Origin of the sequence: Xenophilus azovorans DSM 13620 (genome assembly GCF_000745855.1) — a bacterium.
GTDB classification, from domain to species: domain Bacteria; phylum Pseudomonadota; class Gammaproteobacteria; order Burkholderiales; family Burkholderiaceae_C; genus Xenophilus; species Xenophilus azovorans.
Genome location: NZ_JQKD01000015.1, coordinates 1 through 54357, shown reverse-complemented (window position 1 = coordinate 54357; position 54357 = coordinate 1). Strand labels below are relative to the sequence as shown.

Below are 54357 nucleotides of genomic sequence, written 5' to 3'. Positions count from 1 at the left end.
GGCGGTGCGCTGGCGGCCGAAACGGCCGCGAACGCGCTGCAACAGACTGCGTGGGGTCGCAATCCAGCGCCGCGCGGCCCGGTCGCCACAGAGCGTCAACTCGACGGCTTCTCCACGTTCCCCGTGGGCCAGCAGGTCCGCGATGGGACCGGCATCCAATGCCTGCCAGGCTTTCGACCACGCTTCGCCGTCGTCCTGCAGCGCGGCGTCGCGCAGCGCGAGATCGACGGTCGGTTGCGGCCCTTGTGCAGGCAGCGGCTGGGGCAGGCGGCCGGTGCCGCTGAGCCAGAACGAGTTGATGGGAAGCTGGCCTCTGGCGATCCGGTCGTCATTCACGTGCGTGGTGTAGAGCAGCATCTGCATCTCGTTCTGCAACCGGCGCAGCGGACGCGCAGCATCGGACATCGGCAGCCAGGATGCGAGCGGCTGGCCGATGGCGCGGTCGAGCGACGCGGTGTCCAATCCGTCGAACAGCGCGCTGCGGGCGAGCCACAGGCCCGGCTGGCCGGTCGTGAAGAGGGCGATGCCGTCTTCCTCGAAGAAGGGGAGGGCACAGGCCAGCAGCGCGTCGGATTCGGCGGCGGAGATGCCCAGGCTTGCGGGGTCGCCCAGCACCACCTCGCTCATGCCGACTTGCCAGTGGCATAGCGTGACCAGCGCCCAGGGCTGCCCGTGAGCGCCGGCAAGGCCCGCGCGCTGCGCCTCCAGGGCGGCCCAGGGCAGGCAGCCATCGGCCGTCTGAATCCCGAGCGCCCTGGCGAGGGCGCGTTCGTGCGGCGGGGAGAGCGTGTCGTCGTCCTGCGCATCCTCATCCTGGAGCGTCAGACGCGCGAGCAGGTCGCCGAGCCGGGGCAGGGCCAGAGCGGGCAGGGCGGCCCGGCAGGCGGCCGTGAGGCGGCCAGCGAACGGGATCAGCAGTCGGGGAGTGTCGGCGGCGCGGGCCAGGGGAAGCATGGAGGCGATTGTCGGCCCCCCGGAAACACGGCGCGCGCTCAACAGCGGCCGGCGGCTTTCAGCAAGGCGTTGCAGTTCGGCGGCGCGGCGGGCCGCCCCGCCGGCCGGTTGGGCTCCCTGGCTGCGCCAGGTCGGGCGATTTCGTTGCACAGCGCATCGGATACCACACGGCCGGTCATGCTCACGACCCCCGTGACGTAGCAACTGTAGAGGCGACCGCCTCGCGTCGTGACGCGGTAGGTGGTCTTCACGCCCTCGTCCACCCGGTCGGAAATGGTGAATGCGCTCGCGTCCAGGCCCAGCGCGAACGCCGTGTTGCGCTGGAGCGCGTCGGTCGTGACGGCGGTGGAGGCGCAGCCGGCCAGCGCGGCTGCGCACGTCACGGCGCTCGCGAGAACACGGGGCAGGCGGGATGGGATGTTCATGGTCGTCAGGTGTTCTGGCCGATGGCCTTCTTGATCTTCTGGTCGGTCTTGTATTGGCTCAGGGCATACACGGCCCAGATGGTGGCGGGCAGCCAGCCGATCAGCGTGATCTGCAGCAGCAGGCAGATCACCCCGGCAATGGGCCGACCGATGGTGAAGAAGGTCAACCAAGGAAGAAGCAGAGATATGAGCAGGCGCATGGTTCGGTTGGTCAACAGGTGAAAAATCAGTCGTTCAGAAGCGTGGATTCCCAGCCCTCGCTGGTCAGCTTCACGCCGTGCGCGCTCTCCTTGCGGCCGGCGCCTTCCATGATCGCGGCCGTCTGTGGGAAGGCTTTCCGAATCCGCGGGTCTGCGACCCAGCCAGCCAGGTCCTCGATTCGGTAGTGATATGTCACCCGTGCCGCTTGGTAATCGCCGAACTTCATCGGCCCCTCCCACTTGACCACCTTGTCCAGGCGCATCCGGCCCCAGCAAAGGTCGGTGCGGGTCTCCTGGGTGCGGCCATCCCAGCCCGAGCGCTCGATGGTCCTGTGCTGCTCGAAGGGCTTGGCGGCATCGGTCAGCACGTAGCGCCTGACGCGTTCGGTGCGCGGGCTGCCGCCGAACTGGCTTTTCTGCTGCAGCTCGGTGTCCGTGCCTCGCACCAGTCCCAGGGACTCCAGCGCGGCCATTCGTTCAGCCTTGCCAGTGGGGCTGCTGTTCTGTGTGCGAAGGTCGAATTCCGTGACATCCGCGGGCCATGCATCCACGCCCAGGCACAGGCTGCCCTTGCGGTCGAGGTACTGGCTGATCGCCGCCCCGAAGTTCTTTTCGTTCGCGTCCGTCTTGCTGCCGCAGGCCGCGAGCCAGACGATGGCCGCGACCATGCAGATCGCCTTGTTCATGCGTGTACTCCCTTGCGGGCGATCCCGCGGTGACAGCGCGGATGTGGAAGATCGTCCGTGGCCCGATCATACCCAATGCCAGGACGATGCAGGCATGCCCAGCCCATCGCCCCGCCATGCGCACGATCCGGCGCTGCTGGCGTTGGGCATGGCGATCCGGACGCTGCGGATGGAACAGGGGGTTTCGCAGGAGGAACTGGCGTATCGCAGCACCATCGAGCGTTCGTACATGAGCAGCATCGAGCGCGGAGCACAGAACCCGGGCGTCATGGCGCTACTGCGCATTGCGCAGGGCCTGGGCGTGAGCCTGGAACGCCTGATGGGACGAGCGGGTTTGTAGGCCCGGCGAACATCGCCGCGATGCCACAATCCGGCGCTTGTTTCACCGCCAGACGGCGCGCTCCCGAAGCGGCGAGCACCGCGGCCTTCCATGTCCCTTCCCTACGAACTGCAGCTGGGCTGGCGCTACACGCGCGCCGGCCGCGCCACGCGGCGCAACGGCTTCATCTCCTTCATCTCCGGCGTGTCGATGGCCGGCATCGCGCTGGGCGTGGCGGCGCTGATCATCGTGCTCAGCGTGATGAACGGCTTCCAGAAGGAAGTGCGCGACCGCATGCTGGGCGTGGTCTCGCACATCGAGATCTTCTCGCGCGACGGCCAGGCGCTGGCCGACCTGGACGCCATCATGGCCGCTGCCCGCAAGCATCCCGAGGTGATCGGCGCCGCGCCCTACATCGCCTCGCAGGCGCTGGTGGCGCGCGGCGAGGACATGAAGGGCGTGCTGGTGCGCGGCATCGAGCCGAAGCTGGAACCGGAGGTGACGGACTTCGCCGGCACCGCGCAGAAGGGCGCGCTGGAGCGGCTGGTGCCGGGCGAGTTCGGCATCGTGCTCGGCGGCGAGCTGGCGCGCTCGCTGTTCGTGCGCGAGGGCGACCAGGTCACGCTGATCGCGCCGGGCGGGCAGGTCACGCCGGCCGGCGTGGTGCCGCGCCTGAAGCAGTTCACGGTGATGGGCACCTTCGAGTCGGGCCACTACGAGTACGACTCGGCGCTGGCCATGATCCACGAGCAGGACGCGGCCAAGGTGTTCCGCCTGGAAGGGCCGACCGGCATCCGCCTCAAGCTCAAGGACCTGAACATCGCCCGCGAGGTGGCCGACGAACTGGCCGCCACGCTGCCGGGCCAGTTCCTCATCCGCGACTGGACGCGGCAGAACAAGACCTGGTTCGCGGCGGTGCAGGTCGAGAAGCGGATGATGTTCATCATCCTCACCCTCATCGTGGCGGTGGCCGCCTTCAACCTGGTGAGCACGCTGGTGATGACGGTGACCGACAAGCGCGCCGACATCGCCATCCTGCGCACGCTGGGCGCCAGCCCGAAGAGCATCATGGGCATCTTCGTCGTGCAGGGCGCGATGGTGGGCGTGATCGGCACGCTGGCCGGCCTGGGGCTGGGCCTGCTGGTGGCCTACAACATCGACGTGATCGTGCCCTTCATCGAGCGGCTGCTGCACACCCGCTTCCTGCCGCAGGACATCTACCTCATCAGCCGCATGCCCAGCGACCCGCAGCGCGGCGACATCATGCCCATCACCGTGATCTCGCTGGTGCTGGCCTTCGTGGCCACGCTGTACCCGAGCTGGCGCGCCAGCCGTGTCAACCCCGCGGAGGCCCTGCGCTATGAATGACGTCGTGCTGAAGGTGCGCGGCCTGACCAAGCGCTTCCACGAAGGCCGCATCGACCTCACCGTGCTGCACGGCGTCGACCTGGACGTGCACGCCGGCGAGACGCTGGCCATCGTCGGCGCCTCGGGTTCGGGCAAGAGCACGCTGCTGCACCTGATGGGCGGGCTGGACGCGCCCACCGCCGGCAGCGTGGCGCTGGCCGGCGAGGACTTCTCTCGCCTGGGCGCCGCCGCGCAGGGCCAGTTGCGCAACCGGCACCTGGGCTTCGTCTACCAGTTCCACCACCTGCTGCCGGAGTTCAGCGCGCTGGACAACGTGGCGATGCCGCTGCGCATCCGCCGCCAGGGCGCCGCCGAGGCGCACGCGGCGGCGCGCGAGGTGCTGGCCGCCGTGGGCCTGGCGCAGCGGGTGCAGCACCGGCCGGCCGAACTCTCCGGCGGCGAGCGCCAGCGCGTGGCCATCGCGCGCGCCCTGGTCACGCAGCCGGCCTGCGTGCTGGCCGACGAGCCCACCGGCAACCTGGACCGCGCCACCGCCGACGGCGTGTTCGCGCTGATGCTGCGGCTGGCGCACGAGCGCGGCACGGCCTTCGTCGTCGTCACCCACGACGACGCGCTGGCTGCCCGCTGCGACCGCCAGCTGCGGCTGGTCGAAGGGCGCCTGGCGGGCTGAGGCGCACCACTCAGGGGCGTTTCTTCCGAGGGGTAATGCAATCGGTGCATAACGTGCACCGAGTTGTGCATGAAAATGCACGGTTTTGTGCATCCCGAAGAGTTCCGCTTTATGAAATACGTCACCGCCGACGACTTCCTTGCCCACGTCGCGCAGCGCAACCCCGGCCAGAACGAGTACCTGCAGGCCGTCACCGAAGTCCTGCACAGCCTCTGGCCCTTCATCCAGCAGCATCCCAAGTACCAGGCCTACAGCCTGCTGGACCGGCTGGTCGAGCCCGAGCGGGTGGTCATGTTCCGCGTGTCGTGGGTGGACGACCGGGGCGAGGTGCAGGTCAACCGCGGCTACCGCATCCAGCACAGCCTGGCCATCGGGCCCTACAAGGGCGGCCTGCGCTTCCATCCGTCGGTGAACCTGTCGATCCTGAAGTTCCTGGCCTTCGAGCAGACCTTCAAGAACGCGCTGACCACGCTGCCCATGGGCGGCGGCAAGGGCGGCAGCGACTTCGATCCCAAGGGCAAGAGCCAGGGCGAGGTGATGCGCTTCTGCCAGGCCTTCGCCACCGAGCTGTTCCGCCACGTGGGCGCCGACACCGACGTGCCGGCCGGCGACATCGGCGTGGGCGCGCGCGAGGTCGGCTTCCTGGCCGGCATGGTCAAGAAGCTCACCAACCGCGCCGACTGCGTGTTCACCGGCAAGGGCCTGGCCTTCGGCGGCTCGCTGATCCGCCCCGAGGCCACCGGCTACGGCAACGTCTACTTCGCGCAGGAGATGCTGGCGCGCCGGGGCATGAGCTTCGACGGGCTGCGCGTGTCCGTGTCGGGCGCGGGCAACGTGGCGCAGTACACCATCGAGAAGGCCATGGCGCTGGGCGCCAAGGTGCTGACCTGCTCCGACTCGGGCGGCACGGTGGTGGACGAGGAGGGCTTCACCCCCGAGAAGCTGGCGCTCTTGATGCACATCCGCGACGAGCGCCAGGGCCGCGTGAGCGAATACGCCAGCCAGATCGGCGCCCGCTACATCGCCGGCGCCCGGCCGTGGGACGTGCCGGTGGACGTGGCGCTGCCCAGCGCGACCCAGAACGAGCTGGACGAGAAGGACGCGCTCACGCTGGTCAAGCACGGCGTGAAGTGCGTGGCCGAGGGCGCCAACATGCCCAGCACGCTGGAGGCCGTCAAGGTGTTCGAGACGCACGACGTGCTCTATGCGCCGGGCAAGGCCAGCAACGCCGGCGGCGTGGCCACCTCGGGCCTGGAGATGAGCCAGAACGCGCTGCGCCTGTCGTGGACGCGCGAGGAGGTCGACGCCCGCCTGCACCAGATCATGAAGAGCATCCACGAGGCCTGCCTGCGCCACGGCACGGTGGAAGGCGGCCGCGTGAGCTACGTGCAGGGCGCGAACGTGGCCGGCTTCGTGAAGGTCGCCGATGCCATGCTCGCCCAGGGCGTGATCTGACCCGCCGGCAGGCCGCGCGGACTACGATCCGCCGATGCCTGCCGCCCCCGCCCTCGATCCGTTCGCCGATCCCCTGCTCGCATCGCCCCTGAAGGGCTGGCCGCACGGCCAGCCGCCGTTGCGGGCGAGCGAGGTGGGTGCGCAGGGCTGGAACCTGCTGGCAGGCGACCTGCCGCTGCCGGTGGCCGTGCTCCGGCGCGAGGCGCTGGCCCACAACATCGCCTGGCTGGCCGGCCGTGCGCGCGACTGGGACGTGGAACTCGCGCCGCACGGCAAGACGACGATGTCGCCCCAGCTCTTCGCGCGCCAGATCGAGGCGGGCGCCTGGGGCATCACCTTCGCCAGCGTGTTCCAGCTCGCCGTCGGCGCGGCGGCCGGCGTGCGGCGCGCGCTGATCGCCAACCAGGTGCTGGACGCGGCGGACCTGGCCGGCATCGAGGCGCTGCGCCGCCGGCACGACGGCCTGCGCGTGATCTTCCTCGCCGATTCGCAGGCGCAACTGGCGCTGATCGAGGCGTGGTTCGCCGCGCATCCCGGCGCGCAGCCCTTCGAGGTGCTGCTGGAGATCGGCTTCGCCGGCGGGCGCACCGGCTGCCGCACGGAGGAGGAAGCCATCGCGCTGGCGAGGCGCCTGCACGCCAGCGCGGCCGTGGCGCTGGTGGGCATCGAGTGCTACGAGGGCCTGTGGGCCAAGGGCGAGAGCGAAGCCGACCGCGCCTGGGTCGACGCGATGATGGACCGCGTCGACGCCGTCGCCGCGCAGTGCGTGCGAGAGGGTTTGTTCGCGGGTGAAGAGGTCATCGTCTCGGCCGGCGGCTCGGCCGTGTTCGACCTGGTGGCTGCGCGGCTGGTGCCCGCGCTCGGGCGCCCGGTGCGCGGGCTGCTGCGCTCCGGCTGCTATGTCACGCACGACCACGGCACCTACACGCGCATGCTGCAGGCCATGGCGCCGCGCCTGGGCTGCGAATGCGGCGAGATGCTGCGCCCGGCGCTCCAGGTGTGGGCGCTGGTGCAGTCGTGTCCCGAGCCGGGCCTGGCCATCGTCGGCGCGGGCAAGCGCGACCTGTCCTTCGACATGGGGATGCCGGTGCCGGTGGCGCGCGCGGCGCCGGGCGCGATGCAGGCCTGCCCCGTGCCCTCAGGCTGGCGCATCGACGCGCTGAACGACCAGCACGCCTACCTGCGCTGGGACGCCGCCGACGCAGGCCTGGCCGCGCAGGCGCCGGTGGTCGGCGAGCGCGTCGCCCTGGGCATCTCGCATCCCTGCACCACCTTCGACAAGTGGCGCTGGATGCCGGTGATCGAGGAAGACCACCGCGTCAGCGACGCCGTGACGATGGTGTTCTGAGCCATGGCCGACGGCGACGCCTTCCTGCCGCTGCGGCTGCCGCCCGGCGCCGACCTGCGCCGCGCCCTGGAGGCCGAGGCCGCCGCCTTCGCGCCCGAGGGCTGCTTCGTCGTCAGCGGCATCGGCAGCCTGCGCGACCCGCGCCTGCGGCTGGCCGGCCGCAACGAGGCCGATGCATGGCCCGGCGACTTCGAACTGCTGACCCTGGCCGGCACGCTGACCGCCGACGGCGCCCACCTGCACATGAGCATCGCGGGGCCGGACGGCGCGGTGCTGGGCGGGCACGTGGTGGAGGGCAACGCGGTGCGCACGACGGTGGAGGTGCTGCTGTGCCGTCCGGCCGGCTGGACGCTTTCGCGCACGGCGGACGCGGCAACGGGCTATGCCGAACTGCATGTGCGCTGCGGCAGTTGAGGCCTCTCAAGCGACTTCAACCCTATCGGTCCGTTCACGCTGAGCCTGTCGAAGCGCCGCGCGAGGCTTCGATCCTTCGACAGGCTCAGGACAGGCCAAGCTCGGCCCGAACGGTTCTTCTCGATCGAATGCGATCCGGTATCAACCGACGATGCGCCCCGCCTCGATGCGCACCACCGACTGCGCCAGGGCCTGCACGTCCTGCAGGTCGTGCGTGACCAGCAGCGTGGGCACCTGCACGCGCTCCAGCATCTCGGCCAGCTCGGCGCGCAGGCGGGCGCGCAGTTCCGTGTCCAGCGCCGACAGCGGCTCGTCCAGCAGCAGCAGGCGCGGCTGCGTGGCCAGGGCGCGCGCCAGGGCCACGCGCTGGCGCTGGCCGCCGGAGAGGTGGCGCGGGTAGGCGTTGCGCAGCGCCTCCAGCCCGAACTGCTCCATCAGCGTCCCGATGCGCTCGTGCGCCTCGGGCCGCAGCGCATGCCCGAGGCGGCGCACGCCGAAGCGCAGGTTCTCCTCCACCGTCATGTGCGGGAACAGGGCGTAGTCCTGGAACACCAAGCCCACGCCGCGCGCGCGCGCCGGTAGGTCGATGCCTTCGGCGCTGTCGAGCAGCGGCTGGCCGCCCACGCGCACGTGGCCCCGGGCACCGGGCAGCAGCCCGGCGATGGCCATCAGCACGGTGGACTTGCCGGAACCCGAAGGACCCAGCAGCGCGGTGCGCGCGGCGCCGCTGCGGAAGGCCGCGTCGAGCACGAACTCGCGGTCGGGCGAGCGCAGGGTGGTGCGGATGTGGACGTCCAGCATCGTCGTCAGTGCTTCGCCTGCAGCAGCCGGCTGGCCAGCACCAGCAGCACCACGCACACCACCGAGATCACCAGCGTGAGCGTCAGCGCCAGTTCGTCGTCGCCGGCCTGCACGGCGGCGTACACCGCCACCGACAGCGTCTGCGTACGCCCCGGCAGGTTGCCCGCGATCATCAGCGTGGCGCCGAACTCCCCCATCGCGCGGGCGAAGCTCAATGCCAGCCCGGCGCCGATGCCGCGCAGCGCCAGCGGCAGGCTGATGCGCCAGAACACCTCCCACTCGCCGGCGCCCAGCGTGCGCGCGGCCTGCGCGAAGCGGCCGTCGGTCTCCTCGAAGGCGGCGCGCGCGGCCTTGTAGATCAGCGGCAGCGACACCACCGCCGCCGCCAGCACCGCGCCCTGCCAGGTGAACAGCAGCGTGAAGCCGAACCACTGCTCCAGCCAGCGCCCGATGAGGCCGTTGCGCCCCACCAGCACGATCAGGTAGTAGCCCAGCACCGTGGGCGGCAGCACCATCGGCAGCAGCAGCAGGGCGTCGAGCGTCGAATGGCCGGGGAAGCGGCGCCGCGCCATCCACCAGCCCAGGCCGATGCCGGCCGCGCCGGCCAGCAGCGTGGCCAGCAGCGCGACCTTGAGGGTCAGCCAGAGGGGGGTGAGCACGGCTCAGCGGCGGCGCCTGCCTCCACCGGGGGTCAGGGTTGGGCGAAGCCGAAGCTCTGGAGGATCTTCCGTCCTTCCGCGCCCTTGACGAAGGCGATGAAGGACTGCGCCGCGGCCGGCTGCTTGCTGGCGGCGAGCTGGGCGATGGGGTAAGTCACCGGGGTGGTGGTCGGCACGGCGAAGGCGATCTGCGTCTCGTCCTTCTTGACCATCGCGTCGGTGCGGTAGACGAAGCCGGCGTCGACCTCGCCGCGCGCCACGTAGTCGAGCACCTGGCGCACGCTCTCGCCGTAGATCCACTTGGGCTTGAGCGGCGCGTCGAGCTTGGCCTGCTCGATCACGCCCATGGTGTAGCGGCCCACCGGCACCGAGGCGGGCGTGCCGGCGGCGATGCGCTGGTAGGCGCCGCCGGCCAGGTCGTCCAGCGACTTGGGCACCTTCGACGACTTGGCCGGCACGATCAGCACCAGCTCGTTCTTCACGAAGTCGCTGCGCGTGCCCTGCGCGATCAGGCCGGCGGCCTGCGCCTTGTCCATGGTGGGCTGGTCGGCCGAGGCGAACACGTCCACCGGCGCGCCCTGCTGCATCTGTGCGAGCAGCGCGCCCGAGGCGGCGAAGTTGAAGGTCGCCTTGTGCCCGGGGTTGGCCTGCGACCATGCCTTGCCGACGGCCTGGAAGGCGTTGGTCAGGCTGGCGGCGGCGGAGACCACGATCTCCTGCGCCCACAGCAGCGGGCTGGCGGCGGTGAGGGTCAGGGCGCACGCGGCGGCACGCAGCCAACGGTTCACTTGCATGGTCGTCCTTTCGTTATTCATCAGAGGAATAGCGGAATCATAGCGGTCAGGGCTGCGGCTTCGTGCCGTCCGGCGTATGGCGGTCATAACGATCGTCGGCGCGGCGCCCGGCCAGGTCGTCGAGGCGGCCCTCGAACCAGCCGATGCGCCCGGGCGCAGGCGCGTCGAAGCGCGCCACATAGGGCTTGATGGGAGGGCCTGCTGGCGCCCTGCAAGGGGCCCCTTTGCGAAGCAACCCGGAGGGAAGCTCATCCCAGCCCGCCCCTCGGCGTTGCGCTCCTTGTGCGTGCGGACGCACGCACGGCGTCGCGCGCCTTGATGGGCGGGCTGGGATGAGCTTCGCGGCCCCTTGCAGGGCGCCAGCAGGCCCTCGCACCGGCGTGCCGTCGACCAGGTCGTTGCCGGCGAAGTGCAGCAGCCGGCCTTCCACGTGCAGCAGCCGCACCACCGACAGGCCCAGCCGGTTGGGCCGCGCCGGCGCGCGGGTGGCGAACACGCCATGGGGCTGCGGGTCGAGGAAGGGCGTCACCTCCAGCAGCTCGCGCGGGCAGCGGTGGAAGTGCGTGATGAGCAGCAGGTGGTCGAAGCCCTCGATGTCGCGCAGGCCGGCGGCGTAGGCAGGCAGCACTTCCAGCGTCGCCGTCTCGTGCGGCACGCCGGCGGCCTGCACCGGCACGCCCTCCGGCACCGGGAAGCGGCTGCGGATGTGACCGATGGGGCGGCAGACGATGTCTGCCGCGGTGTCGTTCATGGAAGGCCCTCGCCGTCCAGCGCGCGCGCCGCGGGCAGCGCCGGGCCGCGCGGCACGGGCGCCGCAGCGGTGTCGGGCGTCCAGCAGCGCCACACCTCCTGCGGCAGCGCGCGTGCGGTGGGCGGCGCCGGCTCGCGGGCCGTGCCCAGGCTGACGAAGCCGGCCAGGTGCTCGCCCGGCTGCAGGCCGAGCTGGCGGGCCAGCGCGTCGTCGAAGCAGCGCTCGCCGCTGAGCACGATGCCGCCGTAGCCGAGCTGGTGCGCCGCGTTCAGCAGGTTGCCCAGCGCCGCGCCGGCGGCCAGCCACTGCTCGCGCAGCGGCACGCGCTTGCGCGCGCGCGGCGAGACGACGAAGCCCAGCAGGCAGGGCGCCTCGGTGGCGTGGGCGCGGGCGCGGCGCAGGTCGGCGGCGCTGGCGAGCGGGTCGCGCCGCCGCTTCTCGGCCTCGAACAGCGCGGCCAGCGCCTCGCGCTGCGGCGTCCGGAACTCGATCACGCGCCAGGGGTGCAGCCGGCCGTGGTCGGGCGCGCTGAGCGCGGCCTGCACCATCAGCTCGATGTCCTGCGCGCCCGGGCCGGGTGCGTCCAGCCGGCGCGGCGAGATGGAGCGGCGCTCCAGCAGCGCGCCCAGCGAGGCCGGGGCGGCGTCGGCCGGGCGCAGCATCTCCACGTCGCCGAAGGCCACGTGGCGCAGGGTGCGGTCGGCCTGCGGATGGACCAGCAGGGCCCAGTAGGCGCCTTCCAGCGGGAGTTCGCCCCGCAGGGCCGTGCGCCACAGCGCCTCCAGCGCGGCGGCGTCGGCCGCCGGCGCGAAGCGGGCCAGCGCGCCGGCGTGCAGTGCGTCGAGGCGTGCCTGGACGGCCGCGGCGCCTTCGCCGCCGGCGGCCGCGGTGCTCTCGGCCAGGCGGCGCAGCGCGGCGTCGCTCATCGATGCGTCGGCGCCGGGCAGCAGGGCAGGCAGGTCCTGGATGGGCAGGCTCACGCGCAGCACCGAGCGCAACAAGTGCCGGCCGAGGCCGGCGAGGGGAAGAGGGGCGGGCATGACGTCTCGGCGGGTGGAAGGATCGCTATTCATCGAAGGAATAGCGATTCGAGTTTAGGCGACGCCGCACAATCCCGCCATGCGCGCCAAGACCTCCTTCGCACCGCCCGCCGCCTTCATGGACGCGCTGGGCCACAGCGCGGCCGACAAGCGGCTGGACATCCTGCGCGGCATCGGCCGCAGCGGCAGCATCTCGCAGGCCGCGCGCGACGCGGGCGTGAGCTACAAGGCCGCCTGGCAGGCGGTGGCCACGCTGACCAACCTGGCCGGCATGCCGCTGGTGGACAGCGCCGTGGGCGGCGCCGGCGGCGGCGGCGCGCGGTTGACCGACGACGGACGGCGCCTGCTGGCGATGGCCGACGCCTTCGCCGAGGCGAGGCAGTCGCTGTATGCCCCGCTGGGCGGCCCGGCGGCGGCGCTGCCCGGCGCCCGGGCGGCGATGGCAGGCCTGGCGATCCGCACCAGCATGCGCAACCAGTTGCCCGCGCGGGTGGTCGAGGTGGCGGGGGCCGGCCGCATGGTCACTGCCACGCTGGCGCTCGGCGCCTCGCCGCAGGCGCTGCGCGCGCGCGTGACGCGCGAGAGCGCCGAGCTGCTGGGCCTGGCGCCGGGCCAGCCGGTGCTGGCGCTGTGCAAGGCGACGGCGGTGGAGGTGGCGCCGGCGGGCGGGCGGGCGGTGCGTGCCGGCGGCAACGTGCTGGAGGGCGCGGCGGCGGCGATCAGCCGCGACGAGGCGGGCGACGAGGTCGGCGTGCAGCTCGACGGCGAGGGGCTGCAACTGGTCGGCTTCGCCGCTGCAGGCACGCGCCTGCGGCGGCGCCAGCGCGTGCACGCGCGGCTGGACGAATCGGCGGTGGTGATCGCGCTGCCGGGGTGACGGGGCGCGGGCGGGCGGCTCAGGCGCCGAGCTTCGCCATCTGCGCGCGCACGTCCTCGGCCGAGCCGGGCCGCACCACGCGGCCGACCTCCTGCCCGCCCTGCAGGAAGATCAGCGTGGGCCACAGCCGCACGGCAAAACTGCGGCCCAGCGGGCGGCCGCTGCCGTCCTCCACCTTGATGTGCCGCAGCCCGGCGGGCGCGTCGGCCAGCGCCTCGGTGATGGCGGGCTGCGCGCCGCGGCAGATGCCGCACCAGTTGGCGCCGAACTCCAGCAGCGTCGGGCCGGGCAGCGCGTCCACTTCGGCGCGGGTCTTGTCTTCGGGTTGGTAGGGGGTGGTCATGCGTGGAATCGTGAAGCCGCGGCGCCGGTGTGCGCTGTCGGCGGTCAGCGCCTGTGCTGGCCGGCGGCGAGCCTGCGGTAGATGGTCGCACGGCTCACGCCCAGCGCGCGGGCGGCCTCGGCCACGTTGCCGCGCGCGTCCTGCACGGCCTGGCGGATCAGCGAGGCCTGCACGTCGCGCAGGCGGGGCGCCGCCTGCACGTCGCGGCGCTGGGCGCGCACGTGCAGCCGCAGGCCCGACCACAGCGGCACCTCGACCGGCGCCGGGTGGCGCGCGGCGGCGTCGAAGAGCAGGGAGGGCGGCACGGCGAACAGGTCGCCGGCCTGCACCGCCTCGGCGCGGCCGGGTGCCGGCAGGGGCAGCAGCTGGCGCGCCATCGCGTTGGCGCCGAGCACGCGGCCGTCGGCGTCCAGGCACAGCAGGCCGTCGCTGTCGGCGGCCGCGTCCAGCGGCGCCAGGCTGCCGGGCCAGTTGACCTGCAGCAGCAGCGCGCAGGGCAGGCTGCGCAGCCAGGCGTTCTGGATCGCCTGCGCCGCGTGCTGCGCCAGGTGCTGCAGCTCGGGGCGTTCGACCACGTTCACGCCGGTCAGGTCGAGCATGCCCACGCAGCGCCCGGCGGGGTCGAACACCGGCGCGCCGGCGCAGGTGTAGACGCCGGTGTCCTCGAAGAAGTGCTCGCCGCGGTGCAGCCACACCGGGCTGCGCTCGGCCAGCGCGGCGCCGATGGCGGTGGTGCCCACCGCGCGCTCGGACAGGTCGACGCCGACGCGGGCGATGTCGCGCATGGCGCGGTCGTCCTGGCCGTGCAGCGCGCCCACCTCGATCACCACGCCGTCGGCATCGGTCAGCAGCGCGAAGTAGTGCGTGCCGGCGATGGCGCGCGAGAGCCGCTCCAGCACCGGCCGCGCGGCGCCGAGGAAGCTGCCGCAGCGCTCCTGCGCGGCGGCGGCGGCCGTGCGCGGCACGGCCTCGAACATCACTCGCTCGCGCGGGCTGCGCCCGGCGGCCAGGCAGCGCTGCCAGGAGCGGGCGATCCAGGGGGGCAGGGCGGCGTCGGCGCGGGCCTGCACCTCGCCGTGCAGCCAGGCGCGGCGCGCATGCGCGATGGAGCCGCTGCGGTCGGGCAGCGCGAGGGCGTGGGCTGGAAGATTCATGCGTGGGGTGCGTGCGCGGGGCCGAAGATGCCCGAGCCTGCGCGCGCCGATCGTCTCATTTTGAGAATTTCAACCCGCCCCCGCAACCGCCTAGGGTTTTGCCTAGGGTGGGTGTCGGGGGCGGGGCAGAAGATGACCAGCGGCGCGGCGGTTCCGGCCCCGCGCCCAGCCATCACCGACACACGGAGACAGCCACATGCAGGTATCCCTCACCGTCAACGGGCGCGAGGTCACGATCGACGCGCCGCCCCATACGCTCCTTGTCCAGGCCATCCGCGAGCACCTGCGCCTGACCGGCACGCACGTGGGCTGCGACACGGCCCAGTGCGGCGCCTGCACCGTGCACCTGAACGGCCGCGCCATCAAGTCCTGCAACGTGCTGCTGGCCCAAGTGGCGGGCGGCAACGTCACCACCATCGAGGGCATCGCCCAGGCCGACGGCACGCTGCACCCGATGCAGGCGGCCTTCAAGGAGTGCCACGGGCTGCAGTGCGGCTTCTGCACGCCGGGCATGGTGATGAGCGCGATCGACCTGTGCACGCACCATCCGAAGTCCGGCGAGCAGGAGATCCGCGCGCTGCTGGACGGCAACCTGTGCCGCTGCACGGGCTACCAGAACATCGTCAAGGCCGTGCAGCAGGGCGGCGAGGCGATGGCCTCGCAGGCCGCTTCGGCCTGAAGAAGGAAGGAGCGCGACATGGGTGCTTCCGATTTCGCCAAGCTGCCGCACATCGGCGAGGCCGTCCGCCGCAAGGAGGACGTGCGCTTCCTCACCGGCGCGGGCAACTACACCGACGACGTGCTGCTGCCCAACCAGGCGCATGCCGTCTTCCTGCGCTCGCCGCACGCGCATGCGGCGATCAGGTCCATCGACACCGCGGCGGCCGCGGCCATGCCCGGCGTGGTGGGCATCCTCACCGGCGCCGACATCGACGGGAAGATGGGCGGCCTGCCCTGCGGCTGGCTCATCAACAACCCGGACGGCACGCCGATGAAGGAGCCGCCGCATCCCATCCTGGCCATTGGCAAGGTGCGCTACGTGGGCGACCACGTGGCGATGGTGGTGGCCGAGACGGCGGAGCAGGCGAAGAACGCGGCCGAGGCCATCGTGGTCGACTACGAGGTGCTGCCCGCGCTGGTGAGCGTGGACTACGCGGCGAAGAAGAGCAGCGGCGTCACCATCCACGACGCCGCGCCCGACAACCAGTGCTACCGCTGGACGCTGGGCGACAAGGCGGCGGTGGACGCGGCCTTCGCCGGCGCGGCGCACGTGACGAAGCTCGACCTCGTCAACAACCGCCTCATCCCCAACGCCATCGAGCCGCGCGTGGCGGTGGCCGGCTACAACCGGGCGGGCGACGAGTACACGCTGTATGTCGCCAACCAGAACCCGCACGTCGAGCGGCTGCTGATGACGGCCTTCGTGCTCGGCCTGCCCGAGCACAAGGTGCGCGTGATCGCGCCCGACGTTGGCGGCGGCTTCGGCTCCAAGATCTACCTCTACGCGGAAGACGTGGCCCTCACCTGGGCCAGCAAGCAGTTCAACCGCAACATCAAGTGGACGGCCGAGCGCTCCGAGTCCTTCCTGTCTGACGCGCACGGCCGCGACCACGTGAGCCACGCCGAGATGGCGATGGACAAGGACGGCAAGTTCCTCGCGCTGCGCGTGCACACCGACGCCAACCTGGGCGCCTACCTGTCCACCTTCGCCACGGCGGTGCCGACCATCCTCTACGCCACGCTGCTGGCGGGCCAGTACACCACGCCGCAGATCTACGTGGAAGTGGACGCCTGGTTCACCAACACCGCGCCGGTGGATGCCTACCGCGGGGCCGGCCGGCCCGAGGCCACCTACCTGCTGGAGCGCCTGGTCAGCCGCTGCGGCTGGGAGATGGGCCTGGGCCAGGACGAGATCCGGCGCCGCAACTTCGTGCGCGAATGGCCCTACCAGACGCCGGTGGCGCTGCAGTACGACGTGGGCGACTACCAGGCCTGCATGGACAAGGCGCAGGCGCTGGCCGAGGTCGCCGGCTTCGACGCGCGCCGGGCCGAGAGCGAGAAGAAGGGCAAGCTGCGCGGCATCGGCTATTCCAGCTACATCGAGGCCTGCGGCCTGGCGCCATCCAACATCGCCGGTGCGCTCGGCGCGCGCGCCGGCCTGTTCGAGGCTGGCGAGGTGCGCGTGCATCCCACCGGCAGCGTGACGGTCTTCACCGGCTCGCACAGCCACGGCCAGGGTCACGAGACGACCTTCGCGCAGGTGGTGGCGGCGCGCCTGGGCATCCCGGTCGAGAACGTCGACATCGTGCACGGCGACACCGGCCGCATCCCCTTCGGCATGGGCACCTACGGCTCGCGCTCCATCAGCGTGGGCGGCGCGGCCATCATGCGCGCGCTCGACAAGATCGAGGCCAAGGCCAAGAAGATCGCCGCGCACCTTATGGAAGCCAGCGACGCCGACATCGAGTTCGCCGGCGGCGAGTTCACCGTCAAGGGCACCGACAAGAAGATCCCCTTCGGCCAGGTGGCGCTGACGGCCTACGTGCCGCACAACTACCCGCTCGACAAGCTGGAGCCCGGCCTGAACGAGACGGCCTTCTACGACCCGACCAACTTCACCTACCCGGCCGGCACCTACATCTGCGAGGTGGAGATCGACAAGGCCACGGGCGAGGTGCGGATCGACCGCTTCACCGCGGTGGACGACTTCGGCACCATCATCAACCCGATGATCGTGGAAGGGCAGGTGCACGGCGGCATCGTGCAGGGCATCGGCCAGGCGCTGATGGAGAACTGCGTCTACGACCGCGAGACGGGGCAACTGCTCACCGGCAGCTTCATGGACTACGCCATGCCGCGCGCGGAAGACTTCCCGGTCTTCAAGCTCGACACCGTCTGCACCCCCTGCACCCACAACCCGCTGGGCACCAAGGGCTGCGGCGAGGCCGGCGCCATCGGCTCGCCGCCGGCCGTCATCAACGCCGTGCTCGATGCGCTGCACCCGCTTGGGGTGAAGGACTTCGACATGCCCGCCAGCCCGGCGCGCGTGTGGGAGGCGATGCGCAAGGCCCAGGCTGCCGCCTGAACGAGGAAGGAGCACACACCATGTACGCATTCACCTTCGAGCGTCCGGCCAGTCTCGACGAGGCGGCGAAGCTGGCAGCCGCCGGCGCGAAGCCGCTGGCGGGCGGCCAGACGCTGCTGGCCTCCATGAAGCTGCGCCTGTCGGCGCCTGAGCAGCTGGCCGACCTGTCCGGCTGCCCGGAGCTGACCGGCATCCGCCGGGAGGGCGACGCGCTCGTCATCGGCGCCATGTCGCGCCACGTCGAGGTCGCGAACAACGCCGACGTGAAGTCCGCCTACCCCGCGCTGGCCGACCTGGCCTCGCGCATCGGCGACCGGCAGGTGCGCGCGATGGGCACGATCGGCGGCTCGGTCGCCAACAACGACCCGGCCGCCTGCTACCCGAGCGCGGTGCTGGCTTCCGGCGCCACCGTCGTCACCACCAAGCGCGAGATCGCAGCCGACGACTTCTTCCAGGGTTTGTTCGCCACTGCGCTGGAGGAGGGCGAACTGATCAAGGCGATCCGCTTCCCCATCCCGAAGCAGGCCGCCTACGAGAAGCTGCGCCAGAAGGCCTCGCACTTCCCGCTGGTGGGCGTGTTCGTGGCGGTGTATGGCAGCGGCGTCCGCGTGGCCGTCACCGGCGCGGGCAACGGCGTGTTCCGACATGCCGGGCTGGAAGCAGCGCTGACGAAGAGCTTCACGCCCGAGTCGGCGGCCGCCGTCGCCATCGACGACAGCGAACTCAACAGCGACCTGCACGCCAGCGCCGCTTACCGTGCCAACCTGATCTCGGTGCTCGCGCAGCGCGCCGTGGCGAAGGCGCTCGGTTAAGCTGGGCCGATGACCGACCACGCCCGCCCTGACGCCGCCACGCCGTTCGCTTCGATCGACGCCGTGGTGCAGGGGCTGGCGGAGGTCGGCTACCTGGCCGACCGGCGCCTGGCCACTGCCGTCTTCCTCGCGCTGAAGCTGCAGCGGCCGCTGCTGCTGGAGGGCGAGCCCGGCGTCGGCAAGACCGAGCTGGCGAAGGCGCTGTCGGCCGCGCTGGGCCGCGAGCTGCTGCGCCTGCAGTGCTACGACGGCCTGGAGCAGCGCGAGGCGCTGTACGAATGGAACTACGCCGCGCAACTGCTGCACATGCGTGCGGCAGAGGCACGAGGGGCCGTGGACGACGTGGAATCCGAGGTCTACCAGCCGCACTACCTGATCCGCCGCCCGCTGCTGCAGGCCCTGCAGGCACCGCCGCCCGGCGCCGTGCTGCTGATCGACGAGGTGGATCGCGCCGACGAGCCCTTCGAGGCCTTCCTGCTCGAATACCTGGGCGAGTACCAGGTGAGCATCCCCGAGCTGGGCACCGTGCGCGCCGTGGTGCCGCCGGTCACCGTTCTCACCAGCAACCGCACGCGCGAGCTGAACGATGCGGTGAAGCGCCGCTGCCTGTACCACTGGCTGGACTATCCGGAGCGCGAGCGCGAACTCGCCATCGTGCGCGCCCGCGTGCCGGGCGCCGGCGAGGCGCTGTCGGCGCAGGTGGCCGACTTCGTGCACCGGCTGCGCAGCCAGCCTGTCGCCAATGCCTTCCAGCGCGCGCCCGGCATCGCCGAGAGCGTGGAATGGGCCAAGGCGCTGGTGGCGATGGACACGGTCGAACTCGACCCCGAGGTGGTGGCCGACACCGCCGGCATCCTCTTCAAGCAGCGCGACGACGTGGCGGCGCTCAACCACACGCTGGCCACCGAACTGCTCGCGCCCGCCGAGTGAGGCCGGGCGCATGGAACGCGTGCATCAACTCGGCGACGCCAGGCGAGGCAAGCTGGCCGGCAACCTGGCGGGTTTCGGCCGTGCGCTGCGGCGCGCCGGCGTGCGCGTCGACGCCTCGCGCATCGCACTGGCCGCCGAGGCGGCGCAGCTCGTCGGCGTGCACCGGCGCGACGACATGAGCGCGGCGATGGAGGCGGTGCTGGTCGCCCGCGAGCAGGACCGGCTGGTCTTCCGCGAGCTGTTCGACGCGTGGTTCCGCGACCCCGAACTCGCCAGCAAGATGCTCGCCCAGATGCTGCCCACCACCGAGGGCCGCGCCGAGCCGCCGAAGCGCCGCCCCCGGGTGCGCGAGGCGCTGGCCGCGCCGGCCGCGCCGAAGGCCGCGCCGGAGAACGAGCGCGAGGTGCAGTTCGACGCCGCCATGACGGCCGGCGACCGCCGCCGCCTGCAGCACGCCGACTTCAACGCCCTGGGCGCGGCCGAGTACCGGCTGGTCGAGCGGCTGGCGCGCGACATCGCGCTGCCCGTGCCCACCGTGCCCGGCCGGCGCCTGCGCGTGGCCGGGCAGGGCGGCGCGCACGCGCGCATGCACTGGCCGGGCGTGTGGCACGAGGCCGCGCGCACCGGCGGCGAGATGCTGCGCCTGCCGCGCCTGGTGCGGCGCGAGCAGCCGCTGCCCCTGCTGGTGCTGGTGGACGTGTCGGGCTCGATGGAGCGCTACGCCCGGCTGCTGCTGGCCTTCCTGCATGCCGCCACGCGCGGCCTGGCCGGGCGCGGCGGCCGGCGTGACGTGTTCGCCTTCGGCACCGGCCTCACGGACCTGACGCCCGCCTTCCGCGCCGCCGACACCGATGCGATGCTGGCCGCGGCGGGCCAGGCGATCGAGGACTTCGCCGGCGGCACGCGCCTGGGCGAGTCGCTGGCGCAACTGCGCCGGCAGCATGCGCGGCGGCTGGTCGGCCGGCGCACGCTGGCGCTGCTGGTCAGCGACGGCCTGGACACGGGCGAGCCCGAGGCGCTGTGCGGCGAGCTGCAATGGCTGCGCCGCCACAGCCGCAGGCTGCTGTGGCTCAACCCGCTGCTGCGCTTTCCGGGCTACGCGCCGCTGGCGCGCGGGGCGGCCGTGCTGCACCGCGAGGCCGACGCCATGCTCGCCGTCCACAACCTGCAGGCGCTGGAAGACCTGGCGCGCAGCATCGCCGCGCTGCTGCGGCGCGGATAGACGCGGACAGACACTTTTTCTTTCGAGGAACATCACATGGATATGCAAGGCAACCGCCAGCTCGGCGTCACCCAGCAGCAGGCGTGGGACGCGCTGAACGACCCCGAGACGCTCAAGCTCTGCCTGCCCGGCTGCGACAAGTTCGAGGCCACCGGCGAAGGGCAGTACGCCGTGACGATGGCGGTCAAGGTCGGCCCCGTCTCGGCCAAGTTCAACGGCAAGGTCACGCTCAGCGACATCCAGCCGCCGGCCAGCTACCGGCTGGCCTTCGAGGGGCAGGGCGGCGTGGCCGGTTTCGGCAAGGGCGCCTCCGCCGTCACGCTGGCGCCCAACGAGGCCGGCTGCGAGTTGGGCTACACCGTGCAGGCGCAGGTGGGCGGCAAGATCGCGCAGCTCGGCCAGCGGCTGATCGACGGTGCCGCCAAGTCGATGGCCGACGATTTCTTCAAGCGCTTCGACGCCGAGATGGTCCGGCGCCACGGCGCGCCGGCGGAGGCCGAGGCGCCGCCGGCCGAGGCCGCGGAGGATAAGAAGGAGAAGGGCAAGTTCGCCGGCCTGATGCAGAAGATGGGCTTCGGCAAGAAGGACGGCGAGGACGACAAGGCCGGCCCGACCCCCGAGAGCTGAGCATGGAGAACCTCGACGTCATGGTGCTGCGCCAGTTGCGCGACTGGCGCCTGGACGGGCGCCGGGCGATGCTGGCGACGGTGGTGCGCACCTGGGGCTCCTCGCCTCGGCCCGTCGGCTCGATCATGGCGCTGGCCGAGGACGGCGCGGTGGTCGGCTCCGTCTCCGGCGGCTGCATCGAGGACGACCTGATCGCGCGGCACAGCAGGCTCGGCCAAGCCGAGATGCCGAGCGGCGCGCCCGTGCTGGTGAAGTACGGCGTCACCGCCGACGAGGCGCACCGCTTCGGCCTGCCCTGCGGCGGCACGCTGGAGCTGCTGCTGGAGTTCGACCCCGACGCCGCACGGCTGGCCGAACTGGTCGCCGAGCTGGAGGCCGGCCGCCTGATGCAGCGCACCGTGCGCCTGGCCGACGGCGAAGTCACGCTCGCGCCGTCGGATGCGCCGGCGGAACTGGTCATCGACGGCACCGTGCTGGTCAACACCTTCGGCCCCGAGTACCGCATGCTGCTGATCGGCGCCGGCCAGCTCGCCGAGTACGTGGCGACGATGGCGCGCTTCTGCGGCTTCGCCGTCACGCTGTGCGATCCGCGCGAGGAGTACCGCGGGAGCTGGCAGGTGCCCGGCGTGCAGCTCTCCACCGAGATGCCCGACGACGCGGTGCGCGCCTTCCGCCCCGATGCGCGCACCTGCGTGGTGGCGCTCACGCACGACCCCAAGCTGGACGACCTGGCGCTGCTGGAGGCGCTGGACACGCCGGCCTTCTACGTCGGCGCCATCGGCTCGCGCCGCAACGCGCAGGCCCGGCGCGAGCGGATGATCGAGCACTTCGAGCAGACCGAGGCCTCGCTCGCCCGCCTGCGCGGCCCGATCGGCATCTACATCGGCAGCAAGACGCCCTCGGAGATCGCCGTGAGCCTGATGGCCGAGATCCTGGCCGTGAAGAACGGCGTGCGCTTGCCGCGCGAGATGGAGGTGGCGATGGCCAAGGCGCAGCAGGGCGTGGCCGCCAGCTGACCCGCCGGCCGCCGCCGGGGCTTACGCGGCCGCCTTGATCCCCCGCATCATGATCACGCCGCCGAGCGTGGTGGTGTCGCTGCGCATGCGGCTGGCCAGGGCGGCGGGCGTGCCGGCGCGCGGCTGCCAGCCGGCCTTGAGCAGGGCGGCGCTGATGTCGGGCGTGCGCAGCACCTGGTTGAGCGCCGTGTTGAGCCGGGCCACGGCCGCTTCGGGCATCGAGGCGGGGGCGGCCAGCGCGGTCCAGATCTCCAGGTCGGCGCCGCGCACGTCGGCCTCGCGCAGCGTGGGCATGTCGCCTGCCAGCGGGCTGCGCTCGGGCGAGGTCGCGCCGATCGCCTTGAGCTTGCCGCTCTTCACGTGAGGCAAGGCCAGCCCCGGCGGCAGCAGGGCCATCTGGATCTTGTTGGCCAGCATGGCCTCGATGACCTTCGGGTTGCCGTTGAAGGGCACGTGCTCGACGCGGATGCTGGTGCGCATCTTCAGCAGTTCCATGCCCAGGTGGCCGACGGTGCCGGCGCCCGGCGTGCCGTACTTGCCGTCGCTGCCCAGGTTGCGCGCCCACAGCAGCAGCTCGGTCGGCGTGCGGCCTTCGGCCTCGGCGCAGGTCGCCAGCACCAGCGGCGCGGTGCCGATCAGGCCGACCGGGGCGAAGTCTTTCTCCGGGTCGAACGGGGTGGCCGCGTTGAGCACGCGGGCGATGGTCAGGTTGCCGTTGATGAGCGCGCCGATGGTGTGGTCGTCCTGCGCCTTGGCCACCTCGTTGGCCGCCACGTTGCCGCTGGCGCCGGGCTTGTTCTCGACCACCACCGGCTGGCCCAGCAGCGCGGACAGCGGCCCGGCGACGGCGCGCGCCGCCAGGTCGGGCGAGGCGCCTGCCGGAAAGCCCACCAGGATGCGCACCGGCTTGCTCGGCCAGGTGCCTGCCGCGGCCTGGCCGTTTTTCTGTGCCCATCCGGGAAGGCAGAGGGTGGCCGCGGAGGCGGCGCAGGATTGGAGCAGCCGGCGCTTGCTGAGCATGGGACGTTCGCGAGTGGAAAGTTACAAACATTAACAAACCCGCGCGCACCTGGCAATGCAGGCATTTTTCTTATGGAGCGGCGGCATGCCGCGGCCCGGCGGGATGGGACCGCGCTCAGCGGTCCTGCAGCGGCTCCGGGGCCGGCGCGGCGCGCGGCGTCGCGTCGTCCATCTGCGCCGTGGGCGGCACCGGCCCGCCCTTGAGCCGCTCGCGGAACAGGGCGGCGCGCGCCAGGAAGATGGTCGTCACCGGCGCGGTGAGCGCGACGAACAGCGCGATGAGCATCGCGTGCAGGAACAGGTGGAAGCCCTGCACCGAGAAGTAGATGACGGTGCCCAGCGAGATCGACCACACGCCGGCGGTGGCGCCCAGCGTGGGCGCGTGGATGCGGCTGAAGAAGTCGCGCAGCCGCACCAGCCCGAAGGAGCCGATGGCGGCGAAGGCGGCGCCGCTGACGATGCAGATCGCGGTGAGCCACTCGGCCCACCAGGGCAGCGGGCCGGTCATCGGGAAACCTCCGTGCTTCGCACTGCGGTGCGAGCCCCCTTCGGAACGGCCGGGCGGGGGCTCATTCAATGACCTCCCCACGCAGCAGGAACTTGGCCAGCGCGGTGGACGCGACGAAGCCGAACAGCGCGATCAGCATCGCCGCCTCGAAGTACACGCTGCTGGCGTAGGAGATGCCCAGCACCAGCATGGTGAGCATGCCGTTGATGTAGAGGCAGTCCAGCGCCATCACGCGGTCCTGCGCCGCCGGGCCGCGCAGCAGGCGCCACAGCGCGCACAGCATCGCCACGGCCAGCAGGAAGAGGGCGGCCTTGACGGCCCAGAACAGCACGGGTGTCATGACTCGAAGATCTCCATCAAGGGGCGCTCGTAGCGGTTCTTGATCATGGCGATGAAGGCATCGTGGTCGCCCATCTCCAGCACGTGCAGCAGCAGCGCGCTGCCGTCGCCCGACAGCTCGTGCCAGGCGGTGCCGGGCGTCAGGCACACGATCATGGACAGCACGGCCAGGCCGTTGGCGTCGCGCATGTCCAGCGGCACCGAGACGAAGTGCGAGTCGATGTCGCGGATGCGGCGCGTGAGGATGGCGCGCGCCACGGCCCAGGCGGAGACGGTCAGGTCGTGCACCACGACGCAGGCCAGCTTCAGCGCCGTGAGGGGGTGGCGCATGCGCACGCGCGCGGGGCGCAGGCTGCGCGTGACCAGCGGCACCACCAGCGCCAGCAGCGTGCCCATGACGATGGTGGCTGGGTGCAGCGACTGGTTCAGCAGCAGCCACACCACCAGCAGCGCGAGCGACAGCGGCGGCGAGGGCACCCAGCGGCGCAGCAGGCGCGGCATCAGCGGGCTCCCCCCTGTGTCGGGCCCAGGCGCTGGCGCGCGCCGAAGACGGCGTCGCGGTACGCGGCGGGATGCTCCAGTCCCTCGGCGGTGGCCTGCGCGTGCCGCATCACCGGGCCCGCGCCCACCGTCAGTGCCACGCAGGCGGCCAGCAGCACGGCCACCGGCAGCACCTCCATCGCCCGCAGGGCGGGCAGGCTGCCCTGCGTGGGCGTCCAGAAGTGGCGGATGCCGGCGCGCGACAGCGCCACCAGTGTCAGGAAGCCCGAGACCAGCAGCAGCGCCATGAACAGCCAGCTGCGCCGGCCGGGCGCCTGCTCCAGCAGCCCCGAGAGCATGGCGAACTTGCCGACGAAGCCCGACAGCGGCGGCAGCCCCGCCAGCAGCAGCGTGCAGCCGAGGAAGGCCAGGCCCAGGAAGGCGACGCCGGCCGGGATGGCGCGGCCGTACAGCGCCTGCGCGTCGTCGTCCAGGTTCACGTCGTCGAAGGAGGTCAGGTCTTCCGAGAGGAAGGGCGCCGTCTGGTCCGACTCGTGCGGCGCGATGCTGCGGCCGGCGTTGCGCCAGCGCTCCACCATGTCGATGAGCAGGAACAGCGCGCTGGCCGCCAGCGTGGAGCTGAGCAGGTAATAGAGCGCGCCGGCCCACACCGCGCGCTGGCCCAGGCCCACCGCCGCCAGCAGCGTGCCGGCGGAGATCAGCACCGAGAAGCCCGCCAGGTTCGACAGCCGCTGCGTGCCGACGATGCCGATGGCCGCCACCGCCAGCGTCGCCAGGCCCAGGCCCAGCAGCACCGTCTGCCCGAACTGCGCGGAGTCGCCGGCGTCGTGGCCGAAGAACAGCGTCGAGGTGCGCAGCAGCACGTACACGCCCAGCTTGGTCAGCAGCGCGAAGACCGCGCTCACCGGCGACACCGCCGCGCTGTAGGCCGGCACCAGCCAGAAGTTCAGCGGCCAGGCCCCTGCCTTGGCGAGGAAGGCCGTGGCCAGCACCGCCGCCGCGGCGTGGACCAGCGTGCGGTCGGCCGGGTCGATCTGCGCGATGCGCACGCCCAGGTCGGCCATGTTCAGCGTGCCGGTGGCGCCGTAGAGCATCGAGGCGCCGACCAGGAACAGCGACGAGGCCGCCAGGTTGATGGCGATGTAGTGCAGCCCGGCGCGCACCCGCAGCCGGCCCGAGCCGTGCAGCAGCAGGCCGTAGGATGCGGCCAGCATCACCTCGAAGAAGACGAACAGGTTGAACAGGTCGCCGGTGAGGAAGGCGCCGTTCAGGCCCATGAGCTGCAGCTGCAGCAGCGGGTGGAAGTGCACGCCCGCGCGGTCCCAGCGCGAGGTGGAGTAGATGGAGGCGGCGAAGGCGATCACGCCGGTGAGCGCGACCATCATGCTGGAGAGCCGGTCGGCCACCAGCACGATGCCGAAGGGCGCGGGCCAGTTGCCCGGCAGGTACACGCCGATGGAGCCCGGCCCGCCGCCGGTGTCGGGCGCGTTCACCCAGCGCAGCAGCGCCAGCGCCGCCAGCAGGCCCACCAGGCCGGAGACCACCGAGAGGAAGGATTTCAGCCGCCGCCGGTGCTCGCCCATCAGCAGCATCAGCGCAGCGGTGAGCATGGGCACCAGGATCGGCACGGCGACCAGGTGCGGCATGCCGAAGTCCAGCAGCCGGTCGAGCAGGCGGAAGATTTCGGCGGCGATGCCGCTCATTGGATGACCTCCGTGCTTCGCACTGCGGTGCGAGCCCCCTTCGGAACGGCCGGGCGGGGGCTCATTGGGGTACCTTCGCGCTGACGCGCTGCGGTGCGAGCGCCTTCGGGCGGCCGGGCGGCGCTCATGCGTCCTCCTCGCCGTCCACGTGGTCGGTGCCCGAGATGCCGCGCGAGGCCAGCAGCACGACCAGGAACAGCGCCGTCATGGCGAAGCCGATCACGATGGCGGTGAGCACCAGGGCCTGCGGCATCGGGTCGGCCGTGTTGGCCAGCGTGGCCGGAAAGCCCGGCGTGAGCACGGGTTCGCTGTCGACCTTGAGCCGGCCCATGCTGAAGATGAACAGGTTGACCGCGTAGGAGATCAGCGTCAGGCCCATCACGACCTGGAAGGTGCGCGGGCGCAGCAGCAGGTACACGCCCGAGCCGGTGAGCACGCCGATGGCGATGGCGAGCACGGCTTCCATCAGTGGTTCTCCTCCTGCATGGCCGCGCGGTAGGCGCGCACCGCGTCCTGCGCGGCCTCGTGGTCGGCATGGCGCTGCACCGCGGCGTCGGCCGCTTCCTCGACCTCGCGCTCGGCCTGCTCCTCGGCCCAGCGGTGGCTGCGGATGGACTGGTGCGCCAGCGCGGTGAGGATCAGCATGGTCGCGCCCAGCACCAGCGAGAACACGCCGATGTCGAAGAACATCGCGCTGGGCACGTGCAGCTCGCCCAGCACCGGCAGGTGCAGGTGCGCGGTGTGGGTGGTGAGGAAGGGGTAGCCCAGCGCCACCGCGCCGGCGCCCGTGGCCAGGGCCGCCAGCAGCCCGGTGGCGATCCAGCGGCGCGGGTACAGGCGCAGGTGCTCCTCGGTCCAGGCCGCGCCCGAGACGATGAACTGCAGCATCAGCGCCAGCGACATCACCAGCCCGGCCACGAAGCCGCCGCCCGGCGCGTTGTGGCCGCGCATGAAGAAGTACACCGACACCAGCGCCGCGAGCGGCAGCAGCAGGCGCACCAGCACGGCCGGCACCATCAGGTAGCCGACGGCGGCGTCCTTGGCGCGGCGCGGGTTGAACAGGTCGGTGGCGGCCCAGTCGCTGGTCTGCACCATGCGCTGCTGCGGCGGCAGCTCCATCGCTTCCTCCGCCGGGCGGAAGCGGCGCAGCAGCGCATACACCGTCAGCGCCACGATGCCCAGCACGGTGATCTCGCCGAAGGTGTCGAAGCCGCGGAAGTCCACCAGCATCACGTTGACCACGTTGGTGCCGCCGCCCTCGGGCAGGGCCTTGTCGAGGAAGTAGGGCGAGATGCTCTGCGGGAAGGGGCGCGTCATCACCAGCCAGGCCAGCGCGGCCATGCCGGCGCCGGCGCAGGCGGCCAGGCCCAGGTCGCGCGAGCGGCGGCTCCAGGCCTTGAACGCGCCGAAGCCGCCGTGCGCCGGCCGCACCTCGGCCTTGCGCATCGGCAGCCAGCGCAGGCCCAGCAGGATCAGCAGCGTCGTCACGCTCTCGACCACGAGTTGCGTGAGCGCCAGGTCGGGCGCCGAGAACCAGATGTAGGTGATGCAGCTCACCAGCCCGGCGCCGGAGGCCAGCATCAGCGCGGCCAGGCGGTGGAACTTGGCCTGCCAGGCCGCGGCCACGGCGCACACGCAGCCGATGATCCACGTCATGGCGAACATGGTCGAGAAGGGCAGCAGCTCGCGCGCGCCGCGCCCGGCCGGCGCCAGCCAGACCGCCGCGCCGGCGCCCAGCACCGCCAGGCCCACCAAGAGGAAGAGCTGGGGCTGCAGCCGCCGCGTGCCGAGCAGGCGGCGGCCCTGCCGGCCCAGCTCCGAGAGCCGGGCCAGCAGGTTCTCGAAGATGCGCTGGCCGTCGAGGCGCTGCAGCAGCGGCGTGTCGTCGAGACCGCCCTGCGCGCGGCGGCGGCGCTGCAGCAGGTACAGCACGCCGCCGCCGGCCAGGGCGACGAAGCTCATCACCAGCGGCAGGTTGAAGCCGTGCCACACCGCCAGGCTGTAGTGCGGCAGCGTGCCGCCGACCACCGGCGTCGCCGCGGCGGCCAGGAAGCTGCCCACCGACCAGGCCGGCACGATGCCCACCACCAGGCAGGCCAGCACCAGCAGCTCGACCGGCACGCGCATCCAGTGCGGCGGCTCGTGCGGCGCCTTGGGCACCACGGCCGTGCAGGGCGGGCCGAAGAACACGTCGAACACGAAGCGCGCCGAGTAGGCCACGCTGAAGATGCCGGCCACCGTCGCCAGCACCGGCATCGCCACCTCCAGCCAGGGAGCGGCGTCGAGGAACACCGTCTCGGCGAAGAACATCTCCTTGGACAGGAAGCCGTTGAGCAGCGGCACCCCGGCCATCGAGGCGCTGGCGATGATGGCCAGCGTGGCGGTGATGGGCATCGGCCGCGCCAGGCCGCTGAGCTTGCGGATGTCGCGCGTGCCGGTCTCGTGGTCGATGATGCCCGCCGCCATGAACAGCGACGCCTTGAAGGTCGCGTGGTTCATGACGTGGAACACGGCCGCCACGGCGGCCAGCGGCGAGTTCAGGCCCAGCAGCAGCGTGATGAGCCCGAGGTGCGAGATCGTCGAGTAGGCCAGCAGCCCCTTGAGGTCGTGCTGGAACATGGCGATGTAGCCGCCCAGCAGCAGCGTGGCCACGCCCGCGCCGCCCACCAGCCAGAACCAGGCCTCGGTGCCCGAGAGCGCCGGCCACAGCCGCGCCATGAGGAACACGCCCAGCTTCACCATCGTGGCCGAGTGCAGGTAGGCCGACACGGGCGTGGGCGCCGCCATGGCGCGCGGCAGCCAGAAATGGAAGGGGAACTGCGCGCTCTTGGTGAAGGCGCCCAGCAGCACCAGCACCAGCGCGACCGGGTACAGCGGATGGGCGCGGATGACGTCGCCCGAGGCGAGCACCACGTCCAGCTCGTAGCTGCCGGCGATGCGCCCCAGCACCAGCACGCCGGCCAGCAGGGCGAGGCCGCCGGCGCCGGTGACGGTGAGCGACATGCGCGCGCCGCGCCGTGCGTCGCGCCGGTGGTGCCAGTAGCCGATCAGCAGGAAGGAGAACAGGCTGGTGAGCTCCCAGAACATCACCATCTGGATCAGGTTGCCCGAGAGCACCACGCCCACCATCGAGCCCATGAAGGCCAGGAAGAAGGCGAAGAAGCGCGGCACCGGATCGGAGGCCGACATGTAGTAGCGCGCATACAGCACCACCAGCGCGCCGATGCCCAGCACCAGCATGCAGAACAGCCAGGCGAAGCCGTCCAGGCGGAAGGACAGGTCCAGCCCCAGGGTGCCGAGCCATTCGTACTGCTCGCGCACCACGTTGCCGCCGGCCACGCGCGGGAACATCCAGCCCACCTGCACCGCGCACCCCAGGGCCACCAGGCCCGCCAGCGTCGATTCCCGGTTGCGCGCGTTGTGCGGCAGGGCGGCAGCCAGCACGCTTGCGACGAAGGGAAGAAGGACGATCAGGGCCAGGGGCATCGCGATCGATTCTATCGACCGACCCTGGTGGGTTCATTGAGGATTCCACCGCCGCCGCCCCGTTTTTTCGGGGCGCGCGCAGGTGCTCACATCTGCCGCGGCAGCCAGGTGACCAGGTCCGGGAAGAAGTAGATGAGGAAGACGGCCGCCACCATCAGCAGGAACATCGGCACCGTGACGCGCGCGATGTAGAGCAGGTCCTTGCCCGTCATGCCCTGCAGCACGAACAGGTTGAAGCCCACCGGCGGCGTGATCTGCGCCAACTCGACCACGATGACGATGAAGATGCCGAACCAGATCGGATCGATGCCGGCGCCGGTGACGGTGGGCATGATGACCCCCATCGTCAGGACCACCATCGAGATGCCGTCGAGGAAGCAGCCCAGCACGATGTAGAAGACGGCGAGCATCATCACGAGCTGGAATTTCGACAGCCCCAGCGAGCCGATCCATTCGGCCAGGTGGCGCGGCAGGCCGATGTAGCCCATGGCCAGCGTCAGGAAGGCGGCGCCGGCCAGGATCAGCGCCATCATGCAGTACAGGCGGGTGGCGCCCAGCAGCGATTCCCTGAACGTGGTCCAGTCGAGCGAGCCCTGGGCGGCGGAGATGACCAGCGCGCCCACCACGCCGACGGCGGCCGCCTCGGTCGCGGTGGCGATGCCGGCGTAGATCGAGCCCAGCACCGCCAGGATCAGCAGCGTCACCGGGATCAGGCTGCGCGAGGCATGCAGCTTCTGGGCGAAGCTCATGCGTGCATCGGCGGCCGGCACCTTGGCCGGATTCAGCAGCGCCCACACGCCGATGTAGCCCGAGAACAGCAGCGCCAGCAGGATGCCCGGCACCACGCCCGCGATGAACAGGCGGGCGATGGACACGTCCGCCGCCACGCCGTAGACGATCATGATGATCGAGGGCGGGATCAGCAGGCCCAGCGTGCCGGCGCCGGCCAGCGTGCCGATGACCATGTCCTGCGGGTAGCCGCGGCGCTGCAGCTCCGGCAGGGTCATCTTGCCGATGGTCGCGCAGGTCGCGGCGCTGGAGCCGGACACCGCGGCGAAGATCGCGCAGCCCACCACGTTGGTGTGCAGCAGGCGGCCCGGCAGCCGCTGCATCCAGGGCGCCAGGCCCTTGAACATGTCCTGCGACAGCCGGGTGCGGAAGAGGATCTCGCCCATCCACACGAACAGCGGCAGGGCCGTGAGCGTCCAGCTGGAGGCCGAGCCCCAGATGGTCACCGCCATGGCGTCGCCTGCCGGGCGCGACGAGAACATCTGCATCGCGATCCAGGCCACGCCGGACAGCGTGAGGCCGATCCACACGCCGCTGCCGAGGATGAGGAAGAGCGCCGCGATCAGCAGCGCGGCCACGCTGATGTCACTCATGTCGCAGCATCTCCCCGTCGGCGCGCGGCGCCCGGCCGTGCCAGGTCAGGACGAATTCGTCGATCGCCGCGATCGCGAAGACCACCGCGCCGGCGGCCATCGCGAGCTGCGGAATCCACAGGGGCGTGGCGTCGTTGGAGGTCGACATGTCGTTGAATTCGTGGGACTGCAGCACCAGGCGCACGCTGAACACCGCGAACAGCAGCGCCAGCGCGGCGCCGGCGCCCGTGGCCCAGCGCTCCATCCAGCGCCGCTGGCCGGCGCCCAGGGCGTTGAGCACCAGCGTCACGCGGATGTGCTCGCCCTTCTTGAGGGTGTGCGCCAGGGCCAGGAAGCCGGCCGAGGCCATCATGTAGCCGGCATAGGCGTCGACGCCGGGCACGTTGAAGTGGAGCTGGCGGCCCAGGATGGAGGTGAGCACCATCGCCAGCAGGCCGACCATGAAAAGCGCCGCCAGGGCGGCGGCGCAGTCGTACAGAGCGTTCAGAGCCTTGCGCATCGGCGCTGCGTCACATCTTGCGGTAGGCGTCCAGCACGGCCTGGCCCTCGGCGCCGGCCTTCTCCGTCCACTCCTTGATCATGGTCTCGCCCACCTTCTTCATGTCGGCCTTCAGCTGCGCCGAGGGCTCGTGGATGGTCATGCCGTTCTTCTTGAGCAGGTCCAGGTACTCCTGCGTCTTGGTCTTCGAGGTGGCCCAGCCGCGCTTCTCGGCCTCGGCGCCGGCCTTGAGCAGGGCTTCCTGCGTCGGCTTGTCCAGCGCGTCGAAGGCCTTCTTGTTCACCAGCACGGCGTTCTTGGGCAGCCACGCCTGCATGTCGTAGAAGTGCTTCAGGTACTCGTAGGTCTTGGTGTCGTAGCCGGTGGACCCGGAGGACATGTACGACTCCACCACGCCGGTGGCCATCGCCTGCGACAGCTCGGCCTGCTGCACCGTCACCGGCTGCGCGCCGACCAGCTCGGCGATGCGGGCCGTGGCCGGGCTGTAGGCGCGCCACTTCACGCCTTTGAGGTCGGCGGCGGCGTTGATGGGCTTGTTGATGAAGATGCCCTGCGGCGGCCAGGCCACGGTGTAGAGCAGCACGATGCCCTGTTCGGCGAGCTTCTTGGCCAGCACCGGCTTCTGTGCCTGGTAGAGCTTCCAGGCCGCGTCGTAGCTGTCGGCCAGGAAGGGAATGCCGTCCACGCCGAACACCTGCCATTCGTTCTGGAAGTTCACCAGCAGGATCTCGCCCATCTGCGCCTGGCCGCCCTGGACGGCGCGCTTGATCTCGGGGGCCTTGAACAGCGCCGCGTTGGAGTGCAGGGTGATCTTGAGCTTGCCGGCCGTGGCCTTGTCGACGTCGCTGACGAACTGGGCGAGGTTCTCCGTGTGGAAGTTGCTCGGCGGGTAGGCCGTGGGCAGGTCCCACTTGGTCTGCGCGAGAGCCGAGCAGCTCAGGGCGAGGGCTGCCAGCGCGATGCCGAATTTGTGGTTCATCGTCTCTCCGGGTGTGTGTTGCAACGAAGCGAGGCAGCATACGTGCAAATATCGGGCCACCGGGTGCGGCATTTCCCGGACGCGAGACGACAGAAAAGCCGCCCGGGGGCGGCTTGCGTTTCTTCCCGGAGGAATCGGGCGAAGGCTCAGGGCGCCTTCTTCGCCGCCGGTGCCTTCTTCGCGGGCGCCTCTGCGGCCGCCGCCTCGAAGGGCTTGCCGTTCACCGTCAGACCCGCCGCGGAGAGCTTGGCCGCGGCCTTCTCCTTGACGCCCTTGACGCGCGCCATGAAGTCGGCCCAGTCCTTGAACTCGCCCTGCTGCCGCGCGTCGAGGATGCGCTTGGACAGCGAGGGGCCGATGCCCGGCAGTCCGTCGAGGTCGGCGGCCGACCCCTTGTTGACGTCGACCGCGGCGAACGCGGTCAGGGACATGGCGGTGAAGGCCAGTGCGGCCAGTGCTTTCTTGAACATGTGATGCTCCCTGTGATGTGATGACATGTGCGCGTCGTCCGCGCGGGAGCATCTTGCGCAGCCCTGGCACGAAGCGCCAGGGCACCGGTCATAGTTCCTCCACGCGGCGTGGAGGGTAGCTGTCCCAGGCCTGGCAGCCGGGGCAGTGCCAGAAGTACTGGTGCGCCTCGAAGCCGCAGGCCGCGCAACGGTAGCGCAGCAGCGGCCGCGCCGCCTGGTCCAGCGCGCGCTGGACCGGCGGGTGGGTGCGCGCGTCGTCGGCCAGGGTCTCGCCGGCCAGCCAGCGCGAGGCGGCGACCAGCGAGCCCGGCTGGTGGGTCAGGTGCGCGAGGTAGCCGTCGCGCGGCGCCGGCGCGGTGGCGGAGGCGTCCCTGGCCTCGGCCTCGGCCGTCGTCGGGCTGCCGCCCAGCGCGATGATGGCCTCCAGCACGTCGATGGAGGGCGCGTGCGCATAGCGCCGCTGCAGCAGGAGCAGGGCCTCGCCGCTGCGGCGCGCCGCCACCGCCGCCTGCTGCATCTGGGCGGCGAACAGCGGCAGCGCCAGCGGCGCCGTCTCGGCCAGGCGCACCAGGGTGTCGAAGGCGGCCGCCGGCTCGCCGCCGCGCACCTGCAGCGCCGCGATGTCCATCGGCGGGCGCGGGGCCTGCGGCGCGAGCGCGGCCGCCTGCTGCAGCAGGGCCATGGCTTCTTCCTGCGCGGCGCCGCGGGCGACCAGCTCGGCGGCCTGCTCGCACAGGTGGTGGGCGCGGCGCGTGCCGTAGCTGGCCTGCTCCGCCGCGTCGAGCTTGGCCGCGACGAGCTCGGCCTGCGACCACTCGCGCGAGCGCTCGTAGATGGCCAGCAGCGCCAGCCGCGCCTCGTTCTCGAAGCGCGTGCCTTCCAGCTTCTGCAGTGCGCCCTCGGCGCGGTCGAGCAGGCCGGCGCTGAGGAAGTCCTGCGCCAGCGCGTGCTGCGCGCGCTCGCGGTCGGCGCGGCTCAGGTCGCCGCGCGAGAGCAGGTGCTCGTGCACGCGCACCGCGCGCTGGTATTCGCCGCGCCGGCGGAACAGGTTGCCCAGGGCGAAGTGCAGCTCCTGCGTGTCGGGGTCGTTCTGCACGGCCTCGATGAAGGCGTCGATCGCCTGGTCCTGCTGCTCGTTGAGCAGGAAGTTCAGGCCGCGGAAGTAGGCCTTGGGCGCCTGCCGGTTCTCCAGCCGGAGCTGGCGCAGGTCCAGGCGCGAGGCCAGCCACCCGAGCACGAAGGCCACGGGCAGGCCCAGCAGGAGCCAGCTCAGGTCAAAGTCCATGCTGGCGGGGAATCATCGGTTCGACGGCCGGGCCGGGGGGGGCGGCCGGGGATGCCGTCGGCGCGCCGGCCGGGGGCGGCGTGAGCGCCGACTGCTGCGCCGCGGCGCGGCGGTGGCGCCACCAGCCGGGCAGCATGCCCAGGGCGCCGACCACCATGCCGCCGGCGAAGGCGGCCAGCACCACCAGCACCAGCGGCGCGCGCCAGGAGGTGCCGAAGAAGAAGTACACCGTGGCGTCGTGCTGGTTGTTCAGCGCGAAGGCGAAGAGGGTAAAAAAAATGGCTGCCTTGAGCAGCCACAGGAGGTATCTCATGCGCGTTCCAGGGGCGGACGCGATTCTACGGAGTCAATCGGCATCCGTGCCCGGCGCCGTCGGCATGCCGCGGGCGTCGACCGCCTCGCGCAGCGCCTTGCCGGGCTTGAAGTGCGGCACGCGCTTCTCGGGAACGAGGACGCTTTCGCCCGAGCGCGGGTTGCGCCCGACACGCGGCGGCCGCCGGCTGACCGAGAAGCTGCCGAAGCCGCGGATCTCGATGCGATGGCCGCGCACCAGGGCGTCGCTCATCGCGTCGAGGATCGTCTTGACGGCCTGTTCCGCGTCGCGGTGCGTGAGCTGCGCGAAGCGGGCGGCGAGTTCTTCGACGAGGTCCGAACGGGTCATGGATTTCTGGAGGAAAACACGGCGGGGCGAGCCCCGCCGTGTCCTTGGGCCGCTTCGCGGATTACTTGTCCGAGCCGTCCAGCTTGGCGCGTAGCAGGGCGCCCAGGCTGGTCGTGCCGGCGTTCTCGCGGGCCGACTGCTGGCTCAGGTTGGCCATGGCTTCCTGCTGGTCGACCATGTCCTTCTGGCGGATCGACAGCTGGATGTTGCGGGTCTTGCGATCCACGTTGGTGACCACGGCCGTGACCTCGTCGCCTTCCTTGAGCACGTTGCGGGCATCTTCCACGCGGTCGCGGGAGATTTCCGAGGCGCGCAGGTAGCCGACCACGTCGTTGCCCAGGTCGATCTCGGCGCCGCGCGGGTCCACGGTCTTGACCTTGCCGGTCACGATCTGGCCCTTGTCGTTCACCGTCACGAAGGTGGTGAACGGGTCGCCGTCGAGTTGCTTGATGCCCAGGCTGATGCGCTCGCGGTCCACGTCGACGGCCAGCACGATGGCTTCGACTTCCTGGCCCTTCTTGTAGTTGCGCACGGCGGCTTCGCCCGGCTCGTTCCACGACAGGTCGGACAGGTGCACCAGGCCGTCGATGCCGGCCGACAGGCCGACGAACACGCCGAAGTCGGTGATCGACTTGATCGGGCCCTTGACGCGGTCGCCGCGCTTGGTGTTCTGCGCGAATTCCTGCCAGGGGTTGGCCTTGCACTGCTTCATGCCCAGGCTGATGCGGCGCTTGTCCTCGTCGATCTCCAGGACCATGACCTCGACCTCGTCGCCCATCGAGACGATCTTGTTGGGGGCCACGTTCTTGTTGGTCCAGTCCATCTCGGACACGTGCACCAGGCCTTCGATGCCGGGTTCCAGCTCGACGAACGCGCCGTAGTCGGCGATGTTCGTGACCTTGCCGAACAGGCGGGTGCCCTGCGGGTAGCGACGCGAGACGCCCATCCACGGGTCGTCGCCCATCTGCTTGAGGCCCAGCGAGACACGGTTCTTCTCGGTGTCGAACTTGAGGATCTTGGCGTTGATTTCCTGGCCGGCCGTGACCACCTCGCTCGGGTGGCGCACGCGGCGCCACGCCATGTCGGTGATGTGCAGCAGGCCGTCGATGCCGCCGAGGTCCACGAACGCACCGTACTCGGTGATGTTCTTGACCACGCCGTGCACGATGGCGCCTTCCTTGAGCGTTTCCATCAGCTTGGCGCGCTCTTCGCCCATGGAGGCTTCCACCACGGCGCGGCGGCTGAGCACCACGTTGTTGCGCTTGCGGTCGAGCTTGATGACCTTGAACTCGAGGGTCTTGTTCTCGTACGGGGCCAGATCCTTGACCGGGCGGGTGTCGATCAGCGAGCCGGGCAGGAAGGCGCGGATGCCGTTGACCAGCACCGTCAGGCCGCCCTTGACCTTGCCGCTGGTGGTGCCGGTGACGAATTCGCCGGATTCCAGGGCCTTTTCGAGCGCCAGCCAGGAGGCCAGGCGCTTGGCGGTGTCACGCGACAGGATGGTGTCGCCGTAGCCGTTCTCGACGGAGCCGATGGCCACCGACACGAAGTCGCCGGCTTGCACTTCGAGTTCGCCCTTGTCGTTCTTGAACTCGTCGATCGGCACGTAGGCCTCGGACTTCAGGCCGGCATTGACCACCACGTGGTTGTGCTCGACGCGCACCACCTCGGCGGTGATGACCTCGCCGGCGCGCATTTCGGAACGCTTGAGGGACTCTTCGAAGAGAGCGGCAAAAGATTCGGACATTGAATTTCCTTGCATCACCCAGGTTTCCAGCCGCCCATGCAACATCGCGTGCGGCCGTTTCTATGACTGGAGATGGCGGTTGGGCTTGCGCCCGGTTGGGGTTGAACAACCAGCGGGCCAGTGCGCAGACGCGCGAGGGGAGCCGGGCTGGACCAGGGGCCGCCCGGCTTCTTTCTGGAAGGAAGTCCGGAGGCCCGAGCCTTGCGATCCGCCGGTCAGGCGTCGTCGAAAGGCTGCACCTGCCGCCACCAGGCCAACACCTGCTCGACCGATTGGTCCACGGTCTGCTCGGAGTTGTCCAGGAGGCGGGCATCCTCGGCCGGCTTCAGGGGCGCCACGCTGCGGGAGGCATCCCGCGCGTCGCGCGCCTCCAGGTCGGCGCGAAGACTGTCGAGCATAGCAGGAATTCCCTTTGAAATCAACTGCTTATGGCGTCGCTCGGCGCGGTGGGCGGCACTGGCGGTGAGATACACCTTGAGCGGCGCGTCCGGGAAGATCACCGTGCCCATGTCGCGCCCGTCGGCGACCAGCCCGGGCAGGCGGCGGAAGTCCAGTTGCAGCGCCCGCAGCGCCTCGCGCACGGCGGGCAGGGCGGACACGCGCGAGGCGTCCATGCCCGCCGCCTCGGTGCGGATGGCGTCGGTGACGTCCTCGCCCCGCAGGAGCACGCTGCCGGCGTCGAAGCGCAGGTCCAGCCCCTGCAGTTCGGCCGCGATGCGCGGCTCGTCCTGCGCACTGGTCTCGAGCCCGGCGCGGCGCATGACGAGGCCGGCGATGCGGTAGAGCGCGCCGGAGTCCAGGTAGTGGTAGCCCAGCCGCCGGGCCAGCTCGGCCGCCAGCGTGCCCTTGCCCGAGGCGGTGGGGCCGTCGACGCAGATCACCGGCACGCTGCGCGCCCGGACCACCGAGAACAGCGTCTCGAAGTAGTCGGGGAAGGTCTTGCCGACGCACTTCGGGTCGAGGATGCGCACCGGCAGCGCATCGGGGTTGAAGGCGGCCAGCGAGAAGCACATCGCGACGCGGTGGTCGTCGTAGGTGTGGATGCTGGCGCGGTGCCAGCCGCCGGCCGGCAGGGGCATCACGCGGATGAAGTCCGGCCCGGCCTCGACGCTGGCGCCCAGCTTGCGCAGCTCGGCCGCCATGGCGTCGATGCGGTCCGTCTCCTTGACGCGCCAGCTCGCGATGTTGCGCAGCGTGCTGGGGCCGTCGGCGTACAGGGCCATCACGGCCAGCGTCATCGCCGCGTCGGGGATGGCGTTGGCGTCCATGTCCAGCGCCTTCAGCGGCCAGGCGCCGCGGTGCACGGCGAGCCAGTTGGGGCCGCTGTCGATGACCGCGCCCATGGCGCGCGCCGCCTCGGTGAAGCGGATGTCGCCCTGGATCGAATCGGCGCCCACGCCGTCGATGCGCAGCGGGCTCGACGCCGGCGCGGCGATCGCGCCCAGCGCGATGAAATAGCTGGCCGAGGAGGCGTCGGCCTCCACGTGGATCTCGCCCGGCGAGGCATAGCGGCTGCCCGCCGGGATGACAAAGCGCTGCCAGCCCTCGCGCTGCACGGCGATGCCGAAGCGCGCCAGCAGGTTGAGCGTGATCTCGATGTAGGGCTTGGAGATGAGTTCGCCCACCACCTCGATGGCGATCGCCTGGTGCTGCGCCGCCAGCGGCAGCGCCATCAGCAGCGCGGTGAGGAACTGGCTGGACACGTCGCCGCGCACGCGGATCGGGGCGTCCAGTTGCAGCGTGTCGAGCGCGGCAGGGCGGATGCGCAGCGGCGGGTAGCCCGGGTTGCCCAGGTAGTCGACGTGGCAGCCCAGTTGCACCAGCGCGTCCACCAGGTCGCCGATCGGCCGCTCGTGCATGCGCGGCACGCCGCTGAGTTCGAAGTCGCCGCCCAGCAGCGCCAGCGCCGCCGTCAGCGGCCGCATGGCGGTGCCGGCGTTGCCCAGGAACAGCGAGGCCTGCGTGTTCTGCAGCCGGCCGCCGAGGCCGGCGATGCGCAGCACCGGGCCTTCGTGCGTGACGCCGCAGCCCAGTTGCGCCAGGGCCTCGAGCATCACGCGCGTGTCGTCGGAATCGAGCGCGTCGTGGATCGTGGTGGTGCCGGCCGACAGCGCGGCCAGCAGCAGCACGCGGTTGGAAATGCTCTTCGAGCCGGGCAGCCGCACGCGGCCGGCCGCGCCCGCCAGCGGGGGAATGTCCAGGGAAGGGATGGAGAACATCGTCACTCGGCCGAGGGCGGCTGGTCGGCGGGCAGCGTCCAGGCCGCGCGCACGCGGCTGGCGGCGGCGATCGCCTGCTCCAGGCCCGGGCTGTCGTCGGCGGCGATCAGGGCTTCCATCTGCATCAGTGCCTTGCGGAAGGCCTGCGACTGCAGCAGCACCTGCTCGCGGTTGGACAGCAGGATGTCGCGCCACACGGCCGGATCGCTGGCGGCGATGCGGGTGAAGTCGCGGAAACCCGTCCCGGCGAGGCCGAGCATGTGTTTGCCGTCGGATCGGGCCGCGATGGCGTCGATGAACGCGAAGGCCAGCAGGTGCGGCAGGTGGCTGACGCCGGCGAAGGCCGCATCGTGCGCCTCGTGGTCCATCTGCAGCACCCGGGCGCCGATGCCGGCCCACAGTTGCGCCGCGCGGTCGACATGGGTGCGCCGCGTGGCCCGGGTCGGCGTGAGCACCACTTGGCGACCCTTGAACAGGCCGGCCTCGGCATGCTCGACGCCCGACACCTCCTTGCCCGCGATGGGGTGCGCGGGCACGAAGCTGGCCAGCTTCTGCTGCAGGCCGCGTTCGGCCGCCTCGATGACGCTGCCCTTGGTGGAGCCCACGTCCATGACCAGCGTGCGCTCGCCGATGCCGTGGCGGATGGCGCGGAAAGTGGCCTCGCAGGCGCCCACCGGCACGGCCACCAGCACCAGGTCCGCGCCGGAGACGGCCAGCAGCGCCGAGGGCCCCGCGACGTCGATGACCCCGAGCTGCCTTGCACGCTCGGTCGTCGAGGGCGACTTGCTGTAGCCGACCACCCGCTTGACCAGGCGCGCCTGCTTGAGCGCCAGCGCGAACGAGCCGCCGATCAGGCCGCAGCCGATGAGTCCCAACTGGTCGAACATCTTCAGGTCTTGACCGGATAGGCGCCGATGACCTTGTAGAAGGCGCACAGCGCGCGCAGCTCGGCCAGCGCGGCCGCCACATGCGCCTGCGAAGGGTGGCCGTCCAGGTCGATGTAGAAGTAGTACTCCCACTGCCCGGTGCGCGCCGGGCGCGACTCGAAACGCGTCATGGAGACGTTGTGCTTCTTCAGCGGCACCAGCAGGTCGTGCACCGCGCCCGGGCGGTTGGGCACCGACACCACCAGGCTGGTGCAATCGTGGCCCGAGGCCGGCGGCATGGCCAGCGTGGCCGGCAGCGTGATGACGGCGAAGCGGGTGCGGTTGTAGGCGTCGTCCTGGATCGCATGGGCCACGATGTGCAGCCCGTACTGGGCGGCGGCGCGCTCGCTCGCCAGGCCGGCCCAGGCCGGGTTGGAGGCGGCGAGGCGGGCGCCTTCGGCATTGCTGGAGACGGCGCGCCGCTCGGCGCCCGGCAGGTGCTTGGCCAGCCAGGCCTGGCACTGGGCCAGCGCCTGCGGATGGGCCAGCACCGCCTCGATGCCTTCCAGTGAGTTCTCCCGGCGCAGCAGGTTGTGCCGCACCAGCAGGCTCACCTCGCCGACGACGTGCGTGGGCGACTGCAGGAACATGTCCAGCGAACGCGTGACCACGCCCTCGTTGGAGTTCTCCACGCCCACCACGCCGTACTGGGCGCTGCCGCTGGCGGTGGCGTGGAAGACCTCGTCGAAGCTGGCGCAGTGGATCAGGTCGGCGGCGCCGCCGAAGTACTCGATGGCGGCCTGCTCGCAGAAGGTGCCCTCGGGGCCGAGCACGGCCACACGCTGCGGCGACTCCAGCGCCAGGCAGGCGGACATGATCTCGCGCCAGATGGCGGCCACGTGCGCCTCGCGCAGCGGGCCGGTGTTGTTGCGCTTGACCTTCTCGATGACCTGCGCCACCCGGTCGGGACGGAAGAAGGGCGTGCCCTCGCGCTTCTTGACCTCGCCGACCAGTTCGGCCACGCGGGCACGCTCGTTGAGCAGCTTCAGCAACTGATCGTCGAGCGTGTCGATCCGTTGCCGCAGTTCGGCGAGGGGATCGGAAGAGGAAGAGGGGGAGTCGGGTGGGGTGGCCGGGGCGGTCATTCGGACGCGTTCACGCTCAGGTGTGAAGTCGCTCGAATTCTCGCATGTAGGACACCAGCGCCTGGACGCCTTCGAGCGGCATCGCGTTGTAGATGCTGGCGCGCATGCCGCCCACCGACTTGTGGCCCTTGAGCTGCAGCAGGCCGGCTTGCCGCGCACCTTCGAGGAAGTCGGCGTTGCGGCTTTCGTCGCGCAGGAAGAAGGGCACGTTCATGCGCGAGCGGCATTCCGGCGCCACTTCGTTGAAGTAGAACGGCGAGGCATCGATGTAGCCGTAGAGCAGCTCCGCCTTGCGGCGGTTGCGCTCGGCCATGGCGTCGACGCCGCGCAGGTCGCCTTCGGCCTGCGCAAGCAGCCAGCGGAAGGTCAGCCCCGCCATGTAGATGCCCCAGGTCGGCGGCGTGTTGTACATGGAGTGGTTGTCGGCCACCAGCCGGTAGTTGAAGGCGCTGGGGCAGATCTCCAGCGCGCGGTCGAGCAGCTCGTCGCGCACGACGACGATGGTCAGCCCCGCCGGCCCCAGATTCTTCTGCGCGCCGCCGAAGGCCAGGCCCACGCGGCGCCAGTCCACCCGCCGCGAGGCGACGTGCGAGGAGAAGTCGATCACCAGCGGCGCCCGGCTGCCCAGCGCCTGCAGGTCGGGCAGCTCCTGGAACTCGACGCCGTGGATGGTCTCGTTCGAGCACAGGTGCACGTAGGCGGCGTCCGGATCGAGCTGCCAGGAGGAGGGCGCCGGCAGGGCGGTGTGCCGGCTGTCGGCATTGCTGGCGGCGACTCGCGCCCGGCAGTAGCGCTGGGCTTCCTTCTGCGACTTGGCGCTCCAGCTTCCGGTGACCACGAAGTCCACGCCCGCGCCGCGCGACAGGTTCAGCGGGACGATGGCGTTCTCGCCGAGTCCGCCGCCCTGCATGAACAGGACGTGGAATTCGTCGGGCACCGCCAGGAGCGCGCGGAAGTCCTGCTCGGCCTGGTCGCGGATCGTGCCGAACTCCTTGCCCCGGTGGCTCATCTCCATCACGCTCATGCCGCTGCCCTGCCAGTCGAGCATGTCGGCGGCGGCCTGGCGCAACACGGCCTCCGGCATCGCTGCCGGGCCGGCGGAGAAGTTGTAGGGGCGTGACGGCGTGGCGGTCACTTCTTGGCCGGTGCCTTCTTGTTGGCTGCGCCGCCGCCGTCGGCGGGGACGCCGAGCGCCTTCACCATGGCGTCGTCGAGGCGCTTGACCTGCGTCGTGATGGGCGATTCGAGTTCGCTCATCGACGGTGCCGTCATGATCGCCTGCACCATCTTCGGCTGAGCGCCCGCCAGCTTGCGGCTGGCCGACGACTTCATCCAGTCGATGGCCATCTTCAGTTCCTCGGCGCTGAACTCCTGCTCGAGCACCGGGGTGATGGCGCCCGGCGCCACCTGGGCCACCTTGTCGCGGATGATCGGCACCACGGCGTCGAAGTACTTCTGGACCTCCGCCTCGCCGGCCTTGGCCACGGTCTCGCGCTTGTCGGCGGGCACGCGCTCCTGCACGAAGCGCGAGCTGGCCGCCAGCACCGGTGCGGCCTCCTGCTGCGCGATGTTCTGGGCCAGCAGCTCGTAGCCCGGCTTCTGGATCTCGATGAATTCCTTGATCAGCGCCGCCTTGTCCTGGGCCCAGCCGGCGGATGCGGCGGAGGCCAGAGCCGCGGAAACGAGGGCCAGCTTGAAAGTCTTCATTCAGGGTTCTCCATGGAAAGGGGGGCGTCGTCGGCGCCGTTCGCATCGTTCTCGACGATGCGCTGCAGCCCACTGAGCTTGGCGCCTTCGTCCAGCCCGATCAGCGTCACGCCCTGCGTGGCGCGGCCGAGTTCGCGGATTTCGGAAACGCGGGTGCGCACCAGCACACCCTTGTCGGTGATGAGCATGATCTCGTCGTCGGCGTGTACCAGTGTGGCGGCGACCACCTTGCCGTTGCGCTCGCTCTGTTGGATCGCAATCATGCCCTTGGTTCCCCGCCCGTGGCGGGTGTATTCGACGATGCTGGTGCGCTTGCCGTAGCCATTCTCGGTGGCGGTCAGCACGCTCTGCTGCTCGTCCTCGGCCACCAGCATGGCAATCACGCCCTGGCCTTCCTCCAGCATCATGCCGCGCACGCCGCGGGCGTTGCGGCCCATCGGGCGCACGTCGTTCTCGTCGAAGCGCACGGCCTTGCCGCCGTCGGAGAACAGCATCACGTCATGCTGGCCGTCTGTCAGGGCGGCGCCGATGAGGTAGTCGCCCTCGTCCAGGTCCACCGCGATGATCCCTGCCTTGCGCGGGTTGCTGAACTCGTTCAGCGCCGTCTTCTTGACCGTGCCCATGGAGGTGGCCATGAAGATGTAACGGTTGTCGGGGAAGTGGCGCGCCTCGCCGGTCAGCGGCAGTACGACGGTGATCTTCTCGCCTTCGGCCAACGGGAACATGTTGACGATCGGCCGCCCGCGCGAGTTGCGCGAGCCGGCCGGCACTTCCCACACCTTGAGCCAGTACAGGCGGCCCCGGTTGGAGAAGCACAGGATGTAGTCGTGCGTGTTGGCGATGAAGAGCTGGTCGATCCAGTCGTCTTCCTTCGTCGCGGTGGCCTGCTTGCCGCGGCCGCCGCGCTTCTGCGCACGGTATTCGCCCAGCGGCTGGCTCTTGATGTAGCCGCTGTGCGAGAGCGTGACCACCATGTCGGTGGGCGCGATCAGGTCCTCCGTGGACAGGTCCTGCGCGCTGTGCTCGATCTGGCTGCGCCGGGCGCCCAGCTTGGTCTGGCCGAACTCCTGCTTCAGCGCTGTCAGTTCCTCGCCGATGATGGTCGACACGCGCTCCGGCCGGGCCAGGATGTCCAGCAGGTCGTCGATCTCGGCCATCACTTCCTTGTACTCGGCGACGATCTTGTCCTGCTCCAGGCCGGTCAGGCGCTGCAGGCGCATCTGCAGGATTTCCTGGGCCTGCGTGTCGGAGAGGCGGTACAGGCCGTCCGCATGCAGCCCGTAGGCGCGGTCCAGGCCCTCGGGGCGGTAGTCGTCGGCATTGACCGTGCCGCCGTCGGCGCGGGCGCGCGTGAGCATCTCGCGCACCAGGGTGCTGTCCCAGGAGCGGCTCATCAGCTCCGCCTTGGCCACCGGCGGGGTGGGCGACTCGCGGATGATGCGGATGAACTCGTCGATATTGGCCAGCGCGACCGCCAGGCCCTCCAGCACGTGGCCGCGATCACGGGCCTTGCGCAGGTTGAAGATGGTGCGGCGGGTCACCACCTCGCGGCGGTGCTGCAGGAAGACCTCGATCAGGTCGCGCAGGTTGCACAGCTTCGGCTGGCCGTCCACCAGCGCCACCATGTTGATGCCGAAGGTGTCCTGCAACTGCGTCTGCTTGTACAGGTTGTTGAGGACGACTTCCGGCACCTCGCCGCGCTTGAGCTCGATCACCAGGCGCATGCCCGACTTGTCGGACTCGTCCTGGATGTGGCTGATGCCCTCGAGCTTCTTCTCGTGCACCAGCTCGGCCATGCGCTCCTGCAGCGTCTTCTTGTTGACCTGGTAGGGCAGCTCGTCGACGATGATCGCCTGGCGCTGGCCGCGGTCGATGTCCTCGAAGTGGCAGCGCGCGCGCATCACCACCTTGCCGCGGCCGGTGCGGTAGCCCTCGCGCACGCCGTTGATGCCATAGATGATGCCGGCCGTGGGGAAGTCGGGCGCCGGGACGATGTCCATCAGCTCGTCCACGGTCGCCTCGGGCTGCCGGAGCATGTGGAGGCAGGCGTCCACCACCTCATTGAGGTTGTGCGGCGGAATATTGGTCGCCATGCCGACGGCAATTCCACCGGAGCCATTGACCAGCAAATTAGGCAATTTGCTGGGTAGAACAATAGGTTCCTTTTCGCTGCCGTCGTAATTCGGGCCGAAATCGACGGTTTCCTTGTCGATATCGGCCAGCATTTCATGCGCAATCTTGGCCAGCCGAATTTCGGTATAGCGCATGGCCGCGGCGTTGTCGCCGTCCACCGAGCCGAAGTTGCCCTGGCCGTCCACCAGCATGTGGCGCATCGAGAAGTCCTGCGCCAGCCGCACGATGGTGTCGTAAACCGACTGGTCGCCGTGCGGGTGGTACTTGCCGATCACGTCGCCGACGATGCGGGCCGACTTCTTGTACGGCCGGTTCCAGTCGTTGTTGAGCTCGTGCATCGCGTAGAGCACCCGCCGATGCACCGGCTTGAGCCCGTCCCGCGCGTCCGGCAGGGCCCGCCCGACGATCACGCTCATGGCGTAATCGAGGTAGCTGCGCCGCATTTCCTCTTCGAGACTGATGGGCAGGGTTTCTTTGGCGAAGGAGGTCATGAGGCAGGCAAACCGGCGGCGGAACCCGCGATTTTAGCCCGCCACGGGTGTCGCAGCCGAGCAACACAAGGCCGGGAATCCGCCCCCGTCCTACGATTCGTCGCCGGGCTGCGGCCGGTTTGGGAAAGACCCTATGGCACAATCGACTCAGCGTTTTGGGTGGTGGTCACTTGAAGCGTCCTTGTTTCGCAGCGCGGCTGCGGCTTTTTCCCCAAGAGGAGAACCATGAAGAAACTGAATAAAGTGGCGATGATGTTTGCAGTCGCTGCGCTCGCCACGGCCGCAGGCGCGCAGACCCGTGTCACCGCCGCGAATGGTGGTCCCGTGATCGACAACTGGCAGAACGGCACCGGCGAACTGGTGTGGAAGAACGGCACGAACGAACTGTGCTGGCGCGATGCCAACTGGACGCCCGCCACCGCCGCCGTGGGCTGCGACGGCGCCCTGGTGCCTGCTGCGCCTGCAGCCGCGCCGGCTCCCGCCCCCGCCGCTCCGCGTCCGGCCGCTCCGGTCGCCGCCAGCAAGGTGACCTACGCTGCCGACGCGTTCTTCGATTTCGACAAGTCGGTGCTCAAGCCCGAAGGCCGCGCCAAGCTGGATGACCTGGTCTCGAAGATCCGTGGCATCAACCTGGAAGTGATCATCGCCGTCGGCCACACCGACTCGATCGGTACCGACGCCTACAACCAGCGTCTGTCGGTGCGCCGCGCCGAAGCCGTGAAGGCCTACCTGGTCTCCAAGGGCATCGAGCGCAACCGCGTGTACACCGAAGGCAAGGGCGAGAAGCAGCCCGTGGCCGACAACCGCACCAAGGAAGGCCGCGCGAAGAACCGCCGCGTGGAAATCGAAGTGGTCGGCACCCGCGCCAACTGATTCGAGCTTCCTCGTTAAAAGCCCCGCCCCGGCGGGGCTTTTTTATTGGGCCTGCGGTGCCGGTCGCGCGGCAGGTCGAGCATCGATAATCGGATTCATGAATCTCAACGTGAATGCGGATCCGGCGGAACTCGCCAAATTCTCGGAATTGGCGCATCGCTGGTGGGACCTCGACGGCGAATTCCGCCCGCTCCATGAAATCAATCCATTGCGCCTCGAATGGATCGAGAGCATCACCCCCGTGTCCGGCCGACGTGTGGTGGACGTGGGCTGCGGCGGCGGCATCCTGGCGGACGCCATGGCCCGGCGCGGCGCCAATGTGCTGGGCGTCGATCTGGCGGGCAAGGCCTTGAAGGTGGCGCAACTGCATGCTCTCGAGGCCGGCACGCAGGGCGTGAAATACCAGGAGATCAGCGCGGAGGCGCTGGCGGCCGCGCAGCCCGCAGGCTTCGATGCCGTCACCTGCATGGAGATGCTGGAGCACGTTCCCGAGCCGGCCTCCGTGGTCCGGGCCTGCGCCGAACTGGTCAAGCCGGGCGGCTGGGTGTTCTTCTCCACGATCAACCGCAACGCGAAGGCCTTCCTGGCCGCGATCGTCGGCGCCGAGTACGTGCTGGGCATGCTGCCCAAGGGCACGCACGAATACCGCAAGCTGATCCGCCCCAGCGAACTGGCGGCCTATGCACGCGCCGCCGGCCTGGAGGTGGGGCATCTGCGCGGCATGCAGTACAACCCGCTCACCCGCCGCTACTGGCTCAGCGCCGACACTGGCATCAACTACCTGATGGCTGCCCGGCGGCCGGCCGAGGCCGCATGACGGCCGCCGCGCTGCGTGCCGTGCTGTTCGACCTGGACGGCACGCTGATCGACAGTGCGCCGGACCTCGGGGCTGCCGCCGATCGGATGCGCCTGGACCGGGGCCTGGCCTCGCTGCCGCTGTCGGCCTATCGCCCGATGGCGGGCGCCGGCGCGCGCGGGATGCTCGGGGTGGCGTTCGGCCTCCTGCCGGAATCACCGGAGTTCATGGACATGCGCGAGGAGTTCTTCCGCAACTACGAGGCGCGGATGCTGCACGGCACGCAGGTCTTCGACGGCGTGCCCGAACTCATTGCCGCGCTGCGCGAGCGGCGCCTCGCCTGGGGCGTGGTGACCAACAAGGCCAGGCGCTTCACCGAGCCGCTGACGCAGGCGATCGAACTGTTCGCCACGGCGGGTGCGATCGTCAGCGGCGACACCACGCCGCATTCCAAGCCGCACCCCGCGCCGCTGCTGGAGGCGGCCCGACAACTGGGCGTGCCGCCCTCGGCATGCATCTACGTGGGCGACGACGAGCGCGACATCGTCGCCGGCCGGGCCGCCGGCATGCGGACCGTGGCGGCGATGTACGGTTACCTGGGTGCGCAGGCGGACACCACGCTCTGGGAGGCCGACGCCGTCGTCGATTCGCCACTGGCGCTCTTGCAATGGCTCGGACCGGCCTAAAATACGCTTTTCCGGGGCTGCATTGGTTTCGACGTGGGTTCGGGGCCGCAGCGGGGCATGTCGAGCTGAATGTGCTCGTTAAACAGATTCAAACAAACTAACTGCAAACGACGAACGTTTCGCACTCGCCGCTTAATCCCGGCGAGCCTTGCAACAGTTGGCCGATGGGCTGGGCAAGGGGGCGCTAGAGCAATCTGACGCCTCCCGGCTGCAAGGTTAATCACATTGGCTGGCGGCGGTCCGGGCACCTTGGGCCGCCGCGAGATCCAAGGGTGCTGGCGGCCGATGGAGCGTGCGACTGCGCGCCATCGGTGGCGAGATCCAAAACAGATCGCTAAACATGTAGAACTGCGCGGCGAAGGCTTGCGGACGGGGGTTCAAATCCCCCCAGCTCCACCATTCACCCTATTTCATGAGGCCACATGAGGCCATGAAACCAACTAAATCAACGACTTAGCGCAAAGTCTTGATCCACTTGGGGCCAGATAAGGCCGCTTGCACCCACAATTTGACCGGGTAAGATTCCGGGTAACCTGGATTGGCTGGGTGGCTCTCATCAGTAGTTACCCGGCCTATTGTGGAGCTACCCGGCATGGCCGCAACAAACATCCTCACTGACAAAGCAATCCGCGCCGCCATCAGGGCGGCAGTTGACTCGGGGAAATCACGCAAACTGAGCGACGGTGGAGGGCTCGCGTTGTACGCGCGCCCGACGGGGAGCGGCTGGTGGCGTTTTCGCTACTGGCTGAATTCGAGCGAGAGCATGCTGAGCCTGGGCACCTATCCAGATGTCACCTTGGCAGAGGCTCGCGCACGGCGGGATGACGCAAAAAAGTTAGTAAACGCGAACATCAACCCAAGTGAGCAGCGCAAGGCGGACAAGGAAAAGCGCGCTAAGGAGGCTGAGGCGCAGGCGCTCGTGGACGCTGGTTTGCCGGGGCTTGGAACCTTCGAGCAAGTTGCTCGGGAGTGGTGGTCGGACGTGCACGTTGCCAAGGTGAGCGAGGGCCACGCTGATCGAACGCTGGTCCGTTTGGAGAATGATGTGTTCCCCTGGCTGGGTCGGCGTCCAATCGGCGACATTGAGGCGCCCGAGTTGCTGGAGACGCTGCGCCGTGTTCTGGCCCGTGGTGCCATCGAGACGACGCACCGGATCAAGGACTCATGTTCGCAGGTGTTCCGATACGGAATAGCGTCTGGCGCGTGCACCCGCAATCCTGCGGCCGACCTGCGCGATGCGCTGCCGCCGGTGCCGGCGCGGCATTTCGCGGCCGTGGTGGAGCCCCGGCGAGTGGCTGAGTTGCTGCGCTCCATGCGCGAGTACGTTGGCCACCCAGTGACCCGCGCCGCCTTGGCGCTGTCGGCACTCCTGTTCCTGCGGCCCGGCGAGCTACGGCAACTGGAATGGTCGTGGGTGGACTTGGATGAGAAGCTCATCACGCTGCCGTCGGGCCTGATGAAGCGGCGCAAGGATGAGAAGGCGAATGGCGATCCACATTTGGTGCCGCTGGCGCCGCAAGCCCTGGCGGTCTTCCGTGACGATTTACTGCCTCTCACCGGCGGCGGACGATATGTGTTCCCCAGCCTTCAGACTCAAGGGCGACCGATGAGCGATAACACCGTGCGCAGCGCGCTGCGCCGCATGGGCTACGGAAACGATGAAATGACGGCGCATGGATTCCGGGCGATGGCGCGCACCATGGCTGCCGAGCGGCTGGACATCGCACCCGAGGTCATCGAGGCGCAGCTTGCGCATGGAGTGGCTGACGCACTTGGCCGCGCCTACAACCGCACCACGTACATGAAACAGCGGCGCGAATTGATGATCAAGTGGGCCGACTACCTCGACAGACTGGCGGCCGGTGACATCAAGGCCGCATCCAGTGGGGTGGCAGATGCTCGCAAGGAAGTGGAGCAGATGGAAGCTGCAGCATCACCTGTGGTTGGATGATGCACCCGACGCAACCACTGACAGGGGCGGCGGCTGAGGCCGAGACGACGGTTGGAAAACTGGTGGCTCCCATCAAGGGCATGCTGCCCCGAGCGCCCGACGACTTTCCGCTCAGCTTGTTCCGGACGCTCCGGGATTCCGGCGACATCAAGGCGCAGCACGACGCCGAGAAGGAGCTTATCGAAAGGGATGTTCGCTTCGACGGGTGGCGGCCACTCATGTTGGCGATATTGGATACCTGCGCATCCTGCGCGCTCGCGGCACGCTCACCCGAGCACCATGCATGGAAGCACGTCTCGCGGGGCAAAGATCAGGCTGCCGTGGCCCTCGCTCACCTTGTCCACTCGGCAGAAGAAGCGCATCGCAGGAGGGCGACCGCCCGCAAGGGAAAGGAAGCACAGGCAAAGGGTAACGAGCAAATTCGCCTACGTGTTCTTGAAATGGCTTCAATGAGGGAGCGAAAAGAAACTATCAGCAGCGCCGTCAAGGGCATCTGCACGGCCCTCCGTCGTGATCACGGAGGTTTGATCGAGGCGCTGGATCATTACGGGTCCACCATCAAGCGCTCCTCGCCGAATGACGATGATCGAAGCCTACAGGGCCGGATGGAGAAGACGTTTCGCGACTTCATCGAGCGGGACATGATTCGGCTCGGCGTGCGGGCGGAGGGCGAGAAGTTGTCGCCAGCAGAAATCCAACAGCGCTTCTTTGTGTGGAAGAAAAAGTATCCGTTTGCCAAGCAAACGGATCGTTGAGATAGGGGGTGGCGGCCGACGATAGCCGCCATGAAACTTCAGTCCACATCAGGCCACCTAGCCACATATTCCCCCGACCCGGCTTTCTCTTCGCTTGAAGAAGTTGCGCTGGTCGATGCCAAGATTTGCGCGGCAACGGGATGTATGTCCGAAAGCTGGTGGCATGCTGAGGTGGCTGCCGGCCGCGCACCGAAGCCCGCAGTGCGGGCCACGCGTTGCACGCGCTGGCGCCTCACCGACGTGCGACAGTTCTGGGCGGACTTCGCCAGGCGAGACAGCGACGAAGGGGCTGCGGCTGTTGATGCTACCGTCTCCAGGGCCAGCGCGGCAGCAAAGTCCGCTCGCGTCGCGAGGCGTGCTGGTGCGCAGGGGGCGGCCCAGTGACCCCGCAGCACCTCCTTGTCGGCGCCATCGGCCGCGCCGAAGAAGAAGGCCCCGCAGCGCACGGGGCGCTGACGGGGCGAAGCGGCATTGCTGCCGCGCGGAACCAGAGCAAAACGCCCGGCGACCAACCGGGCCTCGCCAGTGTGGCTGACCCCTGCGCCGCACCCGATCTCCACTTTTCCCGCCCGGACGTTCACCGCATCGCGCAGGCCCGCTCGCACCTTGCGCTGCAGGGCCTCACCCTGGACTGGGAGGCGACCCCAGCAGGAAGCCTTCGCTTCCTCGTCGGCCATCGCGGCTGGTATCGCCACCTCGGCTCGCTGGACGACGTGTTCGAGTTTCTCCGGGGCTGCTGGTCGATGAAGACCGAAGCGCCCATCAAGAACGTCCCTCTGCCGCGCCGGGGTCGCTGATGCTGGAGCCGCAGATCAAGACCGCGCTGCAGGCGCGCGGCTTCAACGTCGCCGCCTCGCCGGCTGGTGGCTGGTTTATCAGCCGCTGGGACCGAGCGCACTTCTGCCGCGAGCCGGCCGACGTGTACAGCTTCGCCCGCCGCGTCGGCATCGACCCGGAGGACGGCAAACGCCTCACGACGGCGCGCGCCCGGGCCGCGCTGCATGGCGCCCGCCTGGAAGTTGAGACCGCCATCGACGGCCGCGTCCGCTTCCGCCTGGACTGCGCTGATGGCCGCATCCGCTTCGCCGACCACCTCACCGAGATCGAGGCGCTGCTGGCGCCTTCCTCCACCACCGCCGCCGCACTGGCGTCCTGAAATCGCGACCCCCGAAGGAGAACTTGATGATCGTCCTGATCGACAACACCACGACCGCCGCCGGCCTGAACGGCGCCAGCTACCTCAATCCGCTGGCGCGCGACTCCAAGGACGCCGACTGCGCGAGCGTGTTCATCGAAGTGCGCCAGAACGCCGCCGTTCAGGACGCCGCCGCCGCTCTGGTGAGCCGGGTGGCCGACCTGTATGCGCAGCACGGCATCAGCCGCGCCATCGCCGCCGCTGTGCAACGCGTTCAAGCCGACGGCCACCACCCTGATCCTGCCCTCGTGCTGCAGGTCATCGAGGACATGCATGGCGAGGTCGGCATCCTGGCCGAGAACGTCGGCCACGCGACGCGCCTGGAGGCCCGGCTCGCGGCGAAGTTCCAGCGAGAGCGCCAGGCCCTTATCGGCATCGTGGACCTGCGCCTGGGGGAAATCCAGCGCGCGCTTTGCGGCGCCGAGCGTGAGGCAGCGCAAGACCTGGCCGACGAGGCCGAGGCGCTTCACGAATGGCTCGACGAGCCGTGGCGGCATCCGAGCGATCTCGTGTCCACGGGCGGCTACTTCGCCGCGCTGTTCGGCGAACCGGACGAGGGTGGCGCCTCTACCGCGACCACCGAAGCCCCGCCTGCTGCCTGATGGCGCTGACCGCCACCCTGCCGCCCCAGCGCCGCTCGCGCATCGCGGCTGCCGTTCATCACCTACTGACCATGAGCATGTCCACCACTCTCAGCCGCAAGACCCCCGTCCCATCACCCGAAGCTGCAGCTCTGCGCGCCAATCGGGCGGCCGCGCGCATCCAACTCGACGAAATTGCCCAGCACGCTGGCATCAAGGCCGCCGACCTGTACATGTTCGAGACCGGTCGCGGCGATATCAGCGCTGACGACTACCACCGCGCGTGCGTCGCCGTGCAAGAGATTGCGGACCGCGCGGCTGCTCAGGCCGGAGAGCCCCACTGTCCCGACCATGACGAGGCCCACGCTGCACCGGCATCGCTCGGAGCCGGCCTGCAGCGCCAGGAAGACGCCCAGCCGCAGCCGCAGCCGCAGCAGGAGCAGGAGCAGGAGACCGACGACGCCGACGATGCAGCCCTTCCCGAGGGCCAGCGGCTGCGCGCGATGCGCGAGGCCACCGGCGTTTCTCGCATTCGTGTCGCTCGTCGTACTGGCATTCCCTCGGGCGCGCTGGCGGCGCACGAGGCGAGCGCCCGCCCTCTGCCCCCCGGCGAGTTCGAGCGCATCTCCAAGGCCATTGCCGCGCTGGCCGCCATCGCTAACAGCCGAACGCCCAAGGTCGGCGAAGGCACCGACGTGGACGCGGACGATGATGCAGAAGCAGAGGCCCCAAGCGTCGCCAGCGGGGGCCATCCGCCTGCCGAGCTGCCGACGGTGGGCGAGAACCATGAACTCAAGGCGCGGTCCTGGCTGTGGTGGGGGCGTGTTCAGAAGGGCCTGTCTCTCGAAGAATTTGCCAAGATGCTTGGCATTCACTGGAAGGCGCTCGATGCTCTGGAACGCGGTACCCGCGTCATGCGTGCGGATCAGGTCGAGGAGGCGGCCGCCCTGTTGGGCGTCAGCCTGGACACCGCGCTGGGCGCGCCGGACGCCGAGTCGGTCCTTGACTGCGAACCTGAGGCGCTGGAGGAGGCCTTGAGCCGCTGGAAGGAGCCGGCGGCCGATGGGGCGGCATACGCGCCGAGCGCCCCCGTGACCGAGCACATGCGAGAGCGCCAGAAGCAACATGATCGCGCCGTGCGCTCTCATCGTCTGTCCGCCGCGCGGAAGCGGATGGGCTTCGACCAGACGGCGGGCGCCTTCCGGATGGGGTTCACCTCGTCCACGCAACTGAGTCTTCTTGAAACTGGCGCGCGTCCGGTCAACATCCAGCACATCGTGGCGGCATCCCGGGCCTACGGCGTGACTGCCGACTGGCTGCTCGGCCTGAATGACGAGTTCGAGAAGGCCTCGCAGGAGGAGCGCATCACCAGCGCCCTCGGCGAGTTCATGCGCAAGCTCGCGCGCGAGGCAGCGGGTGCGCTGGTGCGCCACGACAAGTTGCTCGGCGGCCCGAGCTGCGCGACGGTGCGCGAGCTGGTGCTGCGCGGGCAGGCCGTCCTCGACGCGATGGAACGCCTGGACCGCGATTCGTTCGATGAGGTCAAGGGAGGTGCGACCCTTGAGCGTGTGGCGGGCGAATTCGCCACAGTCCTGTTTCGCACGAAGAAGGCCGTGCTCATGCACGAGGCCGCCAACGAGAGGATGTTCGCGCAGATCGAGCAGGCGGACGTGGTGGGCGCGAGTGCGGCGCAACTCGATCTTGGTGGAAAAAACGGGCAGGCTCAATCAGCCTGAGGCCGGGAAGATCAGGTTCATTCATCCACTCTCAGTCACCGCCATGACCCAGAAGATCACCACTCCGACGGCAAGCTCCCAGCGACTGCTGTCCGAAGCCGCCCTCGCGGATGAACTCGGGGTTCACCCCGACACGCTCGCCATGTGGCGCCGCGATGACGTGCGCCCCCGCCCGCGCCACCTCCAGATCGGCCGAGCGATCCGCTACCGCCGCGAGGACGTGGACGCCTTCCTCGCCGCCTGCGCGCAGGCGGCGGACCACGAACAGCCCAGCCCCGTCATCGAGACGGCCTGACCACACCACTCACAGAGGAACCAGATGATCTATCAATCTACTCCCGCAGCCGACGCCGCCATTGCGAACCTCGATGCAAACAAGGCCGCGACGGTCGCCGCTGTCGAAGTGCTGGCCGCGCGTCGCCGCGCGCTCGCGAAGGAAACGTCTCGCTCTCTCATCTTCGAGGCGCTGGATGCGCTTGCGGCCGACGGCATCACCCGCCCGACCACCGAGCAGGTGCTCGCCACGCTGGCCGGTCTCGCGACCGCCGCCGAGGCGCAGGGCGCTCATGCTGAGGCCGCACACGATGCGATGGTCGCCGCGAACCGTCGGCATGCCGCTGTCCTGGCTCCGGTTCGTGATGCGCTGGAAGTCCGCCTGAAGGAGCTTTCCCTCGAACTCGAAGGCGTGAACCG

At 70.1% G+C, this 54357-nt stretch carries 56 protein-coding genes, 1 other RNA gene and 1 pseudogene (1 of these 58 only partly in view); 26 read left to right on the top strand and 32 right to left on the bottom strand.

Annotation, left to right across the window (positions count from 1 at the left end; all coding sequences use genetic code 11):
* The 4 genes in view from Q392_RS09795 to Q392_RS09780 are tightly spaced (at most 38 nt apart) and all read right to left on the bottom strand, a layout consistent with a single transcriptional unit that may run on beyond the window.
* Positions 1–954, bottom strand: the 5' portion of a protein-coding gene (locus Q392_RS09795) for a hypothetical protein (protein ID WP_038205664.1). The gene continues 21 nt to the left of window position 1, outside the view; 954 of the gene's 975 nt are visible here — the first part of the coding sequence; its start codon is at positions 952–954; its stop codon lies off the left edge, out of view.
* A gap of 38 nt (positions 955–992) precedes the next feature.
* Positions 993–1379, bottom strand: coding sequence for a hypothetical protein (locus Q392_RS09790; protein ID WP_038205661.1), 387 nt, complete (start codon positions 1377–1379; stop codon positions 993–995).
* Between the two features lie 5 nt (positions 1380–1384).
* Positions 1385–1579, bottom strand: coding sequence for a YqaE/Pmp3 family membrane protein (locus Q392_RS09785; protein ID WP_038205658.1), 195 nt, complete (start codon positions 1577–1579; stop codon positions 1385–1387).
* A gap of 26 nt (positions 1580–1605) precedes the next feature.
* Entirely contained in the window at positions 1606–2265 is a 660-nt protein-coding gene (locus Q392_RS09780; protein WP_038205655.1) for a hypothetical protein, read from the bottom strand.
* Between the two features lie 94 nt (positions 2266–2359).
* On the opposite strand from Q392_RS09780, the gene Q392_RS09775 reads away from it, so the two are divergent.
* The 6 genes from Q392_RS09775 (at position 2360) to Q392_RS09750 (ending at position 7839) form a co-directional block, all read left to right on the top strand.
* Complete coding sequence (locus Q392_RS09775) at positions 2360–2605, top strand: helix-turn-helix domain-containing protein (protein WP_038205652.1); 246 nt, start codon at positions 2360–2362, stop codon at positions 2603–2605.
* A 90-nt stretch (positions 2606–2695) separates the two neighbouring features.
* On the top strand, positions 2696–3952 hold the full coding sequence (locus tag Q392_RS09770) for a lipoprotein-releasing ABC transporter permease subunit (protein ID WP_038205649.1): 1257 nt from the start codon (positions 2696–2698) through the stop codon (positions 3950–3952).
* Entirely contained in the window at positions 3945–4622 is a 678-nt protein-coding gene (gene lolD, locus Q392_RS09765) for a lipoprotein-releasing ABC transporter ATP-binding protein LolD (RefSeq protein ID WP_038205646.1), read from the top strand. Before Q392_RS09770 ends, lolD begins: the two co-directional genes overlap by 8 nt.
* 111 nt (positions 4623–4733) lie before the next feature.
* Positions 4734–6077, top strand: a complete 1344-nt coding sequence (gdhA, locus tag Q392_RS09760) for an NADP-specific glutamate dehydrogenase (protein ID WP_038205643.1) — start codon at positions 4734–4736, stop codon at positions 6075–6077.
* A 34-nt stretch (positions 6078–6111) separates the two neighbouring features.
* Positions 6112–7425, top strand: coding sequence for an amino acid deaminase (locus tag Q392_RS09755; protein ID WP_038205640.1), 1314 nt, complete (start codon positions 6112–6114; stop codon positions 7423–7425).
* Between the two features lie 3 nt (positions 7426–7428).
* Positions 7429–7839, top strand: a complete 411-nt coding sequence (locus Q392_RS09750) for a PPC domain-containing DNA-binding protein (RefSeq protein ID WP_038205637.1) — start codon at positions 7429–7431, stop codon at positions 7837–7839.
* 141 nt (positions 7840–7980) lie between these two features.
* Here the strand turns inward: Q392_RS09750 and Q392_RS09745 are convergent, their stop codons facing one another.
* Genes Q392_RS09745 through Q392_RS33865 form a run of 5 tightly spaced genes read right to left on the bottom strand, consistent with a single transcriptional unit; the run spans position 7981 to position 11884 of the window.
* Complete coding sequence (locus Q392_RS09745) at positions 7981–8640, bottom strand: ABC transporter ATP-binding protein (protein ID WP_038205634.1); 660 nt, start codon at positions 8638–8640, stop codon at positions 7981–7983.
* A gap of 5 nt (positions 8641–8645) precedes the next feature.
* Complete coding sequence (gene modB, locus Q392_RS09740; RefSeq protein WP_038205632.1) at positions 8646–9299, bottom strand: molybdate ABC transporter permease subunit; 654 nt, start codon at positions 9297–9299, stop codon at positions 8646–8648.
* A gap of 32 nt (positions 9300–9331) precedes the next feature.
* Positions 9332–10093: a molybdate ABC transporter substrate-binding protein gene (modA, locus tag Q392_RS09735; RefSeq protein ID WP_038205628.1), complete on the bottom strand. Its 762-nt coding sequence runs from the start codon at positions 10091–10093 to the stop codon at positions 9332–9334.
* Between the two features lie 46 nt (positions 10094–10139).
* On the bottom strand, positions 10140–10844 hold the full coding sequence (locus Q392_RS33625) for an SAM-dependent methyltransferase (RefSeq protein WP_051953173.1): 705 nt from the start codon (positions 10842–10844) through the stop codon (positions 10140–10142).
* Positions 10841–11884, bottom strand: a complete 1044-nt coding sequence (locus Q392_RS33865; protein ID WP_245610681.1) for a nitroreductase family protein — start codon at positions 11882–11884, stop codon at positions 10841–10843. The genes Q392_RS33625 and Q392_RS33865 overlap by 4 nt, the downstream gene beginning before the upstream one ends.
* Positions 11885–11963: 79 nt before the next feature.
* Here Q392_RS33865 and Q392_RS09720 point away from each other — a divergent pair, with 79 nt between their 5' ends.
* Positions 11964–12761: a TOBE domain-containing protein gene (locus Q392_RS09720; RefSeq protein ID WP_038205625.1), complete on the top strand. Its 798-nt coding sequence runs from the start codon at positions 11964–11966 to the stop codon at positions 12759–12761.
* A gap of 19 nt (positions 12762–12780) precedes the next feature.
* Here Q392_RS09720 and Q392_RS09715 read toward each other — a convergent pair whose 3' ends face one another.
* Together Q392_RS09715 and Q392_RS09710 are read right to left on the bottom strand one after the other, a co-directional pair.
* Positions 12781–13104 (bottom strand): thioredoxin family protein, encoded by a 324-nt coding sequence (locus Q392_RS09715; RefSeq protein WP_038205623.1) that lies wholly within the window; start codon positions 13102–13104, stop codon positions 12781–12783.
* A 44-nt stretch (positions 13105–13148) separates the two neighbouring features.
* Complete coding sequence (locus Q392_RS09710) at positions 13149–14258, bottom strand: helix-turn-helix domain-containing protein (RefSeq protein ID WP_038205620.1); 1110 nt, start codon at positions 14256–14258, stop codon at positions 13149–13151.
* Positions 14259–14454: 196 nt separating this feature from the next.
* On the opposite strand from Q392_RS09710, the gene Q392_RS09705 reads away from it, so the two are divergent.
* Genes Q392_RS09705 through Q392_RS09675 form a run of 7 tightly spaced genes read left to right on the top strand, consistent with a single transcriptional unit; the run spans position 14455 to position 21950 of the window.
* A complete protein-coding gene (locus tag Q392_RS09705; RefSeq protein ID WP_038205617.1) occupies positions 14455–14937 on the top strand; it encodes a (2Fe-2S)-binding protein in 483 nt (160 codons plus the stop codon).
* A gap of 18 nt (positions 14938–14955) precedes the next feature.
* Positions 14956–17343, top strand: a complete 2388-nt coding sequence (locus tag Q392_RS09700; protein WP_038205615.1) for a xanthine dehydrogenase family protein molybdopterin-binding subunit — start codon at positions 14956–14958, stop codon at positions 17341–17343.
* Between the two features lie 20 nt (positions 17344–17363).
* Positions 17364–18155, top strand: coding sequence for an FAD binding domain-containing protein (locus Q392_RS09695; protein ID WP_038205613.1), 792 nt, complete (start codon positions 17364–17366; stop codon positions 18153–18155).
* 9 nt (positions 18156–18164) lie between these two features.
* Positions 18165–19085, top strand: a complete 921-nt coding sequence (locus Q392_RS09690) for an AAA family ATPase (RefSeq protein ID WP_051953170.1) — start codon at positions 18165–18167, stop codon at positions 19083–19085.
* Between the two features lie 10 nt (positions 19086–19095).
* Positions 19096–20307, top strand: coding sequence for a vWA domain-containing protein (locus tag Q392_RS09685; RefSeq protein ID WP_038205611.1), 1212 nt, complete (start codon positions 19096–19098; stop codon positions 20305–20307).
* 36 nt (positions 20308–20343) lie between these two features.
* Entirely contained in the window at positions 20344–20934 is a 591-nt protein-coding gene (locus Q392_RS09680; protein WP_038205608.1) for an SRPBCC family protein, read from the top strand.
* A 2-nt stretch (positions 20935–20936) separates the two neighbouring features.
* The gene (locus tag Q392_RS09675) at positions 20937–21950 is read left to right on the top strand and encodes an XdhC family protein (RefSeq protein ID WP_038205605.1); all 1014 of its coding nucleotides are present in this window, start codon (positions 20937–20939) and stop codon (positions 21948–21950) included.
* A 21-nt stretch (positions 21951–21971) separates the two neighbouring features.
* On the opposite strand, the gene Q392_RS09670 is transcribed toward Q392_RS09675, so the two are convergent.
* The 21 genes and pseudogenes from Q392_RS09670 to gyrA form a co-directional block, all read right to left on the bottom strand.
* Positions 21972–22970: a Bug family tripartite tricarboxylate transporter substrate binding protein gene (locus Q392_RS09670; RefSeq protein ID WP_038205602.1), complete on the bottom strand. Its 999-nt coding sequence runs from the start codon at positions 22968–22970 to the stop codon at positions 21972–21974.
* Between the two features lie 115 nt (positions 22971–23085).
* Positions 23086–23478 (bottom strand): monovalent cation/H(+) antiporter subunit G, encoded by a 393-nt coding sequence (gene mnhG, locus Q392_RS09665; protein WP_038205599.1) that lies wholly within the window; start codon positions 23476–23478, stop codon positions 23086–23088.
* Positions 23479–23539: 61 nt separating this feature from the next.
* Positions 23540–23818, bottom strand: coding sequence for a K+/H+ antiporter subunit F (locus Q392_RS09660; RefSeq protein ID WP_038205596.1), 279 nt, complete (start codon positions 23816–23818; stop codon positions 23540–23542).
* Complete coding sequence (locus tag Q392_RS09655; protein WP_038205593.1) at positions 23815–24318, bottom strand: Na+/H+ antiporter subunit E; 504 nt, start codon at positions 24316–24318, stop codon at positions 23815–23817. Before Q392_RS09655 ends, Q392_RS09660 begins: the two co-directional genes overlap by 4 nt.
* On the bottom strand, positions 24318–26021 hold the full coding sequence (locus Q392_RS09650; RefSeq protein WP_038205590.1) for a monovalent cation/H+ antiporter subunit D: 1704 nt from the start codon (positions 26019–26021) through the stop codon (positions 24318–24320). The genes Q392_RS09655 and Q392_RS09650 overlap by 1 nt, the downstream gene beginning before the upstream one ends.
* A 124-nt stretch (positions 26022–26145) precedes the next feature.
* Positions 26146–26487 (bottom strand): Na+/H+ antiporter subunit C, encoded by a 342-nt coding sequence (locus Q392_RS09645; RefSeq protein WP_038205588.1) that lies wholly within the window; start codon positions 26485–26487, stop codon positions 26146–26148.
* Complete coding sequence (locus Q392_RS09640) at positions 26487–29507, bottom strand: monovalent cation/H+ antiporter subunit A (RefSeq protein ID WP_084216967.1); 3021 nt, start codon at positions 29505–29507, stop codon at positions 26487–26489. The genes Q392_RS09645 and Q392_RS09640 overlap by 1 nt, the downstream gene beginning before the upstream one ends.
* An 86-nt stretch (positions 29508–29593) precedes the next feature.
* On the bottom strand, positions 29594–30889 hold the full coding sequence (locus tag Q392_RS09635; protein WP_038205585.1) for a TRAP transporter large permease: 1296 nt from the start codon (positions 30887–30889) through the stop codon (positions 29594–29596).
* Complete coding sequence (locus Q392_RS09630; protein WP_038205582.1) at positions 30882–31388, bottom strand: TRAP transporter small permease; 507 nt, start codon at positions 31386–31388, stop codon at positions 30882–30884. The genes Q392_RS09635 and Q392_RS09630 overlap by 8 nt, the downstream gene beginning before the upstream one ends.
* A 10-nt stretch (positions 31389–31398) precedes the next feature.
* Positions 31399–32367 carry a TRAP transporter substrate-binding protein gene (locus Q392_RS09625; protein ID WP_038205579.1) on the bottom strand — a complete coding sequence of 323 codons (969 nt, stop codon included), beginning with the start codon at positions 32365–32367 and terminating at the stop codon, positions 31399–31401.
* Between the two features lie 146 nt (positions 32368–32513).
* Entirely contained in the window at positions 32514–32837 is a 324-nt protein-coding gene (locus Q392_RS09620) for a ComEA family DNA-binding protein (RefSeq protein WP_038205576.1), read from the bottom strand.
* Between the two features lie 88 nt (positions 32838–32925).
* A complete protein-coding gene (gene lapB, locus Q392_RS09615) occupies positions 32926–34122 on the bottom strand; it encodes a lipopolysaccharide assembly protein LapB (RefSeq protein ID WP_038205573.1) in 1197 nt (398 codons plus the stop codon).
* Positions 34112–34435 carry a LapA family protein gene (locus Q392_RS09610; RefSeq protein ID WP_038205571.1) on the bottom strand — a complete coding sequence of 108 codons (324 nt, stop codon included), beginning with the start codon at positions 34433–34435 and terminating at the stop codon, positions 34112–34114. Before Q392_RS09610 ends, lapB begins: the two co-directional genes overlap by 11 nt.
* Positions 34436–34468: 33 nt before the next feature.
* Positions 34469–34792, bottom strand: a pseudogene (locus Q392_RS09605) (integration host factor subunit beta); the annotation flags it as partial.
* A gap of 52 nt (positions 34793–34844) precedes the next feature.
* A complete protein-coding gene (gene rpsA, locus Q392_RS09600; protein WP_038205565.1) occupies positions 34845–36530 on the bottom strand; it encodes a 30S ribosomal protein S1 in 1686 nt (561 codons plus the stop codon).
* A gap of 215 nt (positions 36531–36745) precedes the next feature.
* Positions 36746–38749, bottom strand: coding sequence for a bifunctional 3-phosphoshikimate 1-carboxyvinyltransferase/cytidylate kinase (locus Q392_RS09595; RefSeq protein WP_038205562.1), 2004 nt, complete (start codon positions 38747–38749; stop codon positions 36746–36748).
* Between the two features lie 2 nt (positions 38750–38751).
* Positions 38752–39636 carry a prephenate dehydrogenase gene (locus Q392_RS09590; RefSeq protein ID WP_038205560.1) on the bottom strand — a complete coding sequence of 295 codons (885 nt, stop codon included), beginning with the start codon at positions 39634–39636 and terminating at the stop codon, positions 38752–38754.
* Positions 39637–39638: 2 nt separating this feature from the next.
* Complete coding sequence (gene pheA / locus Q392_RS09585; RefSeq protein WP_038205557.1) at positions 39639–40760, bottom strand: prephenate dehydratase; 1122 nt, start codon at positions 40758–40760, stop codon at positions 39639–39641.
* A 16-nt stretch (positions 40761–40776) separates the two neighbouring features.
* On the bottom strand, positions 40777–41844 hold the full coding sequence (gene serC, locus Q392_RS09580) for a 3-phosphoserine/phosphohydroxythreonine transaminase (protein ID WP_051953201.1): 1068 nt from the start codon (positions 41842–41844) through the stop codon (positions 40777–40779).
* A 47-nt stretch (positions 41845–41891) separates the two neighbouring features.
* Positions 41892–42467, bottom strand: coding sequence for a DUF2059 domain-containing protein (locus Q392_RS09575; RefSeq protein WP_038205552.1), 576 nt, complete (start codon positions 42465–42467; stop codon positions 41892–41894).
* Positions 42464–45091 carry a DNA gyrase subunit A gene (gene gyrA / locus Q392_RS09570; RefSeq protein ID WP_038205550.1) on the bottom strand — a complete coding sequence of 876 codons (2628 nt, stop codon included), beginning with the start codon at positions 45089–45091 and terminating at the stop codon, positions 42464–42466. Before gyrA ends, Q392_RS09575 begins: the two co-directional genes overlap by 4 nt.
* A 225-nt stretch (positions 45092–45316) precedes the next feature.
* Here gyrA and ompA point away from each other — a divergent pair, with 225 nt between their 5' ends.
* From ompA to Q392_RS09515, 12 genes are all read left to right on the top strand, one after another.
* Entirely contained in the window at positions 45317–45964 is a 648-nt protein-coding gene (ompA, locus tag Q392_RS09565; protein ID WP_038205548.1) for an outer membrane protein OmpA, read from the top strand.
* Positions 45965–46061: 97 nt separating this feature from the next.
* Positions 46062–46781 carry a bifunctional 2-polyprenyl-6-hydroxyphenol methylase/3-demethylubiquinol 3-O-methyltransferase UbiG gene (gene ubiG / locus Q392_RS09560; RefSeq protein ID WP_038205545.1) on the top strand — a complete coding sequence of 240 codons (720 nt, stop codon included), beginning with the start codon at positions 46062–46064 and terminating at the stop codon, positions 46779–46781.
* On the top strand, positions 46778–47446 hold the full coding sequence (locus Q392_RS09555) for an HAD-IA family hydrolase (RefSeq protein WP_038205542.1): 669 nt from the start codon (positions 46778–46780) through the stop codon (positions 47444–47446). Before ubiG ends, Q392_RS09555 begins: the two co-directional genes overlap by 4 nt.
* A 13-nt stretch (positions 47447–47459) precedes the next feature.
* Positions 47460–47845, top strand: a transfer-messenger RNA (tmRNA) gene (gene ssrA / locus Q392_RS31825).
* A gap of 193 nt (positions 47846–48038) precedes the next feature.
* Positions 48039–49397 (top strand): tyrosine-type recombinase/integrase, encoded by a 1359-nt coding sequence (locus Q392_RS09550; RefSeq protein ID WP_084216966.1) that lies wholly within the window; start codon positions 48039–48041, stop codon positions 49395–49397.
* A 62-nt stretch (positions 49398–49459) separates the two neighbouring features.
* On the top strand, positions 49460–50152 hold the full coding sequence (locus tag Q392_RS09545; RefSeq protein ID WP_157007870.1) for a hypothetical protein: 693 nt from the start codon (positions 49460–49462) through the stop codon (positions 50150–50152).
* 380 nt (positions 50153–50532) lie between these two features.
* Entirely contained in the window at positions 50533–50949 is a 417-nt protein-coding gene (locus Q392_RS09540) for a hypothetical protein (RefSeq protein ID WP_038205537.1), read from the top strand.
* Positions 50949–51308, top strand: a complete 360-nt coding sequence (locus Q392_RS09535; RefSeq protein ID WP_038205534.1) for a hypothetical protein — start codon at positions 50949–50951, stop codon at positions 51306–51308. Before Q392_RS09540 ends, Q392_RS09535 begins: the two co-directional genes overlap by 1 nt.
* 26 nt (positions 51309–51334) lie before the next feature.
* Positions 51335–51949, top strand: coding sequence for a hypothetical protein (locus Q392_RS32710; RefSeq protein ID WP_038205531.1), 615 nt, complete (start codon positions 51335–51337; stop codon positions 51947–51949).
* A complete protein-coding gene (locus Q392_RS09525) occupies positions 51949–53664 on the top strand; it encodes a helix-turn-helix transcriptional regulator (RefSeq protein ID WP_038205528.1) in 1716 nt (571 codons plus the stop codon). The genes Q392_RS32710 and Q392_RS09525 overlap by 1 nt, the downstream gene beginning before the upstream one ends.
* A 43-nt stretch (positions 53665–53707) precedes the next feature.
* Positions 53708–53959 carry a helix-turn-helix domain-containing protein gene (locus tag Q392_RS09520; protein ID WP_038205525.1) on the top strand — a complete coding sequence of 84 codons (252 nt, stop codon included), beginning with the start codon at positions 53708–53710 and terminating at the stop codon, positions 53957–53959.
* A 24-nt stretch (positions 53960–53983) separates the two neighbouring features.
* The coding region (locus Q392_RS09515; protein ID WP_038205510.1) for a hypothetical protein at positions 53984–54357 on the top strand (374 nt) is incomplete at its 3' end.

What these genes read in the sequence shown, in the direction of transcription:
- Q392_RS09790 (WP_038205661.1), bottom strand. Translation starts at nt 1,379, where the DNA reads ATGAACATCCCATCCCGCCTGCCCCGTGTTCTCGCGAGCGCCGTGACG.
- Q392_RS09785 (WP_038205658.1), bottom strand. Translation starts at nt 1,579, where the DNA reads ATGCGCCTGCTCATATCTCTGCTTCTTCCTTGGTTGACCTTCTTCACC.
- Q392_RS09780 (WP_038205655.1), bottom strand. Translation starts at nt 2,265, where the DNA reads ATGAACAAGGCGATCTGCATGGTCGCGGCCATCGTCTGGCTCGCGGCC.
- Q392_RS09775 (WP_038205652.1), top strand. Translation starts at nt 2,360, where the DNA reads ATGCCCAGCCCATCGCCCCGCCATGCGCACGATCCGGCGCTGCTGGCG.
- Q392_RS09770 (WP_038205649.1), top strand. Translation starts at nt 2,696, where the DNA reads ATGTCCCTTCCCTACGAACTGCAGCTGGGCTGGCGCTACACGCGCGCC.
- lolD (WP_038205646.1), top strand. Translation starts at nt 3,945, where the DNA reads ATGAATGACGTCGTGCTGAAGGTGCGCGGCCTGACCAAGCGCTTCCAC.
- gdhA (WP_038205643.1), top strand. Translation starts at nt 4,734, where the DNA reads ATGAAATACGTCACCGCCGACGACTTCCTTGCCCACGTCGCGCAGCGC.
- Q392_RS09755 (WP_038205640.1), top strand. Translation starts at nt 6,112, where the DNA reads ATGCCTGCCGCCCCCGCCCTCGATCCGTTCGCCGATCCCCTGCTCGCA.
- Q392_RS09750 (WP_038205637.1), top strand. Translation starts at nt 7,429, where the DNA reads ATGGCCGACGGCGACGCCTTCCTGCCGCTGCGGCTGCCGCCCGGCGCC.
- Q392_RS09745 (WP_038205634.1), bottom strand. Translation starts at nt 8,640, where the DNA reads ATGCTGGACGTCCACATCCGCACCACCCTGCGCTCGCCCGACCGCGAG.
- modA (WP_038205628.1), bottom strand. Translation starts at nt 10,093, where the DNA reads ATGCAAGTGAACCGTTGGCTGCGTGCCGCCGCGTGCGCCCTGACCCTC.
- Q392_RS33625 (WP_051953173.1), bottom strand. Translation starts at nt 10,844, where the DNA reads ATGAACGACACCGCGGCAGACATCGTCTGCCGCCCCATCGGTCACATC.
- Q392_RS33865 (WP_245610681.1), bottom strand. Translation starts at nt 11,884, where the DNA reads ATGCCCGCCCCTCTTCCCCTCGCCGGCCTCGGCCGGCACTTGTTGCGC.
- Q392_RS09720 (WP_038205625.1), top strand. Translation starts at nt 11,964, where the DNA reads ATGCGCGCCAAGACCTCCTTCGCACCGCCCGCCGCCTTCATGGACGCG.
- Q392_RS09715 (WP_038205623.1), bottom strand. Translation starts at nt 13,104, where the DNA reads ATGACCACCCCCTACCAACCCGAAGACAAGACCCGCGCCGAAGTGGAC.
- Q392_RS09710 (WP_038205620.1), bottom strand. Translation starts at nt 14,258, where the DNA reads ATGAATCTTCCAGCCCACGCCCTCGCGCTGCCCGACCGCAGCGGCTCC.
- Q392_RS09705 (WP_038205617.1), top strand. Translation starts at nt 14,455, where the DNA reads ATGCAGGTATCCCTCACCGTCAACGGGCGCGAGGTCACGATCGACGCG.
- Q392_RS09700 (WP_038205615.1), top strand. Translation starts at nt 14,956, where the DNA reads ATGGGTGCTTCCGATTTCGCCAAGCTGCCGCACATCGGCGAGGCCGTC.
- Q392_RS09695 (WP_038205613.1), top strand. Translation starts at nt 17,364, where the DNA reads ATGTACGCATTCACCTTCGAGCGTCCGGCCAGTCTCGACGAGGCGGCG.
- Q392_RS09690 (WP_051953170.1), top strand. Translation starts at nt 18,165, where the DNA reads ATGACCGACCACGCCCGCCCTGACGCCGCCACGCCGTTCGCTTCGATC.
- Q392_RS09685 (WP_038205611.1), top strand. Translation starts at nt 19,096, where the DNA reads ATGGAACGCGTGCATCAACTCGGCGACGCCAGGCGAGGCAAGCTGGCC.
- Q392_RS09680 (WP_038205608.1), top strand. Translation starts at nt 20,344, where the DNA reads ATGGATATGCAAGGCAACCGCCAGCTCGGCGTCACCCAGCAGCAGGCG.
- Q392_RS09675 (WP_038205605.1), top strand. Translation starts at nt 20,937, where the DNA reads ATGGAGAACCTCGACGTCATGGTGCTGCGCCAGTTGCGCGACTGGCGC.
- Q392_RS09670 (WP_038205602.1), bottom strand. Translation starts at nt 22,970, where the DNA reads ATGCTCAGCAAGCGCCGGCTGCTCCAATCCTGCGCCGCCTCCGCGGCC.
- mnhG (WP_038205599.1), bottom strand. Translation starts at nt 23,478, where the DNA reads ATGACCGGCCCGCTGCCCTGGTGGGCCGAGTGGCTCACCGCGATCTGC.
- Q392_RS09660 (WP_038205596.1), bottom strand. Translation starts at nt 23,818, where the DNA reads ATGACACCCGTGCTGTTCTGGGCCGTCAAGGCCGCCCTCTTCCTGCTG.
- Q392_RS09655 (WP_038205593.1), bottom strand. Translation starts at nt 24,318, where the DNA reads ATGCCGCGCCTGCTGCGCCGCTGGGTGCCCTCGCCGCCGCTGTCGCTC.
- Q392_RS09650 (WP_038205590.1), bottom strand. Translation starts at nt 26,021, where the DNA reads ATGAGCGGCATCGCCGCCGAAATCTTCCGCCTGCTCGACCGGCTGCTG.
- Q392_RS09645 (WP_038205588.1), bottom strand. Translation starts at nt 26,487, where the DNA reads ATGGAAGCCGTGCTCGCCATCGCCATCGGCGTGCTCACCGGCTCGGGC.
- Q392_RS09640 (WP_084216967.1), bottom strand. Translation starts at nt 29,507, where the DNA reads ATGCCCCTGGCCCTGATCGTCCTTCTTCCCTTCGTCGCAAGCGTGCTG.
- Q392_RS09635 (WP_038205585.1), bottom strand. Translation starts at nt 30,889, where the DNA reads ATGAGTGACATCAGCGTGGCCGCGCTGCTGATCGCGGCGCTCTTCCTC.
- Q392_RS09630 (WP_038205582.1), bottom strand. Translation starts at nt 31,388, where the DNA reads ATGCGCAAGGCTCTGAACGCTCTGTACGACTGCGCCGCCGCCCTGGCG.
- Q392_RS09625 (WP_038205579.1), bottom strand. Translation starts at nt 32,367, where the DNA reads ATGAACCACAAATTCGGCATCGCGCTGGCAGCCCTCGCCCTGAGCTGC.
- Q392_RS09620 (WP_038205576.1), bottom strand. Translation starts at nt 32,837, where the DNA reads ATGTTCAAGAAAGCACTGGCCGCACTGGCCTTCACCGCCATGTCCCTG.
- lapB (WP_038205573.1), bottom strand. Translation starts at nt 34,122, where the DNA reads ATGGACTTTGACCTGAGCTGGCTCCTGCTGGGCCTGCCCGTGGCCTTC.
- Q392_RS09610 (WP_038205571.1), bottom strand. Translation starts at nt 34,435, where the DNA reads ATGAGATACCTCCTGTGGCTGCTCAAGGCAGCCATTTTTTTTACCCTC.
- rpsA (WP_038205565.1), bottom strand. Translation starts at nt 36,530, where the DNA reads ATGTCCGAATCTTTTGCCGCTCTCTTCGAAGAGTCCCTCAAGCGTTCC.
- Q392_RS09595 (WP_038205562.1), bottom strand. Translation starts at nt 38,749, where the DNA reads ATGTTCTCCATCCCTTCCCTGGACATTCCCCCGCTGGCGGGCGCGGCC.
- Q392_RS09590 (WP_038205560.1), bottom strand. Translation starts at nt 39,636, where the DNA reads ATGTTCGACCAGTTGGGACTCATCGGCTGCGGCCTGATCGGCGGCTCG.
- pheA (WP_038205557.1), bottom strand. Translation starts at nt 40,760, where the DNA reads ATGACCGCCCCGGCCACCCCACCCGACTCCCCCTCTTCCTCTTCCGAT.
- serC (WP_051953201.1), bottom strand. Translation starts at nt 41,844, where the DNA reads ATGCCGGAGGCCGTGTTGCGCCAGGCCGCCGCCGACATGCTCGACTGG.
- Q392_RS09575 (WP_038205552.1), bottom strand. Translation starts at nt 42,467, where the DNA reads ATGAAGACTTTCAAGCTGGCCCTCGTTTCCGCGGCTCTGGCCTCCGCC.
- gyrA (WP_038205550.1), bottom strand. Translation starts at nt 45,091, where the DNA reads ATGACCTCCTTCGCCAAAGAAACCCTGCCCATCAGTCTCGAAGAGGAA.
- ompA (WP_038205548.1), top strand. Translation starts at nt 45,317, where the DNA reads ATGAAGAAACTGAATAAAGTGGCGATGATGTTTGCAGTCGCTGCGCTC.
- ubiG (WP_038205545.1), top strand. Translation starts at nt 46,062, where the DNA reads ATGAATCTCAACGTGAATGCGGATCCGGCGGAACTCGCCAAATTCTCG.
- Q392_RS09555 (WP_038205542.1), top strand. Translation starts at nt 46,778, where the DNA reads ATGACGGCCGCCGCGCTGCGTGCCGTGCTGTTCGACCTGGACGGCACG.
- Q392_RS09550 (WP_084216966.1), top strand. Translation starts at nt 48,039, where the DNA reads ATGGCCGCAACAAACATCCTCACTGACAAAGCAATCCGCGCCGCCATC.
- Q392_RS09535 (WP_038205534.1), top strand. Translation starts at nt 50,949, where the DNA reads ATGCTGGAGCCGCAGATCAAGACCGCGCTGCAGGCGCGCGGCTTCAAC.
- Q392_RS32710 (WP_038205531.1), top strand. Translation starts at nt 51,335, where the DNA reads ATGATCGTCCTGATCGACAACACCACGACCGCCGCCGGCCTGAACGGC.
- Q392_RS09525 (WP_038205528.1), top strand. Translation starts at nt 51,949, where the DNA reads ATGGCGCTGACCGCCACCCTGCCGCCCCAGCGCCGCTCGCGCATCGCG.
- Q392_RS09520 (WP_038205525.1), top strand. Translation starts at nt 53,708, where the DNA reads ATGACCCAGAAGATCACCACTCCGACGGCAAGCTCCCAGCGACTGCTG.